Annotated in this window: 50 protein-coding genes and 1 pseudogene; 27 read left to right on the forward strand and 24 right to left on the reverse strand. The window is 71.4% G+C overall.

The window, feature by feature from the left end:
* Positions 1-149, reverse strand: a 149-nt coding sequence (locus ACWFR3_RS17850; RefSeq protein WP_453735618.1) for a helix-turn-helix domain-containing protein, incomplete at its 3' end; no start/stop codon positions are given.
* A gap of 183 nt (positions 150-332) precedes the next feature.
* The gene (locus ACWFR3_RS17855) at positions 333-713 is read right to left on the reverse strand and encodes an STAS domain-containing protein (RefSeq protein WP_453735520.1); all 381 of its coding nucleotides are present in this window, start codon (positions 711-713) and stop codon (positions 333-335) included.
* Positions 714-1,138: 425 nt separating this feature from the next.
* Between ACWFR3_RS17855 and ACWFR3_RS17860 the strand changes: the two genes are divergently transcribed.
* Both ACWFR3_RS17860 and ACWFR3_RS17865 read left to right on the forward strand, forming a co-directional pair.
* A complete protein-coding gene (locus ACWFR3_RS17860; protein WP_453735521.1) occupies positions 1,139-1,657 on the forward strand; it encodes a hypothetical protein in 519 nt (172 codons plus the stop codon).
* Positions 1,658-1,898: 241 nt separating this feature from the next.
* A pseudogene (locus ACWFR3_RS17865) lies at positions 1,899-2,567 on the forward strand (YhjD/YihY/BrkB family envelope integrity protein); the annotation flags it as partial.
* A gap of 77 nt (positions 2,568-2,644) precedes the next feature.
* Here ACWFR3_RS17865 and ACWFR3_RS17870 read toward each other — a convergent pair.
* Complete coding sequence (locus ACWFR3_RS17870; protein WP_453735522.1) at positions 2,645-4,078, reverse strand: DUF2252 domain-containing protein; 1,434 nt, start codon at positions 4,076-4,078, stop codon at positions 2,645-2,647.
* 123 nt (positions 4,079-4,201) lie between these two features.
* Here ACWFR3_RS17870 and ACWFR3_RS17875 point away from each other — a divergent pair, with 123 nt between their 5' ends.
* Positions 4,202-5,527: a diacylglycerol/lipid kinase family protein gene (locus tag ACWFR3_RS17875; protein ID WP_453735523.1), complete on the forward strand. Its 1,326-nt coding sequence runs from the start codon at positions 4,202-4,204 to the stop codon at positions 5,525-5,527.
* A gap of 18 nt (positions 5,528-5,545) precedes the next feature.
* Here ACWFR3_RS17875 and ACWFR3_RS17880 read toward each other — a convergent pair whose 3' ends face one another.
* Complete coding sequence (locus ACWFR3_RS17880) at positions 5,546-6,007, reverse strand: DUF7144 family membrane protein (RefSeq protein ID WP_453735524.1); 462 nt, start codon at positions 6,005-6,007, stop codon at positions 5,546-5,548.
* 180 nt (positions 6,008-6,187) lie between these two features.
* Between ACWFR3_RS17880 and ACWFR3_RS17885 the strand changes: the two genes are divergently transcribed.
* Both ACWFR3_RS17885 and ACWFR3_RS17890 read left to right on the forward strand, forming a co-directional pair.
* The gene (locus ACWFR3_RS17885; protein WP_453735525.1) at positions 6,188-6,463 is read left to right on the forward strand and encodes a hypothetical protein; all 276 of its coding nucleotides are present in this window, start codon (positions 6,188-6,190) and stop codon (positions 6,461-6,463) included.
* A 98-nt stretch (positions 6,464-6,561) separates the two neighbouring features.
* Positions 6,562-7,029 carry a LuxR C-terminal-related transcriptional regulator gene (locus ACWFR3_RS17890; protein WP_453735526.1) on the forward strand — a complete coding sequence of 156 codons (468 nt, stop codon included), beginning with the start codon at positions 6,562-6,564 and terminating at the stop codon, positions 7,027-7,029.
* A 40-nt stretch (positions 7,030-7,069) separates the two neighbouring features.
* Here ACWFR3_RS17890 and ACWFR3_RS17895 read toward each other — a convergent pair whose 3' ends face one another.
* The 3 genes from ACWFR3_RS17895 to ACWFR3_RS17905 form a co-directional block, all read right to left on the reverse strand.
* Positions 7,070-9,370, reverse strand: coding sequence for a LuxR C-terminal-related transcriptional regulator (locus ACWFR3_RS17895; RefSeq protein ID WP_453735527.1), 2,301 nt, complete (start codon positions 9,368-9,370; stop codon positions 7,070-7,072).
* Positions 9,371-9,548: 178 nt separating this feature from the next.
* Positions 9,549-10,034, reverse strand: coding sequence for a DUF1269 domain-containing protein (locus ACWFR3_RS17900; RefSeq protein ID WP_453735528.1), 486 nt, complete (start codon positions 10,032-10,034; stop codon positions 9,549-9,551).
* Positions 10,034-10,588, reverse strand: a complete 555-nt coding sequence (locus tag ACWFR3_RS17905) for a DUF1269 domain-containing protein (protein ID WP_453735529.1) — start codon at positions 10,586-10,588, stop codon at positions 10,034-10,036. The genes ACWFR3_RS17900 and ACWFR3_RS17905 overlap by 1 nt, the downstream gene beginning before the upstream one ends.
* A gap of 135 nt (positions 10,589-10,723) precedes the next feature.
* Between ACWFR3_RS17905 and ACWFR3_RS17910 the strand changes: the two genes are divergently transcribed.
* Genes ACWFR3_RS17910 through ACWFR3_RS17920 form a run of 3 tightly spaced genes read left to right on the forward strand, consistent with a single transcriptional unit; the run spans position 10,724 to position 16,381 of the window.
* A complete protein-coding gene (locus ACWFR3_RS17910) occupies positions 10,724-12,166 on the forward strand; it encodes a hypothetical protein (protein ID WP_453735530.1) in 1,443 nt (480 codons plus the stop codon).
* Positions 12,167-12,185: 19 nt separating this feature from the next.
* Positions 12,186-14,885, forward strand: a complete 2,700-nt coding sequence (locus ACWFR3_RS17915) for an MGH1-like glycoside hydrolase domain-containing protein (protein WP_453735531.1) — start codon at positions 12,186-12,188, stop codon at positions 14,883-14,885.
* A complete protein-coding gene (locus ACWFR3_RS17920) occupies positions 14,882-16,381 on the forward strand; it encodes an alpha-amylase (protein WP_453735532.1) in 1,500 nt (499 codons plus the stop codon). The genes ACWFR3_RS17915 and ACWFR3_RS17920 overlap by 4 nt, the downstream gene beginning before the upstream one ends.
* Positions 16,382-16,402: 21 nt before the next feature.
* Here the strand turns inward: ACWFR3_RS17920 and ACWFR3_RS17925 are convergent, their stop codons facing one another.
* From ACWFR3_RS17925 to ACWFR3_RS17940, 4 genes are read right to left on the reverse strand one after another with little or no spacing between them, the layout of a single operon-like run.
* A complete protein-coding gene (locus tag ACWFR3_RS17925; RefSeq protein WP_453735533.1) occupies positions 16,403-18,127 on the reverse strand; it encodes a SulP family inorganic anion transporter in 1,725 nt (574 codons plus the stop codon).
* Between the two features lie 7 nt (positions 18,128-18,134).
* Entirely contained in the window at positions 18,135-20,870 is a 2,736-nt protein-coding gene (locus ACWFR3_RS17930) for a cation-translocating P-type ATPase (protein WP_453735534.1), read from the reverse strand.
* Positions 20,867-21,871: a polyphosphate kinase 2 family protein gene (locus tag ACWFR3_RS17935; protein ID WP_453735535.1), complete on the reverse strand. Its 1,005-nt coding sequence runs from the start codon at positions 21,869-21,871 to the stop codon at positions 20,867-20,869. Before ACWFR3_RS17935 ends, ACWFR3_RS17930 begins: the two co-directional genes overlap by 4 nt.
* A gap of 12 nt (positions 21,872-21,883) precedes the next feature.
* On the reverse strand, positions 21,884-22,303 hold the full coding sequence (locus tag ACWFR3_RS17940) for a DUF7144 family membrane protein (RefSeq protein ID WP_453735536.1): 420 nt from the start codon (positions 22,301-22,303) through the stop codon (positions 21,884-21,886).
* A 179-nt stretch (positions 22,304-22,482) separates the two neighbouring features.
* Here ACWFR3_RS17940 and ACWFR3_RS17945 point away from each other — a divergent pair, with 179 nt between their 5' ends.
* On the forward strand, positions 22,483-23,895 hold the full coding sequence (locus ACWFR3_RS17945; protein WP_453735537.1) for an MFS transporter: 1,413 nt from the start codon (positions 22,483-22,485) through the stop codon (positions 23,893-23,895).
* Positions 23,896-23,924: 29 nt separating this feature from the next.
* On the opposite strand, the gene ACWFR3_RS17950 is transcribed toward ACWFR3_RS17945, so the two are convergent.
* The 3 genes from ACWFR3_RS17950 to ACWFR3_RS17960 form a co-directional block, all read right to left on the reverse strand.
* Positions 23,925-24,368: an RDD family protein gene (locus ACWFR3_RS17950; protein WP_453735538.1), complete on the reverse strand. Its 444-nt coding sequence runs from the start codon at positions 24,366-24,368 to the stop codon at positions 23,925-23,927.
* Positions 24,365-25,090 (reverse strand): hypothetical protein, encoded by a 726-nt coding sequence (locus tag ACWFR3_RS17955; protein WP_453735539.1) that lies wholly within the window; start codon positions 25,088-25,090, stop codon positions 24,365-24,367. Before ACWFR3_RS17955 ends, ACWFR3_RS17950 begins: the two co-directional genes overlap by 4 nt.
* 74 nt (positions 25,091-25,164) lie before the next feature.
* Positions 25,165-26,013 (reverse strand): universal stress protein, encoded by an 849-nt coding sequence (locus ACWFR3_RS17960; RefSeq protein WP_453735540.1) that lies wholly within the window; start codon positions 26,011-26,013, stop codon positions 25,165-25,167.
* Between the two features lie 851 nt (positions 26,014-26,864).
* On the opposite strand from ACWFR3_RS17960, the gene ACWFR3_RS17965 reads away from it, so the two are divergent.
* From ACWFR3_RS17965 to ACWFR3_RS18005, 9 genes are all read left to right on the forward strand, one after another.
* Entirely contained in the window at positions 26,865-27,389 is a 525-nt protein-coding gene (locus ACWFR3_RS17965; protein WP_453735541.1) for a flavodoxin domain-containing protein, read from the forward strand.
* Positions 27,390-27,852: 463 nt separating this feature from the next.
* The gene (locus ACWFR3_RS17970; protein ID WP_453735542.1) at positions 27,853-29,274 is read left to right on the forward strand and encodes an extracellular catalytic domain type 1 short-chain-length polyhydroxyalkanoate depolymerase; all 1,422 of its coding nucleotides are present in this window, start codon (positions 27,853-27,855) and stop codon (positions 29,272-29,274) included.
* A gap of 105 nt (positions 29,275-29,379) precedes the next feature.
* Positions 29,380-30,831 (forward strand): tannase/feruloyl esterase family alpha/beta hydrolase, encoded by a 1,452-nt coding sequence (locus tag ACWFR3_RS17975; RefSeq protein WP_453735543.1) that lies wholly within the window; start codon positions 29,380-29,382, stop codon positions 30,829-30,831.
* Positions 30,832-31,066: 235 nt separating this feature from the next.
* Positions 31,067-32,638 carry an ATP-binding protein gene (locus tag ACWFR3_RS17980; protein WP_453735619.1) on the forward strand — a complete coding sequence of 524 codons (1,572 nt, stop codon included), beginning with the start codon at positions 31,067-31,069 and terminating at the stop codon, positions 32,636-32,638.
* Complete coding sequence (locus ACWFR3_RS17985; protein WP_453735544.1) at positions 32,635-33,081, forward strand: roadblock/LC7 domain-containing protein; 447 nt, start codon at positions 32,635-32,637, stop codon at positions 33,079-33,081. Before ACWFR3_RS17980 ends, ACWFR3_RS17985 begins: the two co-directional genes overlap by 4 nt.
* Positions 33,078-33,440 (forward strand): DUF742 domain-containing protein, encoded by a 363-nt coding sequence (locus tag ACWFR3_RS17990; RefSeq protein ID WP_453735545.1) that lies wholly within the window; start codon positions 33,078-33,080, stop codon positions 33,438-33,440. The genes ACWFR3_RS17985 and ACWFR3_RS17990 overlap by 4 nt, the downstream gene beginning before the upstream one ends.
* Positions 33,418-34,080: a GTP-binding protein gene (locus ACWFR3_RS17995; protein ID WP_453735546.1), complete on the forward strand. Its 663-nt coding sequence runs from the start codon at positions 33,418-33,420 to the stop codon at positions 34,078-34,080. The genes ACWFR3_RS17990 and ACWFR3_RS17995 overlap by 23 nt, the downstream gene beginning before the upstream one ends.
* Entirely contained in the window at positions 34,077-35,378 is a 1,302-nt protein-coding gene (locus ACWFR3_RS18000) for a cytochrome P450 (RefSeq protein ID WP_453735547.1), read from the forward strand. Before ACWFR3_RS17995 ends, ACWFR3_RS18000 begins: the two co-directional genes overlap by 4 nt.
* Positions 35,379-35,453: 75 nt before the next feature.
* On the forward strand, positions 35,454-36,716 hold the full coding sequence (locus ACWFR3_RS18005; protein ID WP_453735548.1) for a cytochrome P450 family protein: 1,263 nt from the start codon (positions 35,454-35,456) through the stop codon (positions 36,714-36,716).
* Between the two features lie 4 nt (positions 36,717-36,720).
* On the opposite strand, the gene ACWFR3_RS18010 is transcribed toward ACWFR3_RS18005, so the two are convergent.
* Complete coding sequence (locus tag ACWFR3_RS18010; protein WP_453735549.1) at positions 36,721-37,584, reverse strand: LysR family transcriptional regulator; 864 nt, start codon at positions 37,582-37,584, stop codon at positions 36,721-36,723.
* Between the two features lie 69 nt (positions 37,585-37,653).
* Here ACWFR3_RS18010 and ACWFR3_RS18015 point away from each other — a divergent pair, with 69 nt between their 5' ends.
* On the forward strand, positions 37,654-38,652 hold the full coding sequence (locus ACWFR3_RS18015; protein ID WP_453735550.1) for an EamA family transporter: 999 nt from the start codon (positions 37,654-37,656) through the stop codon (positions 38,650-38,652).
* A 10-nt stretch (positions 38,653-38,662) separates the two neighbouring features.
* Here the strand turns inward: ACWFR3_RS18015 and ACWFR3_RS18020 are convergent, their stop codons facing one another.
* Positions 38,663-39,220, reverse strand: a complete 558-nt coding sequence (locus ACWFR3_RS18020) for a 2'-5' RNA ligase family protein (protein ID WP_453735551.1) — start codon at positions 39,218-39,220, stop codon at positions 38,663-38,665.
* 81 nt (positions 39,221-39,301) lie between these two features.
* A complete protein-coding gene (locus ACWFR3_RS18025) occupies positions 39,302-39,583 on the reverse strand; it encodes a cupin (protein ID WP_453735620.1) in 282 nt (93 codons plus the stop codon).
* A 222-nt stretch (positions 39,584-39,805) separates the two neighbouring features.
* Here ACWFR3_RS18025 and ACWFR3_RS18030 point away from each other — a divergent pair, with 222 nt between their 5' ends.
* A complete protein-coding gene (locus ACWFR3_RS18030; protein WP_453735552.1) occupies positions 39,806-40,822 on the forward strand; it encodes an endonuclease/exonuclease/phosphatase family protein in 1,017 nt (338 codons plus the stop codon).
* On the opposite strand, the gene ACWFR3_RS18035 is transcribed toward ACWFR3_RS18030, so the two are convergent.
* Positions 40,823-42,178, reverse strand: a complete 1,356-nt coding sequence (locus ACWFR3_RS18035) for an ABC transporter substrate-binding protein (RefSeq protein ID WP_453735553.1) — start codon at positions 42,176-42,178, stop codon at positions 40,823-40,825. It abuts the gene before it with no gap.
* A gap of 256 nt (positions 42,179-42,434) precedes the next feature.
* Here ACWFR3_RS18035 and ACWFR3_RS18040 point away from each other — a divergent pair, with 256 nt between their 5' ends.
* Both ACWFR3_RS18040 and ACWFR3_RS18045 read left to right on the forward strand, forming a co-directional pair.
* The gene (locus ACWFR3_RS18040; RefSeq protein WP_453735554.1) at positions 42,435-42,902 is read left to right on the forward strand and encodes a hypothetical protein; all 468 of its coding nucleotides are present in this window, start codon (positions 42,435-42,437) and stop codon (positions 42,900-42,902) included.
* Positions 42,903-42,954: 52 nt separating this feature from the next.
* The gene (locus ACWFR3_RS18045; protein ID WP_453735555.1) at positions 42,955-43,314 is read left to right on the forward strand and encodes a hypothetical protein; all 360 of its coding nucleotides are present in this window, start codon (positions 42,955-42,957) and stop codon (positions 43,312-43,314) included.
* 20 nt (positions 43,315-43,334) lie between these two features.
* Here ACWFR3_RS18045 and amaB read toward each other — a convergent pair whose 3' ends face one another.
* The 4 genes from amaB to ACWFR3_RS18065 all read right to left on the reverse strand — a co-directional run bounded on the left by amaB (position 43,335) and on the right by ACWFR3_RS18065 (position 48,923).
* Complete coding sequence (amaB, locus tag ACWFR3_RS18050) at positions 43,335-44,867, reverse strand: L-piperidine-6-carboxylate dehydrogenase (RefSeq protein WP_453735556.1); 1,533 nt, start codon at positions 44,865-44,867, stop codon at positions 43,335-43,337.
* Positions 44,868-44,907: 40 nt separating this feature from the next.
* Positions 44,908-46,305 (reverse strand): 2-oxoadipate dioxygenase/decarboxylase, encoded by a 1,398-nt coding sequence (hglS, locus tag ACWFR3_RS18055; RefSeq protein ID WP_453735557.1) that lies wholly within the window; start codon positions 46,303-46,305, stop codon positions 44,908-44,910.
* Positions 46,306-46,342: 37 nt separating this feature from the next.
* Positions 46,343-47,536 carry an NAD(P)/FAD-dependent oxidoreductase gene (locus ACWFR3_RS18060; protein ID WP_453735558.1) on the reverse strand — a complete coding sequence of 398 codons (1,194 nt, stop codon included), beginning with the start codon at positions 47,534-47,536 and terminating at the stop codon, positions 46,343-46,345.
* A gap of 220 nt (positions 47,537-47,756) precedes the next feature.
* Complete coding sequence (locus tag ACWFR3_RS18065; RefSeq protein WP_453735621.1) at positions 47,757-48,923, reverse strand: alanine--tRNA ligase-related protein; 1,167 nt, start codon at positions 48,921-48,923, stop codon at positions 47,757-47,759.
* A 441-nt stretch (positions 48,924-49,364) separates the two neighbouring features.
* Here ACWFR3_RS18065 and ACWFR3_RS18070 point away from each other — a divergent pair, with 441 nt between their 5' ends.
* Positions 49,365-50,171 carry a methyltransferase domain-containing protein gene (locus ACWFR3_RS18070; protein ID WP_453735559.1) on the forward strand — a complete coding sequence of 269 codons (807 nt, stop codon included), beginning with the start codon at positions 49,365-49,367 and terminating at the stop codon, positions 50,169-50,171.
* Between the two features lie 25 nt (positions 50,172-50,196).
* Here the strand turns inward: ACWFR3_RS18070 and ACWFR3_RS18075 are convergent, their stop codons facing one another.
* On the reverse strand, positions 50,197-51,012 hold the full coding sequence (locus tag ACWFR3_RS18075; protein ID WP_453735560.1) for a methyltransferase domain-containing protein: 816 nt from the start codon (positions 51,010-51,012) through the stop codon (positions 50,197-50,199).
* Between the two features lie 162 nt (positions 51,013-51,174).
* On the opposite strand from ACWFR3_RS18075, the gene ACWFR3_RS18080 reads away from it, so the two are divergent.
* From ACWFR3_RS18080 to ACWFR3_RS18095, 4 genes are all read left to right on the forward strand, one after another.
* On the forward strand, positions 51,175-51,837 hold the full coding sequence (locus tag ACWFR3_RS18080; protein WP_453735561.1) for a TetR/AcrR family transcriptional regulator: 663 nt from the start codon (positions 51,175-51,177) through the stop codon (positions 51,835-51,837).
* A 127-nt stretch (positions 51,838-51,964) separates the two neighbouring features.
* Positions 51,965-53,890: a S9 family peptidase gene (locus tag ACWFR3_RS18085; RefSeq protein ID WP_453735562.1), complete on the forward strand. Its 1,926-nt coding sequence runs from the start codon at positions 51,965-51,967 to the stop codon at positions 53,888-53,890.
* 97 nt (positions 53,891-53,987) lie between these two features.
* Positions 53,988-54,641, forward strand: coding sequence for a GOLPH3/VPS74 family protein (locus ACWFR3_RS18090; RefSeq protein WP_453735563.1), 654 nt, complete (start codon positions 53,988-53,990; stop codon positions 54,639-54,641).
* Positions 54,638-55,930, forward strand: a complete 1,293-nt coding sequence (locus ACWFR3_RS18095; protein ID WP_453735564.1) for a phthiocerol/phthiodiolone dimycocerosyl transferase family protein — start codon at positions 54,638-54,640, stop codon at positions 55,928-55,930. Before ACWFR3_RS18090 ends, ACWFR3_RS18095 begins: the two co-directional genes overlap by 4 nt.
* Before the next feature lie 22 nt (positions 55,931-55,952).
* Here the strand turns inward: ACWFR3_RS18095 and ACWFR3_RS18100 are convergent, their stop codons facing one another.
* Entirely contained in the window at positions 55,953-56,474 is a 522-nt protein-coding gene (locus tag ACWFR3_RS18100; protein WP_453735565.1) for a hypothetical protein, read from the reverse strand.
* Positions 56,475-56,560: the final 86 nt, after the last annotated feature.

Genomic DNA, 56,560 nt, shown 5'->3' on the forward strand with positions numbered 1-56,560 from the left:
GTGGGGATGCGCGCGCGCTCGCTCTCCCATGCCGTCCTGCGCAGTGCCAGCGCGTCGTTGAACACGACACGCGCACAGCCCAGCGTCCGGGCGAGCGCGATGCGCTGTCCCGGCGTGGGGTCGAGGCGGAAGTTGTAGCGAAGCTGCACGCCAACAATCTACCGACCGTCACTGACAACGCCGGATTCACCCAGAGGGCAAACCGGCCTCACCCTGCCCCGCTTACGCGGGAGCTTCGATTCCTCCCCCGCCTGAAGGCGGGGGTATCCACGAAGGACCCCCGATGAAGAGGTGACGCACTGAAGAGGCGAGGCAGTGAGGCAGTGAAGTGGTCAGCCTGCTTGTTCGATGCCGCCGGACCGGTCAAGGGCCTCCTTGAGGCTCGCCACGGGGGCGAAGCCGGGGAAGAGGCCGGTCACGCGCAGGATGTGCAGGGTCAGCGGGTCGTCGCAGACCAGCTGCAACTCCCCGCTGTGATCGAGGATGCGTCGCCGGGCCCGGCACAGCAGGCGTAGCCCCGAGCAGTCGAAGAACTCGACATGGCTGAGATCGATGATCACTGCGAGGACGGGATGCGCCGTGTGGGCGTCCAGGGCCGGAGCCATGTCGAGGGCGGCGTTGACGTCGATCTCGCCGTGGAACTCCAGGACCAGGTGACCCTGAGTGCGGTATGTGTGCAGATGCCCGGTGGTGGGCGGGGTGCCGTCGATCATGGTGGCATCCTCGGTGTGGACGAGGCCTGACTGTGCCGAGAGGGAGTGGTCGGGCTCACCGGGGTCTTGGGTGATCGTGCGCGGCGGACCGGAGGACCGCGGCACGGTTGAGTGCCCGGCCGCGGCGGCGGTCCGTACAGCCCTCATCCGCCCTGGTGGGGGCAGGCAAGCGAGGGGGTTCAATAATGGACCCATCGGGCCCTGTTGCACACTCTTCTGATGAACTCGGTTTTATTTCGGTGGAATTGGCGACACGTAAGGATTGGCGCCAAGCGGACTGGACCGTGCGGATGGGGCGCCGTAGCGTCGGTGCCACGCCCTGGACCTCGGCGCCTTTGGTGTACGCGCACCTGCCCCGTGTGAACGACCTGCCCCCGGCGGTGTGCATGGTGTTTCCTCTGTTTCCACGGCGTGGGGAGGCGTCGATGGGACGGACCGTGCGTATGACGAGGCTGCCCCGTATCGCCGCACAGGACCCGGAACCCGACGGGAGTGCCGGGCGTGACGGGCACATGACGGCCCTGGCCCTCGAAGCCGGGCGCGTAGGGGACTCCGTGGAGGTCCTGGCCGAAGTGGCCTTGGCGGTGCTCACGGCATCAGGGGCATCGAGACCCCTGGCTCACCGGATGAGCGATGCGGCCAGCGTCGCGGCCCACTACGTGATCGGGCACAGCAGCGCGGCGCGCATCCGGCTGCTGATCAGCGTGCACGAGGCGCGGATCACGCTGGCGGTGACCGACTACGACGGCAAGAGTCCCGGGCCGCCGGCCTGGCTGCCGGTGTCACGCCACGACACCCTCGAACTGGCGGGACTGTGCCCCGGCGTCGACCCCCTGCAGACCTCCCCGGACGCGGCGGACGGCCTGCAACTGCACCGCACCCCGGACGGTCACATGCGCCTGGCCCTCTGTGCCCTCTGGCAGTCGGCCCCCGCACCCCCGTGATCCCGGGCCTGCCGCAGCGTTCACGGCGCACCTCACCCGGCGAGGTCACCGGCGTACGTAACGGGCGTACGCAAGGGGCGTACGTCACCCGGAGCGGGCGACGTGCCGCGAGGCGGCGGACCTGAGGGTGTCCGGCAGGGGCGAGCTCCCGCTACGAGAGGACACCGTCATGCCGATCCTCGCGGCCCTGCCGCTGGCGGGGCGCGTCGTCCAGCAGCTCGTGCGCGTCACCATCCTCGACATGTCGACGCGTCTTGCGGCGCAGGCGTTCCTGGCGGCGCTGCCGATGCTCATCGCGGTGGCCTCGTTCAGCCCGCTGGCCGTCCGGCAGGAGCTGATGCGCTCGCTGCGCACCATGCTCGGATCGGGCGGGCCCGTGGTGGCGCGGGCCGAGGTGGTCTCCGCTGCCGGGGACACCGCGTTGCACAACTGGGGCGCGGCGAGCGTGCTGGTGGCGCTGGTGTCCGCCACCGCCTTCACCCGCGCCTTGCAGCGCATGTGCGAACGCTCCTGGGACCTGCCCCGCTCCGCCGTGCGGCTCGTGGCCTGGCGCTGGGCGGTGTGGCTTCTCGTATGGATCGCGATGCTGATCGTGCAGGGCACGCTGCACCGGGCGTTCGGCGCGGGCCCCGTTCTGGGGGTTCTCCTGCAGTCCCTTGCCGCCGTCCTGATGTGGTGGTGGACACAGCACCTGCTGCTCGCGGGCCGGGTGCCCTGGCCGCCCCTGCTGCCGGGCGCGATCCTCGCGGGCGTGGGAGGAGCCGCGTTCAGTGCTGCCTCGGGGCTGTGGCTGCCGCGTGCGCTGCGGATGAGCGAGCAGCGCTACGCGGCCCTGGGCTCGGTGTTCACCGTGCTGTCCTGGCTGATCCTGTACTTCACCACCATCGTGTTCGGTATCGCCGTCGGCCGGGTGCTCGCCCGGGAGGAGTTCCTGCGCCACTGGCTCGGCGGGCCGCCGGAGCCTCACTCGGCCGGGGTGCCGGCGCCTCAGTCCGCCGGCGCGCCGGCGGCGCCCGACTCCGTTGCCGCCGCGGTCACCCGGCCCTCCCGCACGGCGGCGGCCAGCGCCCGGTGGTCGCGTTCGTTCTGGTCGGCGTACGACTCCGCGAACCGGGCCAGGGCCCGGTCGAAGGAGTCCGAGCCGCCCAGATAGGCGGCGATGGCGATCCGGTCGCCGGAGCGCGCGTGCGCGCGGGCCAGGGCCGACCCGCACATCCGGCCGAACAGCCGCATCTCGTCGGGGGTCATCAGCTCGACCTGGGGAATGGCCTTCCAGTCCCGCAACTGCCTGACGTAGAAGTCGCGTTCGCTGCCGTCGAGCCCCACCACCCGCTCCCAGCCCAGGAACATGTCGCTGGTCGCCTGCATCAGACGCTGTCCCGCGACGACCCGTTCCCCCTGGTTGAGCAGGCTGCTCGCGCCCGCGAACTCCGCCAGGACCGACGCCGACGCCTCCTTGGCCTGCAACAGGAGCGGGTCGCCGTCGTCACGGCCGAGCAGCAGGACGATCCAGCAGCGGGTGCCCACGCTGCCCACTCCGACGACCTTGCGGGCCATGTCGACGACCCGGTACTGGGCGAGCAGGGCCCGGCGGTCGGCGGGGAGCGTCAGCGCGTACCGGTCGATCAGTTCGCGCAGTTCGTTTTCGAGGAGCTTGCGCTCGACTCCCGGCATGAGATCGTCGAGGGGAGTGATCAGGGGCGGGTCGGGCGTGATGCGCAGCTGGCCGTCGACCGGCCGGGCCAGCTTCTCCGTCGCCTGGAGGTGGTCGCGGGTGCGGGCCTTGCTGAGCGTGCGGGAGACCCTGCGCCGCGCTCGCGTGTTGAGCTTGGTGGACATCCTGGCGTACAGATCCTCCGCGTCGATCCGCGAGTACCACACGTCGAGCGTTCGCATCCCGGCGAACGCGGCCATCGACTCCCGGTAGGCGCGCACCGTCGCGCGCACCACGCGGGCCCGCTCCGGCTTCTTGAAGCCGTTGTCGCGGCCCGCGATGACGAGGCTGACCACGAGACGTTTGACGTCCCACTCCCAGGGCCCGGGGAGCGTCTCGTCGAAGTCGTTGATGTCGAACATCAGGTGCCGCTCCGGCGAGGCGAGCAGCCGGAAGTTCAACATGTGGGCGTCCCCGCACAGTTGGGCCCGCAGACCGCTGGTCGCAGTGGCGGCCAGGTCGGTGGCCATGATGGCGGCCGCGCCCCGGTAGAAGCGGAACGGTGACTCCAGCATGCGGCCGTAGCGGATCGGCACGAGTTCCGGGAGCCTGCTCGCCGACTGCCGCTCGATCACGTCGACCGGGTCGGGACGGTCCGGCGCGGGCGCGAACTCGGCGTGGTCGGATCGCCGGGCACGGGACCGGCCGGCCTTTCCCAGGGCCGCCCGCTCCTGCGGGGTGAGGTGGTGGTGGGTGATCTCGGTCATGGCGCGCTCCCTCCAGGAGCTGAGGACTCTGGGTGCGGAGGGAGCGCTTGGCGTCACCCCGGCGGTGTGAGGTCGCCTCCCAGGGGTGAGGCCGGGCGCGCACCGGGGCCGCACACTGTCGGCATGGAACCGTCGATGCACGGCATGGATCCGTCGATGCGAGGACAGCGATGGCTGGCCCGTGCGTCCCTGGCGTCCGCCGCTGCCGCGGTCCTGGTGCTCGCGGTGTTCGCGGGGTTCAAGACCTTCGCGCTGCTCGGCGTGGGGCTCGCGGGCCTGGCGATCACGGCCGCCGCGGTCTGGTGGATCCTCAGCAGGCGCGGTCTGCCGCGGATCCTGGCGGTGGCGCTCGCGCTCACCGCGCCGATCTGGGTGGTCATGGAGTACACCCGGGCCCGGCTCACCTGGGTGGTACTGGTCTCCGGCGCGCTGTGGATCCTGGCGGCGGGCGCGGGCCGCGCGGCTCTGGCCCGGCACAAGGCCCCGCAGCTGATGCCCGAGCGGCCGGCCGGGAAGTTTCACCGCCCGGTCCTGATCATGAATCCGCGCTCCGGTGGCGGCAAGGTGCACCGCTTCCAGTTGCGCGAGATGGCAACCGCGCTGGGAGCCGAAGTGGTGCTGTTGGAAGGCCCCGGCGAGACCGACGTGTCGGCCCTGGCCCACAAGTGCGCGGCCGGGGGCGCCGATCTGCTGGGCGTCGCGGGCGGCGACGGCACCCAGGCCCTGGTCGCCGAGGTGGCCTCCGCCCTTGACCTGCCCTTCCTGGTCATCCCGGCCGGCACCCGCAACCACTTTGCCCTGGATCTGGGCCTGGACCGCGACGACCCCTCGACGGCCCTGGACGCGTTGCACGACGGGGTGGAGCTGCGGGTGGATCTGGGCCGGGCCGGCGGGCGGCCCTTCGTCAACAACGTGTCGTTCGGGGCGTATGCCGAGGTGGTGCAGAGCCCGGCCTACCGGAACGACAAGACGCGCACCACCCTCAAGCTGCTGCCGGACCTTCTCCTGGGGGAGCACGGGGCCCGTCTGACGGCGCGTGCCGGGGAGCACGAATTCTCCGAACCGCAGGCCCTGCTGGTGAGCAACAACCCCTACGGCACCAACGACATCGCAGGACTTGGCCGCCGGACGCGCCTTGACGGCGGGGTCCTGGGCTGCGTCGGCGTGCGCGTCACGAGTGCCGCACAGGCCGCGGGGCTGCTGCGCGCAGGGCAGTCCGCCGGGCTGAACTGGGCCACGGCCGCCTCCGTGGTAGTCGACGCCGATCAGGCGGAGATCCCGGCCGGCATCGACGGCGAGGCGGTGCACCTGAGCGTGCCCGTGCACTGCGAGGTGCGGCCGAGGGCCCTGCGGGTGATCGTGCCCCGGAAGCGGCCGGGGGCCTACCGGGAGCGGCCGCGCCTGGACTGGCGGCTGATCGGCAGGCTCGGTCTCACCTCCGGGCGCTGAAGGGGCCGGCGGGGCCGGCTAGAGAGGTGCCCCGTAGACCTTGTGGGCCTGCGGGTGGCCGTACATGGTCAGTGACCAGATCACCAGGATGTCGAGTGCGATGAGGATGGCCGACCACACCGGGTGGTACGGGGTGAAGAAGAAGTTCTCGAACGCGCTGAGCGCCGCCACGATGATGCCTACGACACGGGCCCAGGTACGGCCGCTGAAGATGTTGAACGCCGCCGCGGCGATGACGACGCCGGAGAGCATCTGGATCCAGCCGCGGACGTTGGGGTCGAAGTCGAAGGGGTAGTCGTTCTGCGATTGGTAGTAGTTGTCGCCGAGGATCGTGGAGAGTCCCGCGATCGCGTGGAACACGCCGATGATGCCAAGGACGCACACGGCGAAGACGACTCCGCCCAGGGCGACCGGGCTGATGCGCGGTGGTGGTTCGGGTGCACCGGAGCCTGCCTGGCCCCGGGAGATCTGCTCTGCCATGTCGGCCTCCTCATCGGTGGATCCGGAGCATTCCCCCGGCGCGGTCCCGTCGGTTCACCCGCAACGGATGAGCCCGCGAGCCCGGGTGGGAGCACCGTCACCCGCGCAAGGTGATGCCGTCGTCCACGCCGCCGCGAGAATGACGGCCGATGGCCAGGCCGTCGTACAGGAGGTGTCGCCATGGGCGGGGCACAGGACGACCCGGGGCCCGGACCGGCCGGCACGCCATCCGGCGGCGCCGACTTCGAGATCCGCGTCCGGGGCCGGATCGGCGAGGCCTTCCGGTCGGCGTTCGGAGAGATGACGGTCGTGCTGCGCCCCGCCGAGACGGTCCTCGTGGGCGCCGGTCTCGACCAGGCCGCGCTGTACGGGATCCTCGACCGCATCCAGGCGCTGGGCCTTGAACTCCTCGAGGTGCGCAGGCTGCCCGGCGCCGGGGCCGGCGCGGGCTCCTAGACCGGCCCGGCGGAAAAGGGCCGACCGCCCTCTTCCGCAGCGGTGCCCGCCGCCTCACGGTGTAGGGGTAATGCCCTGCACAAGGGGAGGTGAGGGGCATGTCCGTGGCGCTGTGCGCGGAGCCGCGAAGCGGCTCGAGGGGAGTGGCGGGCGAAGTCTCCGTCCTGCACGGGCGGTTGCATCTGCTCAGCCAGGAGGCGCAGGCGGCCGACAGGACGGTGACGACCTGTCTGGTGTGGGTCGCAGGCACCCTGGTGCGGATCGCGGGGGGTGTGGCCGATGTACGCAGTGCGGGCGCGCTGGTGGGGGAGGCCGCCGCGGTGCTGGCCTTCGTACCGGAGCGGCCGGAGCGGCCCGTACCGCCGCCGCTCGTCGAGCCGTTGACACAGTGTCAGCTCGCGGTGCTGTGCCGGCTGCAGCAGGAGGTGCCGCTGCGGCAGATCGCCGACGGCTTGTACGTGTCGGTGAACACGGTCAAGAGTCACGTCCGCGAGGTGTACCGGAAGCTGGGCGTGTCCTCGCGGGCGGAGGCGGTACAGCGCGGCCGTGCGCTGGGACTCTGCTAGAGCGGCGCCGGGAGCGCACCGTCACCCATCCGGTTTTCCGCTAGAAGATCTGCAGTTCGCGGGCTCGCCGGACCGCGGCCGAGCGCCGGGTCACGGCGAGCTTGCGGTAGACGCTCTTGAGATGTGTCTTCACGGTGTTCACCGAGAGGTACAGCTCCTCGGCGATCTCCTCGGTGGTCATCATCTGCGCCAGGCGGTCCAGGACGTCGCGCTCCCGCGCGCTGAGCCGCTCGGTGGGGGCCGGCTGCGCGGGGACGAGGGTGAGTGCGGGCCCGGCCGCGTGCTGCGGCAGCGCGGTGACGGCGATCCGGTGACGGGCGGAGTCGAGCAGGGAGACGCACCCCGGGGTCAGTGCCCGCAGCACGGTACGGGGCAGCCGTGACGTGGCCACCACGTCACCGATCGGTACGGGCGCCGAACCGCCCCGCTCCACCGCCGTGGTCAGCCACGCCACCAGGGTGTCGACCTCGGAGAGGAACGCGTCGGGCAGGACGCCAAGGACGACGCCGGCCCTGGTGAGTTCGTGCCGCGCCCGGCCGGGTTCGCCGCGCGCCAGTTCGACCCAGGCGCGCACGAGGTGCAGCGACGCCTGCGAGCGCTCCGCCACGGTCCAGGCGGGCAGGGGCGGCTGGGTGGCCTGGGCGGAGAGTTCGTCGGCGCCCCGGAAGCGTCCGCGCAGCGCCTCCAGGAGCGCCAGTTCGGCCAGGCAGTCCCGGCGCAGCGCGCCGTTCCCTGCGGCGCCCGCGGCCTTGAGCCCACCGGTGAGCGAGGCCTCCGCGGCCTTGAGATGGCCGGCCCGCAGCTCGCCGCTGCCGCGGATCGCCAGGGTGATCGCAAGGATCTCGGGGTGCTGCGACAGGCCGACCTGCGGCAGCCGTGCGAGGGCCGACTCGGCGTCGGCCGCGGCGGCGCGGGCCTCCTCGGGGGCCCGGGAGCGCAACTGGTCCATGCGGATCACGGCATGGGCCAGGCGGCACCGGACGGCGCGGTCCTCCTGCGCGGTCAGGTCGGCCAGCAACCGCTCGGCCAGGTCGAGATGGCGGCGGCACAGCTGCTCGTCATCGCCCGCCCGGGCGACCGCCGCGGCGAGCAGGGCGGGTTCGGGGTCCTGCCCCGTGAGCTGGTCGGGCAGCTGCCGGGTCAACTCGCCGGGCAGGCGCAGCCTGGTGAGGCCGAGCACCTGGCCGATCGCCAGACGGTCCACGATGAGGCGGCCCGCCTGGTCCCAGTCGCCCGCGGCCAGCAGGTGCCGTACGGCGTCGGCCAGGAGACCGTGGTCGCCGAGCCAGGCCGCCGCGCGGCGGTGCAACGGCGCGACCAGGCCGGGCGTCTCGTGGCGCAGGCACATCCGCAGCACGTCGGCGAACATCTGATGGCAGCGGTACCAGCCCTGACCGATGGGCTGCAGGAAGGAGTTCTCCCGTACGAGAGAGGCGAAGTGGCGTCCCGCGTCCTCGCCGGAGAGCTCCACGGCCAGTTCGGCGTTCATGTGGTCCAGGACGCTCGTGCTGAGGAGCAGGCGGCGCATGCCGTCGGGCTGCAGGTCGAGCACCTCCTCGACGAGGTAGCTGGCGATGGCCTCGTCGTCGCCGGCGAACTGCGCCACGAACCGCTCGGGATCGCTCTGCTTTTCCATGGACATCGCCGCGAGGCGCAGCCCGGCCGCCCAGCCGTCGGTGCGCCGCCGCAGAGCGCTCACCGTCTGCTTGGGCACGTCGATGCCGTGCTGGGCCAGGAGCGCGGTCGTCTCCCGGTCGTCGAAGGCGAGGTCCCCGGTGCGCAGCTCGGTGACCTCACTGGTGAGCCGGCCGCGGTGCAGATGCAGGGGCGGGTCGCGGCGGGCGAGCACCACCAGGCGCAACACGCCCGGCAGATGACGCAGGAGGCTGCTGACGCCTTCCGCGATCGGAGAGCCGGGAGCGGGCTGGAAGTCGTCCAGGACGAGGACCACCGGATCGCCGCGCCGGTGCAGATCGGCGGCGAGCGCCGCCACGAGCAGCGGTTCGGTCTCCTCCGTGAGAGGTTCGGGCAGGTCCACGCCGGCCTCGCGCAGCGTGCCGATCACCCGCGGCCAGAAGACGCCGGACTGCTCGGCGCGGCCGTCGCAGGTGACCCAGGCGAGCGGCCCCGGCAGGCGCCGGGTGTGCGCCCACTCCAGGGCCAGCGCCGTCTTGCCCGCGCCCACCGGGCCCACGATCACGGTCAGGGGCCCGAGGACGCCTCTGGCGAGACGGTCGGTCAGGCGGGGGCGGGGGACGAGCCAGGCGGGCACCGCGGGCGCCGTCGCGGCGGGCGCCCGGTTCTGGCCGGTGTCCCGTACAGGGCCTGAGGGCTCGGCCATGAGCGGCACCTCGCTCTCGGAGCAAAGTGTGGCGGTGGCGGCAAGTATGGGCTCGCCGGGACAGCGGGAGCGCACAGCAAGCGCCATCTCACCCGGGTGAAATTCCGGTGCGAGACGGCGCCTGCGCGACGGCCCGGCCCGGAGCGCCGGACCGCCCTCGCTCACTTCTCCTGAGGGGTCACTTCTCCTGCAGGGCCTTGATCAGCTCCTCCTCCCGGTCCTTGGTGAGCGACGTGCGGATCACGGTGGGGTTGAAGGGACGTACCGCGTCACGTACGCGGTCGGGCGTCGAGCGCCGGACCAGAGCGAAGAGAGCCGCGCGCCCCGGCTCCAGGGTGCTCGCGGTCTCCTTGACGAAGGCGTCGTTGATGCCGATGTCGGAGAGCTTGCCAGCGATGGCACCGGTGGCGGCGCCCACCGCGGCACCGAACACCGGCATCAGGAAGAGCAGTCCGAACAGCGAGCCCCACAGGGCGCCGCCGGCCGCGCCGGTGGCCGTGGTGTTGAACGTCTGGTGCACATGGAGCTTGCCGTCCATGGTCCGCCAGGCGATCGCCGCGTCCTCCAGGTCGAGCAGTTCCTGGCGGGAGAGTTCCTTGGCGAGCCGCAGCACTCCCTCCGCCTTCTCCTTGTCCGAAAATCCGAGTACGACCAGATCGGCCATCAGGCCCTCCTCCGTGGGTTGCGGGTGGTCGGGTCCGGCCGGACTTCCGGCGTGACCGGATCGCCCAGCTTCTGTGCCATCGCCGTCAGTTCGGCGATGACGGGGGCTATTGCCTCTTCGGTGAGGAAGCCCTCGGCGACAGGGACGGCACCGGCGTCGCGAAGAGCCTTGCGCAGATACTTGGCCCAGACGTGTTCCAGCAGGATGAAGGCCGCCGCGGACCCCGGGTCCAGGGAGTCGGCCATCTCCCTGATCTCGTCCAGGGTCAGGCCGAAGGCGTTGCCCTCGGCCAGGCTCGGGTCCGCCGTCTCGGCCGCCCGCAGCTGCTCGCCCGAGATGCCGAGCAGCGCGGCGACCGTCTCGCCCATGCCCTCCGCCTGGAAGTCGAGGGCGAACAGATTCCCGCCGGGCTCCTTGCGCACGAAGAGCATGTCCAGGACGCGGATCTGTCCGTTGGCCTCAAGGATCGACAGTTCCTCGATGATCCGTCCCTCGAATTTGGCGTCGGGTCCGAACTCGACCGTCAGGAGTTGTACCGGTCCGATCCCAGCCATCGTGTCTCCTCTCGGGAAAATGCCGCCGTCACGGCCGTCATCACAGCGTCGGCGGCCGGTGCGGCGCGTCACCCGCCGAAGGTGAGGGAACCGGGCGCGGGCGCGGTGACGGTGGGAGGCGGAGGTGCGACGCCCATGACCCATCAAGAGACACCGGACGGGGACGCCGCCGGGCCCGGTCGTGACAACGCCACCGAGAGCGAACTCGAGCGCCTGCGGGCGGAGGTCGACCAGCTGCGCGACCGCGCGGGGGCCGAGCGGCGACGCCGGGTCCGTCTGCTGTCCGCGCGACGTGTCGTGGCGGCCGTCCTGATCGCTCTGGTCGCCGTCCTGGCGACCACGTCGATCGTGGGGGTGTGGGGAGCGCGGACCACGCTCAACACGGACCGCTGGATCGCCACGGTGGGGCCGCTGCCCGAGGACCCGGACGTGAACGCCGCCGTCTCCACGTATCTGGCACGCGAGATCTTCGACCAGCTGGACGTCGAGCAGCGGCTGTCCGATGCGCTGCCGCCGCGCGCGTCCTTCCTCGCGGCGCCGGTCACCGGGGCCGTCCACGACTATCTGCGGGACTCGATCTCCAAGCTCATCGACAACGAACGGTTCCAGGAGCTGTGGCGCGCGACGAATCGCCGCGCCCACGCACGGATCATCGAAGTGCTCGAGAAACGCAACGAGAACGTGAAGGTGAGCGGCGACACGGTCACCCTGAACCTGCTGCCGATGGTCAACAACGTGCTGCGGAACCTGGAGCAGGAGCTTCCCACCCTCTTCGGCAAGAAGCTCGATCTGCCGGCCCTCTCCTCCGGCGAGCTCCCGCCGGGCCTGCACCAGCGCATCGAGAAGGCGCTCGGGGTGTCACTGCCCGAGAACTTCGCGCAGATCCGGCTCTACAACCGGCACGAACTCGGTCAGCTGCAGGACACCGTGCTGATGGCCAAACGCGCCGTGGTGGGCCTGGTGATCGCCGTACCGGTGCTGCTCGGGCTCGCCCTGTGGATCTCGCCCCACCGGCGGCGCACCCTCCTGCAGCTGGGTCTGTGGCTGGTGGTGACCGTCACGGTCCTCTCCACCGTGCTGCGGGCGGTGCGGGACCAACTGCTCGACCAGGTGCCCTCGGGCGTCTACCGCGAGGGCGCGCGCTCCGCGATGTGGACCGTGTTCGAGACCCTGCGCGAGCGGGGCGACCAGCTCTTGTGGCTGGGCGTGGGCATCGCCGTGCTTGCCTACCTGGTGGGACCGGGACGCCTGCCGAGGGCGCTGCGCGGGTACGCGGCGCAGGGCGCGCGGGCCACCGGCCATCTGCTTGCCAAGGCCGGGGACCGGGTGGAAGGCGCACGGGTGCGGCCGTGGCTGGCGCAGCACGCCGACGTGCTGCGGGTGTCCGGCGTGATCGTGGCGGCCCTGGTCGCCCTGCTGCTCTCGTCGTGGACCGGCCTCTTCGTGGTCGGCGGGCTGCTGGCCGCGTACGAGATCGCGCTCACTCTCGTCATCCGCGCGGAAGGCTCCCCGGAGGGCTCACCCCCGAAAGGTGAGGCGGGTCGGGGGACCCCCGCGAAGACTGGCGCATCCGGTTGACCGAGGCAGGGAGACGCGCATGAAGACGCGGACGCACGCCGGGCGGATCGGACCGAAGGGGGACGGGAGCGCACGCTCGCGCCTGTGGGGCCCCTACCTGAGCGAACGGCAGTGGGGCACGGTCCGCGAGGACTACAGCCCCGGCGGCGACGCCTGGTCCTACTTCCCGCACGATCACGCGCGGTCACGGGCCTACCGGTGGGGCGAGGACGGCCTGGGAGGCATCTGCGACGACAAGCAGCGCCTGTGTCTGGCCCTGGCCCTGTGGAACGGCCGGGACGCGATCCTCAAGGAGCGCGCCTTCGGCCTGACCAACGGTGAGGGCAACCACGGCGAGGACGTCAAGGAGTACTACTTCTACCTCGACAGCACCCCCAGCCACTCGTACCTGAAGTACCTGTACAAGTACCCGCAGGCCGCGTTCCCGTACAACGACCTCGTGTCCGTCAACCGGGAGCGCACCCGCCAGGAGTTCGAGTACGAGCTCATGGACACCGGCGTCTTCGACGACGACCGCTACTTCGACGTCACCGTGGAATACGCCAAGGCCGACCACGACGACATCCTGATGCGCATCACCGTCGACAACCGCGGCCCCGACGAGGCGACCCTGCACGTGCTGCCCACCCTGTGGTTCCGCAACACCTGGTCCTGGGGCGATCACCCCGACCAGGAGCACCGGCCGCGGCTGCGGGCGGCGGACGCGTCCGGCTCGACCGCCACGATCCGCGCCGACCACCCCGAGCTCGGCAGCTACGAACTGCGGTGCGCGGACGGCCCCACGCTGCTGTTCACCGAGAACGAGACCGACCACCAGCGCCTGTTCGGCTCGCCCAACGCGAGCCCCTACGTCAAGAACGCCATCGACCGCTACGTCGTCCAGGGAGAAGACGACGCCGTCAACCCGGCCCGGGAGGGCACCAAGGCGGCCGCCCATCACACGCTCACCGTTCCCGCGGGCGGCTCCCTGACCCTGCGGCTGCGGCTCGGCCCCGCCGACGCGAAGCTCTCCCTGACCAAGGGATTCGACACGGTCTTCAGCGACCGGATCGCCGAAGCGGACGACTTCTACCGCGAACTGACTCCCGAGCGGGCGGGCGAGGACGAGGCCCGCGTCCTGCGCCAGGCCCTGGCCGGCATGCTCTGGTCCAAGCAGTACTACGCCTTCGACCTGGAGAAATGGCTGGGCGAGCACGACCTGACCCCGTGGAGCCCGCCACGGCCGGGACAGCGCAACCACGAGTGGTTCCACATGCTCAGCGACGACATCGTCTCCATGCCGGACAAGTGGGAGTACCCCTGGTTCGCCGCCTGGGACCTGGCCTTCCACGCCGTGGGCCTGGCCGTCGTCGACATCGGCTTCGCGAAGGAGCAGCTCGAACTGCTGCTGCGCGACGTCTACTTGCACCCCAACGGCCAGATCCCGGCCTACGAGTGGAACTTCGGCGACGTCAATCCGCCCGTGCACGCCTGGGCCGCGTATTTCGTCTACACGATGGAGAAGGGGACGACCGGGCAGGGCGACCACGCCTTCCTCGAACGCACCTTCCAGAAGCTGCTCACCAACTTCACCTGGTGGGTCAACCGCAAGGACCCCGGCGGCCGCAACGTCTTCCAGGGCGGCTTCCTGGGCCTGGACAACATCGGCGTCTTCGACCGCAGCGCCCCCCTGCCCACCGGCGGCACCCTGGAACAGGCCGACGGCACCGCCTGGATGGCGCTGTACTGCCAGTCGATGCTGCAGATCGCGATGGAGCTCGCCGAACACAACGAGGCCTACGAGGAACTGGTCCTGAAGTTCGTCGAGCACTATCTGTGGATCGCCGCGTCGATGGACCGGGTCGGGGATCTGCACGACGAGCTGTGGGACGAGGAGGACGGCTTCTTCTACGACGTGCTGCGGATGCCCGACGGGCACGCGGTGCGCCTGAAAGTCCGTTCCATGGTGGGGCTTCTCCCGCTGTGCGCCTCGACCGTCTTCCAGCCCGACGAGCTCAACCGTTTCTCGGGTCTGGCCGACCGGCTGCGGCGGTTCGCCGAGCGCCACCCCTCCCTGTCCGTGACGCTCAGCGCGGCACAGGCCGGTACGGCGGGCGGCCCCCGGCTGCTGTCCGTCCTGGACGAGAAGAAACTGGTGCGCGTGCTGGCCCGCCTCCTGTCGGAGGACGAATTCCTGAGCCCGTACGGGGTCAGGGCGCTGTCGCGGTTCCACGCCGAGCACCCCTACACGTTCTGGGTGCACGGCGAGGAGTACAAGGTCTCCTATCTGCCCGCGGAGTCGGACACCGGCATGTTCGGCGGCAACTCCAACTGGCGCGGCCCGGTCTGGATGCCGATGAACGCCCTGGTCATCCGCGGCCTGCTCAACCTCTACGGCTTCTACGGCGATGACTTCACCGTCGAGTGCCCGACAGGATCGGGCATCCAGAAGAACCTCTACGAGGTCGCCGAGGACATCGCATCGCGCCTCACCCGCATCTTCCTGCAGGGCGAGAACGGACGGCGGCCCGTCTACGGCGGCCAGGCGAAGTTCAAGGACGACCCGCACTGGCGCGATCTGATCAGCTTCTACGAGTACTTCCACGGCGACAACGGCGCCGGCCTCGGGGCTTCGCACCAGACCGGCTGGACCGGCCTGGTCGCCGCCCTGATGCAGATCTTCGGCACGCTGGAACCGGAAGATCTGCGCGCCGGTTCGGCGAGGAGGCAGAAACGATGACCGAGTTGCCCGCGCAGCCCGTCGTGCACGAGGTCAACACCCGCGTCTGGCTGCGGGAGACGGCGCTGCGCACCGGAGGTCCGGCCGGTCTGGCGGACGTGCCCAAGGACGTGTGGGACGAGATCACACCCTCCGGGGTCGACGCCGTGTGGCTGATGGGCGTCTGGGAGCGCAGCCCGCAGGGACGCGCCATCGCCCTGGAGAACCCGGCCCTGCGCGGCGCCTTCGCCCGAGCCGTCCCCGACATCGGCGAGGAGGACATCGCCGGATCGCCGTACTGCATCCGCCGCTACGAGGTCGACGAGGCGCTCGGCGGGGCGGCGGGCCTGGCGGTCGCGCGGGCCGAACTCGACCGCAGGGGCGTGGGGCTGCTGCTCGACTACGTGCCCAACCACGTGGCCCCGGACAGTCCCTGGGTGAGCGAGCACCCCGAGTACTTCGTGCAGGGCGACGAAGAGGACGTCCGGCGTGATCCGGCCGGGTTCCTCGACACCGGGCAGGCCGTGCTCGCGCGGGGCCGCGACCCGTTCTTCCCGCCCTGGCCCGACGTGGTCCAGCTCAACGCCTTCGCCCCGGCCCTGCGGCGGGCGACCGAAGAGGTGCTCGAGGGCATCGGCGGGGTCTGCGACGGGGTGCGCTGCGACATGGCGATGCTGATGATGAACGACGTCTTCGCCCGGACGTGGGGCGAGCGGGCGGGCGAGCGGCCGCAGGAGGACTTCTGGCCCGAGGTGGTGACCGCCGTGCGCCGTCACCACCCGCACATGGTCTTCGCCGCGGAGGCGTACTGGGACCTCGAATGGGCGCTGCAGCAGCAGGGGTTCGACTTCTGCTACGACAAGCGGCTCTACGACCGGGTGCTCAACGAGAGCGCCGAGTCGGTCAGGGGGCACCTGCGGGCCGACGAGCAGTACCAGCGCGGCCTTGTGCGGTTCCTGGAGAACCATGACGAGCCGCGGGCCGCACGGACGCTGCCGGCGGCCAAGGAGCGGGCGGCGGCCACGCTGATCGCCACACTGCCCGGCGCGACCCTGTGGCACGAGGGCCAGTTCACCGGGCGCCGCGTCCACCTGCCGGTCTTCCTGGACCGGCGCCCGGACGAGGTGCCGGATCCCTCCCTGCGCGAGTTTCACGAGCGGCTGCTGTCGGCCGTGCGCCGCAGCGGCATGCGCACGGGGCGGTGGCAGCTCCTGGAGTGCCAGGGCTGGCCCGACAACGACTCCGGCCGTGACCTGATCGTCTCGTGCTGGTCCGGCGAGTCGGGGCGGTTCCTGACCGTGGTGAACCTTTCCGACCATCAGGCGCAGGCACTCATCCGGCTGCCCTGGAGCGAACTGGGCCAGGGGCACGTGGAGTTGGCCAGTCTGCTCGACGTCGAGCGGTACGAGCGTGCGGGCGCGGAGCTGACGGGCAGCGGACTCTATGTCGATCTGCCGCCCTGGGGCACGCATCTGCTGTCGGTCGCCGCGGCCGGCGTACCCCTGCCCGCGCGCTAGCCGCCCGCGCGGGGACGTGGATCAGCCCGGGCCGCCGGTCTCCCGGTGGGCCGGGCCCCAGTCGGCGCCGCTGTCCGACCGGTACGCCTCCACGGCGCCTTCCACGGTGGGGTGGAAGCGGCTCGCGTCGAAGGTGTGGGCCAGGCCGTAGCGTTTGACCTTGCCCCGTACCGGGTCCTTGAGCTCGGCGAAGACCAGGCTCACGCCCAGCTCCTTGAGCGTGGCGTCCAGTTCCTCCAGGATGTCCGCCGCGGTCGTGTCGACGTCGGTCACCGGTTCCGCGGCGATCAGCACGCGCCGCGGTGCCGGTTCGGCGCGGACGTAGCGCAGGACTTCGTCGCGGAACGATTTGGCGTTGGCGAAGAACAGCGGCCCGTCGAAGCGGAAGATCACAAGTCCCGGCAGGAGCTGGGCGCCCGGGTGCGAGCGCACGTCGTGGTAGCCCTCCAGGCCGGGCACCTGCCCCAGGACGGTGCTGTAGGGCCACCACGCGCGCCGGAAGACGTTGAGGATCGACAGGCCCACCGCGACCGCGATGCCCTGGAGCACTCCGAGCAGGGCCACGCCGAGGAAGGCCGCGATGCACAGCCAGAACTCCGCCTTGCGCTGGCGCCACAGGCGCATCGTGCCCGCCGGGTCGGCAAGGGACAGCGAGGCGGTGATGACGACCGCGGCGAGCGCGGGCTGGGGCAGATCGCGGAAGAGGCCCGGCAGCAGGACCAGCATGAAGACGATCAGGGCCGCGCCGACGAGGCCGGTGAGCTGGGTTTTCGCCCCGGCCCGCTCCGCCACGGCCGTGCGTGAGCCGCTGGTGCTCACGGGGAAGCCCTGGAAGAGGCCGGCGGCCATGTTCGCGGAGCCGATCGCGATCATCTCGTCGTTGCCGCGGACCTCCTGTCCGCTGCGGGCCGCGAAGGCCGAGGCGTTGGAGATGGTGTCGGCCAGGGACACCAGGGCGATGCCGAGGGCGCCGACGAACAGCGGACCCAGATCGTCCCAGCCGATGTGCGGGATCGTGAACGGCGGCAGCCCTTCGGGGAGCCGTCCGACGGTCTTGACCCCGTGCTCGTCCAGGTCGAAGGCGACGGACGCGGTGATGGCGAGGACCACCATGACGAGGACGGCCGGGATCTTGGGCATCAGGCGCTGGAGCAGCAGGATCAGGAGGATGCAGCCGCCGCCGACCGCGACGGCCGCGGCCACCGTCTTCCCGTCCGCGACCGCCCGGACGAAGGCGTCCACCTCGTCAATCAGCCCGTCGGCGTCGGTCGAGAAGCCGAACAGTTTGGGCAACTGCCCGATGAGGATGGTCAGGGCAAGGCCGTTCATGTAGCCGATCATGGTGGGTTTGGAGATGAGGTCGGCGACGAACCCCAGCCGCGCCACCCCGGCAAGCAGCGTGATCGCGCCGACCATCAGGGCGAGCATCGAGGCGAGCGCAATCGCCCGGCCGCTGTCCCCGTCCGCGGCGAGCAGCGGCAGGACCGTCGCGGCGATCATCGGGCCGAGCGAGGAGTCGGGGCCGAGCACCAGGACGCGCGAGGGCCCGGCCACGGCGTAGGCGAGCAGGCACAGCACGGAGGTGTACAGGCCGGTGATCGGCGGTAGTCCGGCCAGTTCGGCGTACGCCATGCCCTGCGGCACCAGGAGCGTGCTCAGGACGATGCCCGCGACCAGGTCCTTGAGCAGCCACTCCCGGCGGTAGGTGCGCAGCGTCCTGAGGCCGGGCGGTGTCCCCACGCGCACCGGCCTTTCACCTCTGTCCGGCGGCGGCGGGCTGGTGACGGCGGCGGGCGGCGAACTTGCCCGCTTCCCACAGGGCAAGGAGCGCGAGGGCGGGCAGCAGGGCCCAGCCGAACTGGCCGATGCCCAGCGGTGTGGTGTCTAGCAGCCGGTTGAAGGCGTCGGTCTGGGTGACCAGGACGGCCAGCACGAACTCTCCGAGCACCGTCCAGTTCAGCTGCTTGCTGTCGAAGGTGTCGGCGGTGAGCACCGAAGCGGTCTGGTTGCGGCATTCGAGGGCGGCCACGATCAGGCACAGGGCGAACGAGGTGAGGGCGATGGAGTTGCCGACGCGGACGCTGTCGTAGCGCGCCTCACCGAGCTGGATCATGGTCAGCAGTCCGATCGCCACGGCCGTACCGGCGAGCCCGACCGTCAGCATCAGACCGCCCGTCATCACGGGCTGCCCGCGCGGGCGCGGGCGGCGGGACATGAGGCCGGCGCTGACCCGGTCGAAGCCGAGCGAGAAGCCGAAGGCGGCGTTGACGACGAAGTGGATCCACAGCACCTGGGCGGGGGTGAACGGCTCGCCCTCGGCGATGTCGAACAGGGCCGCGCCCAGGAACGTCAGGACGAACACGACGAGCAGCACCAGGACGAAGCGGATGTACTTGGTGAGGTTGTCGTAGATCTTGCGGCCCTGTTCCACCGCGTGGACGATCGTGGCGAAGTTGTCGTCGGACAGGATCATCCGTCCGGCGTTCTTGGCGACCTCCGTGCCGGAGCCCATGGCGATGCCGATGTCGGCGGCCTTGATGGCCGGGGCGTCGTTGACGCCGTCGCCCGTCATGGCGACCACGTCGCCTTTCTTCTTCAGGGTCTCGGCCAGGAGCACCTTGTGCTCGGGGGCCACCCGGCCGACGACGCCGATGTCGTCGATGCGGGCCAGCCGTTCGTCCTCCGAGAGGGCCGCGAAGTCGGCGCCCAGGATGGCGCTGCCCGTGATGCCGACCTGTCCGGCGATGGCGGCGCCGGTGATGACGTCGTCGCCGGTCACCATCCGCACGCGGATGTGGGCGGCCTGAGCGGCGGCCACGGCGTCGCGTGACTCGGTGCGCGGCGGATCGGCCATGCCGACCAGACTCGTCACGCACAACACCCCGACGTGGGCCAGCAGATCTCCCTCGGGCGTGAACTCGGCGGGGTCGAGGTCGCGGACGGCGGAGGCCATCACGCGGCGGCCCGCCCGTTCCATGCGTTCGAGTTCCCTCTCGGCCCGGGTCCGCAGTGCGGTGTCGAAGGGGATGGGCGCACCGTGCGACAGGGCGGTGGTGGTGCGCGCGAGGACGGCCGGCGCCGCTCCCTTGACGAAGCAGCGCACGACCGGACGGCCGTGGTCGTCGAGGGCGGTGTGGAAGGTGGCCATGAGTTTGTACGCCGGGTCGAACGGCAGGGTGGCGAGCCGGGGGAGCCGCTCGCGCGTGGCGTCGACGTCGAGGCCCGCCTTGTGGCCCAGTACGAGCAGGGCGCCCTCGGTGGGATCGCCCACCACGTGTCCGTCCACGAGCGTGGCGTCGTTGGCGACGAGATAGGGCAGGATCGCGTCCTCGATGCCGGGGGAGGTGCCCGCGGCGTGGTGGATGCGGCCCTCCAGGGCGTAGCCGGTGCCCGAGACCGTGTAGCGGTCGTAGGGGTCCACCACTTCGACCACCGTCATCTGATTCATGGTCAGAGTGCCGGTCTTGTCGGAGTTGACGGCCGAGGTGAAGCCCAGGGTTTCCACCGAGGGCAGGTCCTTGACGATGGCGTGCCGTCGGGCCAGGTCGAGACCGCCGCGCGAGAGGATCGTCTGCGTCACCGTGGGCAGCGCCTCGGGCACGGCGGCGATCGCCAGCGACACGGCGCTGACGAAGAGCGCGTCCCAGGGCACGTCCCGCCCGCGCCCCAGGGCGAACATCAGGGCCATGGTGATGCCGGCCGCCCCCACGATCCACAGCGTCAGGCGGTTCAGCTCCCGGGTGAGCGGCGATTCCTCGCGCCGCGTGCTCGACAGCATCCCCGAGATCTTGCCCAGTTCGGTGGCGGCACCGGTGGCCGTGACCACGAGAACGCCGCTGCCGTGGGTGACCGGGGTGTTCATGAACGCCATGTCCGTCTGGTCGGCCGGGCCCAGGCCACTGCCCCGTACCGGCGCGGCGTCCTTCGCGGCGGGCACGCTCTCCCCGGTGAGCGCGGACTCGTCGATCTGCAGGGCGCTGGTGGCGACGAGCCGCCCGTCCGCGGGCACTTCGTCCCCCGCCGCCAGCAGGACGACATCGCCGACGACCACGTCCGCGGCAGGAATTTCCGCCTCCGTCTTGTCGCGCCGCACCCGCGCGGTGGCCTTGGTCATCTCCTTGAGGGCGTTCATGGCGCTCTCGGCCTTGCCCTCCTGGCGTATCCCGATGACCGCGTTCAGGACGGTCAGGGCGAGCAGCACCACCGCGGTGCCCCACTCCTGGATGGCGAGCGACACCGCGGCGGAGGCGACGAGGATGATCTGCATGTACGAGGTGTACTGACGGAGGAAGCGCAGCAGGCCGCTGGGCGTGCGCTCCTCGGGCAGGGTGTTGGGCCCGTCCTCGGCGAGCCGCGTGGCCGCCCGCGCCGCGTCCAGGCCCACGGCCGGGTCGACGTCGAGTTCGCCGGCCACCGCGTCGGCCGGGAGGGTGTACCAGGCGTCCGCCGGTGCGAGGCGGCCGCCGTGGCCCGGTGCCTGTGCGGTCATCGCTTGCGCCTCCGCTCGCCCCGGCGGCGCAGGCCGCCCGCGGCGGACCGCGTGGCATAGGGGTCCGCCGCCGCACCGTCGGGCGCCTCGTCCTCCAACTGCCCCTTCGCCAGCTGGAGCGCGTCCCGGCTCTTGTCGTCGATGACCGGATACTGCGGGTCGATGTCCATCAGCGTGTGGGCGAGCACGGCCGCCGCGCAGGTGCGCGCGAACCACTTGCGGTCCGCGGGCACGACGTACCAGGGCGCCCAGGGAGTGCTCGTGGCGGACAGCATCTCGGAGAACGCCTTCTGGTAGTCGCCCCAGAAGGTGCGTTCACGGATGTCGGCCGCCGAGAACTTCCAGTTGCGTTCGGGGACATCGATCCGTTTGAGGAAGCGGATGCGCTGCTCCTCCTTGGACAGGTACAGGAACAGCTTGACGATCCTGAATCCGTTGTCCGTCAGATACCGCTCCCAGTCGTTGATCTCCCGGTAGCGGCGGCGCCAGATCTTCTTGCCCGAGGTTTCCCCCGGCAGCCGCTGGCGCGTGAGGTGCTCGGGGTGCACCCGTACGACCAGGACCTCCTCGTAGTGGGACCGGTTGAAGATGCCGATCTCGCCGCGGCGCGGCAGGTTGCAGGCATAGCGCCACAGGTAGTCGTGGCTGAGTTCGGCGGCGGAGGGCACCTTGAAGCCGGCCACGCGCACGCCCTGGGGATTGACCCCGCTCATCACGTGCCGGATCGTGCCGTCCTTGCCGCCGGCATCCAGCGCCTGCAGGCACATCAGGACGCCGTGCGTGCCCTCGGCGGCCAGCCGGCGCTGGTAGTCGGCGAGCAGGAGGACGCCGCTGCGCAGCAGTTCCTGCCCGTCCTTCTTGTTCTTGATGCCCTTCTTGTGCGTGGGGTCGAAGTCCTTGGACAGGTCCACCTTCGAGCCGGGTTCGACCCGCAGCGGAGCGATGAACTCAGCGATCCGCTCCGCCCGGTCGTCCGCTTCGTGCGCCCGTGCGTCCCTCATGGGCCACCTCGTCTAGTAGACGGAGTCCTTGTCCACCACGCACAGGGCCCAGATGACGAACCCGCTCATCGCGATCAGGGTGATGGACCAGACCGGGGAGTACGGGAGGGACAGGAAGTTGGCGATGATCACCAGTGAGGCGATGATGATGCCCGAGATCCTGGCCCACTTGGCCGCGACGAACAGCCCGAAACTGACGATCACCGCGGCGGTGCCGAAGGCCATGTGGATCCAACCCCAGGCCGTCAGGTCGAACTCGAAGGCGTAGTTGGGGGTGTTGACGAAGATGGTGTCCTCGAGGACAGCCATCAGACCCCGGCAGAAATCCAGTGATCCGGAGAGGAACAACAACACCCCGGCGAAGATGGTCAGCCCGGCGGCCGCCGTCTGCTTGGCGCCGGAGCGGTGGTGCTGAGCTGTCGAGGTGGCCATGACAGGGCCTCCGTACTCGAGGAGGGTGCCGATTGCACCGCTGTGCCCCGAGTGTTGCCCCCGACCGCTACCCCCGGTCGTCACCCTCCGGGGGTGACGCCGCAGGGGCGGCCGCCCAGCAGGCTGGCCGTCGTCCGGCCCACGGACGGGACGTGCGGGACGCGAACGGAGGCGAGACGATGACCGATCCGTCCACCCCGGATGGAGCAGACGCCCGGCAGGTGAAGCGCCCCTGGCCGCGTCAGGTGCTCGCGCCGCTCGCCCTCGCCCAGTTCGTCTGCAGCTTCGCGGGCTCGAACATGAACGTGATGATCAAGGACATCAGCGAGGACCTGGACACCACGGTGCAGGGCGTGCAGACCGCCATCACGATCTTCCTCCTTGTCATGGCGGCGCTGATGATTCCGGGCGGCATCCTGACCGACCGCTACGGCCGCAAGCGCTGCCTGGTCGTCGGCCTGGCCGTGTACGGGATCGGCACCGTGCTCAGCGCGGTGGCGCCCGGCCTCGGCATCCTCATCCTGGGCAACTCCATCTTCCAGGGCGTCGGTACGGCCCTGCTCATCCCGCCCGTCTACATCCTCACCACTCTCGTGTTCACGAACGTCGCCGACCGGGCCCGCGCCTTCGGGGCGATCATGGGGATGGGCGGCATCGGCGCCGCCGCGGGACCGCTGATCGGCGGGCTCATCACCTCGGCGATCAGCTGGCGGGCGGCCTTCGTCTTCCAGGCACTGGTGGTCGCGGTGATCATTTTCCTCGTCCGGCGCATCGACGACCCGCTGCCGCCGGACCCCGACCGTGTCTTCGACACCGGGGGCGCGGTCCTGTCCGCGACCGGTCTGGTCCTGGTCGTCATGGGCATCCTCGCCGCCGACGACAACGGCTGGCTGGCGGGCGCGCTGCTGCTGGTCGGCGTGCTGGTCCTGGTTGCCTTCTTCCGGTGGGTGCGGGCCAAGGAACGTTCCGGGGTCCAACCACTCCTGCGCACGGAGCTGTTCCGCAACCGCACGTCCAACCTCGGTCTGATCACCCAGCACACCCAGTGGCTGATGCTCATGGGCGTGTCGTTCGTGGTGGCCGCATACCTCCAGGTCGTCCGCGGATACGACGCGATCAGCACCGGAGTGATCTTCAGTGCGTCCACGCTGGGACTGCTCGCGTCCTCGCTGGGCGCCGAGCGCTTCGCGAAGAGGCGTGAGCAACGCACGCTCGTGATGGCCGGGTTCGCCGTGACGGTCTGCGGCATCGGACTGCTGCTTGCCCTGTCCCGGTCGGAACCCAGCGCCTGGCTCTTCGTCCCCGGGCTGCTGTTCATCGGCCTGGGCATGGGAGTGATGCTGACACCCTCGGTCAACGTGGTGCAGTCCAGCTTCCCCGAGAGCCAGCAGGGCGAGATTTCCGGACTCTCGCGCAGTGTGTCGAACCTGGGTTCCTCGGTGGGCACCGCGATCGCCGGCACCATCCTCGTGGCGGACCCGGCCGCGGGACCCTACCGCGTGGCGCTCCTGGTGCTCGCCGTCATCGGGCTCGGCGGGTTCGGTGCCGCGGCGAAGTTGCCCCGGACCCCGGCCCCCACCCGGAGCGGGTGAGCCCGCGCGGTACCCACCGCCGGGCGGGGTCAACGCCAGTCGTAGCGGACGACACTGGCGACCAGCAGATCCTGCACCGACGCACGGCGCCTGCTGAACGGGACCCAGTACAGCCCCACCGGGAACGTCACCGACAGAGCCGCACGCACCAACGAGCGCAGCAGCCCGAGGCGTTCCCCGGCGCGGCCGGTGACGCGCAGGCCCATCAGCCGGTCTCCGACCGTGCGCCCGATCGTCGCCCACGAGCAGCCGAAGTACAGCACGGCGAGGGTCCAGCCCGCGGCTCCGGCCAGCCAGCCGGGGAGTTCGGGGAACCGGAAGGGCGGCCCGAAGAGCAGCAGGCGCACGCAGCCGGCGCCCGCTTGCAGCGTGAAGCCGATGGCAGCCACGGCCAGCACGTCGAGTATCGCCGCGACGCCGCGCGAGACGAGTCCGGCCGGTTCGAGGCCGGCCGCGTCCTTCGGTACGGTCACCGCGCACGCCCGCCGGACGGACCGGACCCGTTGCCCTGAGCCGGTCCCGCCCGCCTGAGGAGCCGGTCGCCGAGCCGGTTGACGCCGCGATCCCCGCGCCTGCCCAGCAGGCGGACCGCGTCGGCGGTCTCCGCGGCCATCCCGCCCCCGGTGTCGCGGACGATCCGCCCGAGATCGATCTCGGACAGCACGTCACGCGTGAGTCCCGCCAGATCGATCCGGACGATCACCGCGTCGACGTCGACCCGCGCCGCGACCGCGTTGACGTCGACCTGCCCGGCGATCCGGTCGACGTCGACCCGTTCCGCGACGCGGTTCACGTCGACGCGGTCGGCCACCCGGTTCACGTCGATCCGGTCGGCGACGGCCTCCACGTCCACCCGTTCGGCGATCGCGTCCACGTCCACGCGATCGGCGACCCGCCGTACGTCGACCCGGTCCGCGACGCGGTTGACGTCGACCCGGTCGGCGACCCTCTCCACGTCCACGAGATCGGCGATGGCGTCCACGTCCAACTGCTCGACGATCCGCTGGACGTCCACCCGCTCCACGATCCGGTTCACGTCGACACGGGACACGAGGTCGTCCAGATCGATGCGGTCCAGAACCACGCCGGCCACCGCACGGATCACCGTGCCCGCCGCCTCGTCCACGATGCCAAGGACACTCCGCGCCCGGCGGGCGACGAAGGCCACCGGGCTCCACGCGCTCTCTTCAGCCATCCGGTGATCGCAGCGGCAACCGGCGGTCCTGGCATCCTCCGCCGCGGGTGAGTCGCCCGCGGCGGGGCCGCCCGTCAGTAGTGCGGGACGACGACGACCGGGCACCTGGCGTGGTGGATCGCCGCGTGGGAGGTCCGCCCGAGGTGCGGACCGACCGGGACCCGGCGGCCGATGACCAGCAGGCCCGCGCCCGCGGCCGCCCTGACCAAGTGGTGGCCGGCCAGACCGTGCACGAGCCGGTCGGTGACCTGCGTGCCGGGGAACTTGTGCCGCCAGGGGGCGAGTTCGCCCGCCAGGCGGCGCTCCTTTTCCGGTACGGGGTCGATGGCGTCGGCGGAGGGGATCAGCGGGGCCGTCCAGACATGCACGACATGCAGCGGTGCCTCGCGGGACGCCGCCGCGTCGAAGGCGTACTCCAGGAGTTCGTCACCGGCACGGGCGAGGTCGAGGCCGAGCACCACCGGGTGGTCGGGCCCGACCGCCGAGCCCAGGTCCTCGGGGCGCGCGCTCGCCCGCACCAGGGCGACGGGGCAGGACGCACGCGCGGCGACGGCCAGGGCGACCGAGCCGACCAGGGCTCTGGCGAGCGCACCGGAGCCGCGCGAGCCGACGACGAGCAGAGCCGAAGATCTGGCCGCCGCAAGCAGGGCCCCCACCGGCGGTCCGGTGACCTCCTCGTCGAGGATGGCCAGGGTGGGGTGGGTGTGCGAGAGGTGCACGACCGCGCGGTCGAGGGCACCGGACTCGCGCCGGGACAGGACGTCGTCGTCCGGCGGCCGACCGCGGTCCGCCGGCGGGTCGCAGGCGTGGACGAGGTGGAGGGGCAGACGGCGCCGCAGGGCTTCGTGGGCTGCCCAGCGGGCGGCGTCCAGGCTCTCGGGCGAGCCGTCGATGCCGGCGGTGATGGTCTGCTGCGTGGGCATGGTGCGCACCTCCGCGGTGCGATGAGGAGTCAGCCGGTCCGGGGGACCGGGGTGCGGTGGCGGGAGCAGATGCCGCGGTGGCCGGGGAGAGGTGGCCTGAATTGGTCTGGCCGCGGCGGTCCGGTCGGCGGAGGAGTGCCCGTCGGGCAAGAGGGCCCGGCGGCCGGGCAGTTCGCCGTGCTCCGAGGGGCGTCCAGGGCCGGTGCGCGTGCGAGGGTCACGGTGCCTCCTGGATACGGGTGTCCAGGGGCGTTACTTGAGTGAGCGGATCCCCGGTCACCGGCGCCGGGCCGGGGGCTGCCGCGAGCGGGACCTGGTCCAATGCCGCCACCGCCTTCCGGCATCCCCGGCAGGGTTCGTGCTGGGGACGTTTCCACCGAAGAGGCCGGCCGGGGAGGGGGCGAACCGGCCTCGGTGGGACCGCCCGGGTCGTGTCGGCTTTTGGTCGAGGGTGTTGATTACTGTGGCCGACGCGCGCCTGTCCGGCATTGCCAAACGCCTCTATGGTGGCGAATGCCCCAGACCTCGGCGTTCTACCTTTCTGTGTAGTTTTCAACTGACAGCGGGAGAGCCGGGATGTCGCGCCTTGGGGAGCAGCCGCGGACCGCCGCGGGCGGCAGCAGACCGCCTGGCCCGGCGCCCTCTCCCCGCGTCGCCACCTCAACGCCTCGCCCGGCAGCCGCCCATGGCGCCTGCCCGCCGGTGCGAGGGCGGCGGCCTTTCCCGGTCCGGGGAGCATCTTCGATGTTCCGCAATCCCCGTGCGGCTCCCGGGAAAGGCCGTAACTCGAATCCGTCTCCACGTCCTGCAACCGGCCCGTGCCCACGTCACGGAAGAGGAGCTGCGGCATCATGAACATCCTGGTCGGCTACACCGGGGTGCACGGCTCCACCCACGGCATCGCGGAGCGCCTCGCGACCCGGCTCGCGGAGTGCGGCCACGTCACGGTCGTCGTGCCGCTGGCCGCCGAGCAGAAGACGGGAGGCTACGACGCGTTCGTGCTGGGCAGCGCGGTGCATCACGGGGCCTGGCTCGGGCAGGCCACCGACTTCATCCGCAGCCACCCCAGCACCCTGGCCACGCACCCCACCTGGCTGTACAGCGTCGGCGTGCCGCCCCACGCGGGCCACTGGCCCGTCCGCGGCGGCGCCGAGCCCCGGCAGCTGGCCGGCATCCGCTCCCTGATCCGCCCCCGTGAGCACCAGATGCTGGCCGGGGCCGTCTACCGGGATCACGTGCCGGGCCTGCGTCATCTGGCCTTCCGGGCGCGCGGCGGACGGTACGGCGACCACCGGGACTGGAAGGCCGTCGACAACTGGGCGGAGCGCATCCACCACCGGCTCGCCGGCGCCAACGCCGCTGACGCGGGCCTGTGACCCCGCGGAAATCGACCGGCCGACGCCGCGCGGGCCCGGCACCGGGTCCTGAGGGGCGCGGCGCGGGCGCGGACGTCTCCGTGGGCGGCACGCGCAGCCTGTTGGAGGCGGTACTGCGCGAGCTCAATCAGGGCCTGCACGGTCGCGGAACAGGGGCGGCGCTGATAGCACGGGCCGATCCGGGCGGCAACAGGTCGGACACCAGCGCCAGTTGACGGCGTTGTGGCGGACGCCGCCATTCTGCCCGGCTTCCGGTGACTTCTACGGTTGCCGGCACCCCGGCGCCTCGGCCCGCAGCAGGAGGGGACGGTCTCCGGGGTCGCGTGATCCGCCCCGGAGACCGCGCCGCCCTCCGTCGGGAGCCGCCATGCCGCCGTACCAGAGACGTTCGAACCCGCAACTGCCCGGAGGGCCGCCTCGCCGGGCGAGGCAGCGGGGGCGGTGGCGGCGCGCCCTGGGGCGGGTGAGCGCCGTGGTGGGCCTGGTCGTGGCCGCGGCGGTGTTCGCGCCGTCGCCCGCCGCACAGGCGGCCGTCGCCCTGGAGAAGGTCGGCAGCTTCGGCGCCAATCCGGGCGGCCTGAACATGTACGTGTACAAGCCGTCGACCCTGGCGGCCCAGCCCGCCGTGGTGGTGGCCATGCACGGCTGCAGCCAGAGCGCGCAGTTGTACGCGGACAACGCCGGCCTGGAGAAGTTCGCCGACCAGCACGGCTTCCTGCTCGTCTTTCCCGAGCAGACGTCGGCCAACAACAGCAGCAAGTGCTTCAACTGGTTCCAGCCGGGCGATACCCGGCGCGGGCAGGGCGAGGCCGCTTCGATCCGCCAGATGGTGGCGCACGCCGCTTCCGCCTACGGCGCCGATCCGCAACGCGTGTACGTCACGGGCCTGTCGGCCGGCGGCGCCATGACGTCGGTGATGCTGGCCGCCTACCCGGACGTGTTCAAGGCGGGCGCCGTGGTCGCGGGCCTCCCGTACGACTGCGCCGATGACGTGGTGTCGGCGTACAGCTGCATGAACCCCGGAGTCGACCGCACCCCGGCGGCCTGGGCGCAGGGCGTGCGTGACGCCTACCCCGGCTACGGCGGCCCCTGGCCGCGGGTGGCCGTCTGGCAGGGCGACAGCGACCCCACGGTCGCCAAGAAGAACGCCGACGAACTGCGTGACCAGTGGACCGCCGTCCACGGCATCGACCAGAGCCCGGACCGCACCTCCGCCATCGGCCCCAACTCCACGCGCAGGGAGCAGTACCTCGGAGCGGACGGCAATGTAGCCGTGGAGGTCGACCGGGTGCCCTCCATCGCCCACGGCACCCCGGTCGACCCCGGAACAGGCGCACAGCAGTGCGGGGCGACCGGCACGGCGAACTTCATCGACTCCATCTGCTCCAGCTACTGGATCACCGGATTCTTCGGCCTGGACGGCAACGACCCGGACCCCGGCGGCCTGCCGGCCCCTGGCGGTCTGGCCGCGACCGGTGCGACCGATACGTCCGTCACCCTGACGTGGAACGGCGTCACCGACGCCGCGTCGTACGCCGTGTACCGCGACGGCACCCGGATCGCGACACCGGGCGCCCCGCCGTTCACGGACACCGGCCTCAGCCCCGGCGCCGGCCACACCTACACCGTGGCCGCCCGCGACACGGCCGGCAAGGAAGGCGCACGCTCGGCCGCGCTCACCGCCTCCACCACGGGCTCCGGCGCCAAGTGCTGGACCGCGAACAACTACCAGCAGGTCCAGGCGGGACGGGCCACCACCAGCGGCGGCTACACCTACGCCAAGGGCTCCAACCAGAACATGGGCCTCTACAACGTCGCCGTCACGCACACGCTCAAGGAATCGCCGGCCGGCCACTACGTCATCGCCGACGGCACCTGCCCCTGACGGGCCCTCGTACAGCAACCGGGGGCGGTGGCACCGGGCTTCGGCCCGGCCACCGCTCCTGCTCCACGCATCCCCGTACACCTGCACGCCCGACCGGAGGACCCCGTGCCACCCACCGCTGTGCCCAGACCCCTGCCCCGCCGGGTATGCCCTGCCCGCTCGCTCCGCGGCGCCCTCGCCCTGACCGGGCTGCTCGTCACGCTCGCCGCGGTCCCGGCCGCCGCCGAACCCTCCGGCGCGGGCCCCGGCGGCAGCGCGGGGCACTGCGCGTCATCGGCGAGGCTCAAGGTGCCCGGCGCCGAACGCCAGGAGAGGTCCTGCCTGGCCGAGCTGACCACCGCGGGCACCGTCTCCTCCGGGCACACCGACCCGGCCGACTGGGCGGGTCTGACCCCCGCCGGACTCACAACGCCCGCGGGCGTACCGGGCATCCAGATCGACGGCTACTTCCCCGACACCTCGGCGACCAATACCAACCACGGCTGGAAGCACGACGCGCAGTTCGTCATCCGGCTGCCCGACCGATGGAACGGCGGGCTGGTGGTCGCGGGCTCGCCGGGGGTGCGGGAGCAGTACGCCAACGACCGGGCGATCGGCGACTGGGTGCTCTCCAAGGGCTATGCGTTCGCCTCGACCGACAAGGGCAACACCGGAGCGGCCTTCTACCGCGACGGGGAGGAGCCCGGCGACGCGATCGCCGAATGGAACGACCGCGTCACCCAACTCACGCGCGCCGCCAAGACGGTGGTCGCGCAGCGATACCACCGGCCCCCGGCGCGCACGCTGGCCACCGGCATGTCCAACGGCGGCTATCTGGTGCGCTGGCAGCTGGAGAACCACCCCGGGCTCTACGACGGGGGAGTGGACTGGGAAGGCACCCTGTGGCGGACCAAGGGCCCCAACCTGCTGGACTTCCTGCCGCCCGCGCTGCGCGCCTACCCCGTCTACGCGGCGGGCGGTGAGGGAGCCGACCGGGCGCACCGGGAGATGGTCGCCGCCGGGTTCCCGGCCGGCTCCGAATTCCTGTGGCCCTACCACCACCAGGTCTACTGGGACCTGACCCAGCGGATCTACCGCGAGGAGCTGGATCCGGGCTACGACGGTGCGACGGAGGCCGGAACCCCCTTCTGCGCACCGGGCACACCGGCCTGCGACGCCGACTACGCCTACGCGACGCGACCGCGCGAAGTCCGCTCGGCCGTAGGGAAGATCGCCCTGACCGGACGCATCGGCAAACCCCTGATCACCGTGCACGGCACCCTCGACGTCCAGCTGCCCATCAGCAAGGACTCGGATGTCTACGCCAAGATGGTGCGGGACGCGGGCCGCGGCGACCTGTTCCGCTACTACCGCGTCGAAGGCGGCACCCACGTCGATTCGCTCTTCGACACCTTCCCCGACAAGCTGCGCCCCCTGGTGCCCTGCCACCGCTCCGCCTTCACCGCGATGGAGACCTGGACCGACCGGGGCAAGCAGCCGCCGCCCAGCCGGACCCTGCCGCGTCCGGGCGCCGCCGACCCCGCCGAACTGATCGCCCGGTGCCCCCTGGAGAGGTAGAAAATCCGGCAAACCCCGGCAGGACCAGGCACACCGGAAGGCCGGCTTCCTCAACGACAAGCGGAAAATGCGGAGTTGCCCTAAGATCGCCACGCTCCCCATTCGTAAGGGAGTTCGGTGCGTTCGGGGAGGGTTCGTTCGTTGTGGTGAAGGTGTACGGGATCACCTGGTCAGGTACGCCGTGGTGAGCCGTCTCAAGCGCGGGTCCGTGGGCCGCGAGGCAGTGGTCTGGCTGATGGCGGTCATCCTCGCGGCCGCGGGTGCGGTGCTCGCCGCACTGGACGCGGCCGCCGAGTGGCGCCAGGTTCTGGCGGGCGGCTGCGCCGCGGTCGCGGTGCTGCTGCTTGCCTGGGTGCTCGTACTGGTGCGGCAGTTGTCCGCCGAACGGGCCGACCGGGCCCGCCAGGAGCGGCTCGCCGCGGCCCGCGAGGCCGAGGTGGCACACCTGGCCGGCGTGCGGCTCCCGGCGATCGCGGAGCGCGTGCGCGCCGGGCAGCGCCTGGAGGGCGTGCCGGGGCCGCTGGCCGCGCCGGGCGAGACCGGTGAGGAGTTCGCGCGGGCGCTTGCCGCCGTGTCCGCCGCCCTGGGATCGGACGAGGCGGTACGCCGCGAGCGCGGACTGCGCGACTCGGTGCAGGCCGCCTTCGAGTCCGTCGCCCGCACCATGCACGCCATGGCCACCGTGCAGCAGCAGGTCCTGGACCGGGTCGAGCGCTCCATCGACGACCAGCACCTGATGGCCGAGGTGATGAAGGCCGACCACGCGGCCGCGCAGATGACCCGCAAGGCCCAGACGCTCCTGGTGATGTGCGGGATCTGGCCCGCCCGCCGGGAGACCAGGCCGGTCTCGCTGTACGACTGCGTACGCGGCGCACAGTCGCGCATCGTGGAGTACAGCCGCATCGAGGTGCACGGCGGGCAGACGCTCTACGCGGTGCCGCCCGCGGTGGAGGGCCTGATGCACGCCATCGCCGAACTCCTGGAGAACGCCACGGTGTTCTCGCCCTCGCGCTCGCAAGTCGTGGTCACCATCCGCGAGGTGGGCGCCGGAGCGGTCCTGGAGATCGACGACGCCGGACTCGGGATGCCGCCGGACGTGCTGCACCGGGCGATGGGCCAGCTCCGTGACGACCAGGACCTCGCCCGCCTGGGCGCGGTGCCCCGCCTCGGCCTGGCCTGCGTGGGCCGCTGGAGCCGGGAGCTCGGCTTCAACGTGGAGCTGAGCGGGGCCTCGGCCTACGGCGGCACGCGTGCGGTGACGTTCGTGCCGTTCCGGCTGCTGACCGAACCCCCTTCACGCCTCACCGGATCCCACCGGGTGAGCGCTCCGACAACGGTGTCATCGCCGTCCGCGGAGCCGCAGCCCGTGGCCGCACCTCCCGTGCGGCAGCCGGAGACCCGGGCGGGCGGTGCGCCGCAGCACGCCGCCGCGCAGGTGCAGGAACAGCACGACCCCGCCGAGCAGGAGGAGCTGTCCGTACGGGCCGCACCGAGCGCACCCCCGGCGAACGAGACGACGGCCGGCCTGCCCCGGCGGCGCAACCGTCGCCAGAGCGCGCCCGGCACGCCCCGCCGGCCCGTACCGGAACAGCGGCAGGCGCCCCCGGCCACGCCCGCGGCCCCCTGGACGCCCGAGGCGGCGCGTGCGTCGATCGCCAGCGTCGTGTCCGGCTCGCTGCGCGGCCGTGCGGCCCTGGACGCGGACCACTTCGCGGCGCAAGAAGCGAACCCGTCGGCCGATCAGGGGCCGACCGCGACACCGACCCAACCCCTCACCCCCGACGAGCATGACGGAGGCCGGCAGTGACCGGAATCATCACCCCCCTTCCCGACCTGGGCTGGATGCTCCGCCCGCTGATCGAGATCCCCGGTGTCCGGCACAGCGTGGTGGTCTCCGAGGACGGTCTGCGGCTCGGACACGCGTCCGCAGAGAACCTCACCGGCGCCGTGTCCGACCTGAGCGTCGCCGAAGCCGAATCCCTCTCGGCGGCCTGTGCGGCGATGACCATGACCGGACGGTCCACGACCGCGCTGCTCTTCGGCTCCGGCGCCGACGTACGGCAGTTGATGGTGGAGTCCGACCAAGGGTTCGTGCTGTTCACCCACGCCGGTGTGGGCGCGCACCTGGGCGTCGCCACCGACCTGGACGCCGATGTCGGCCTGGTGGCCCAGCAGATGCAGCTGCTCGTGGTGAAGATCGGCTCGCACCTGAGCAGCCTGCCGCGGGATCCGGCCGCCGCGGCGTCATGACGGAGCCGCGGCCGGAGGAGCCGACGGCCTCGGCGGTCCGCCCGTACGTGATCACTCGCGGCCGTGCGGCATCAGACATCGAGTCCCTGGCCTGGGAATCCCTGGTGATGGCGACGGACGCGGCGTTCCCCGCCTCGCTGCAGCCCGAGCACCAGACGATCCTCGCGCAGTGTCAGGGGCTCCTCTCGGTGGCCGAGGTGGCCGCCCACATCGGCCAGCCTCCGTCGGTCGTGCAGGTGCTGCTCTGCGATCTCCTCGAATGGGGACTCATCGTGACCCGCCCGCCCGTGCCGCCGGCCGAACACACCGATGTGACCATGCTCAGAAAGGTCCTCCATGGTCTCGAAAGCCGCCTCTGACGCGCCGTCGCAGGCGCCGCAACCACCCGGCTCCGGAGCCGCGGCCGAATCAGCGCCCGGTACCGGATCGGGGAAGTACCTCACCTCCAGCGTCGCGGGCGCCGCCAAGATCCTGGTCGTCGGGCCGCTCGGGGTCGGCAAGACCACCCTGATCGGCACCGTCTCGGAGATCAAACCCCTGTCCACCGAAGCCGTCATGACCCAGGCGGGCGCCCGGGTCGACACGGTGGTGACCGGCGGCAAGACGACCACGACCGTGGCCCTCGACTTCGGCCGGATGACCATCGACGGCGACCTGGTGCTCTACCTGTTCGGCACCCCCGGCCAGCAGCGGTTCCTGCCCGCCTGGAGGGACCTGGCCAAGGGAGCGCTCGGTGCGCTGGCGCTGGTTGACACGCGTGACCTGGAGGCGTCCTTCGACGCCCTGGGCAACCTGGAGGACCTCGGACTGCCCTTCGCGGTGGCCGTCAACGTCTTCCCCGGCAGTCCCGAGCACGGCCCGGAAGACCTGCGCGCGGCCCTCGACCTGCTGCCCGACACCCCCGTGGTGAACTGCGACGCACGCGACCCCGCGTCCTCGGTCCGGGCCCTGATCGCCCTCGTCAGCCACCTCATCCACGTCGCCACGGAGACTTCATGACCTCGCCCCACGCCGCGGCCGGACCGCCATCGCGCTGCCCGGTCACCGGAGCCCTCGCGCCCGCGACGGCGCTGTACGGATCCGACCTCGACGGCGACGCGATGCCCGCCGTCTACGAGCAACTGCGCGGCGCCCACGGCCCGGTGGCGCCCGTCTCCATCGCACCGGGCGTCGACGCCTGGCTGGTCATCGGCCACCGTGAGATGCTTCAACTGACCCGCGACGAGCAGGACTTCTCGCACGATCCGCGCCGCTGGAGCCTGCTGCGGGAGGGCCGGGTGCCCGCCGACTCGCCGATCCTGCCCATGGTCGGCTGGCGGCCCGCCCTGCTGTTCGCCGACGGACAGCAGCACCGCCGGATGCGCGCCGCCGTCTCCGCCGCCCTCGCCGGGATCAACGGCCACGAACTGCGGCGCTCGGTGCGGGCCACGGCCGAGGAGGTGATCGTGTCGTTCGCGGAGCACAGCGAGGCCGACCTGGTGGCCGACTACGCGCGCAAGCTGCCGCTGCGCGTCATCACCGAGCTGCTCGGCCTGGACGACGAGACCGGCCGCCACCTGGTGGAAGCCCTCGCCGGTACGGCCTCGGCCACCAGCGGCTCCGCGGACGCCAGCAAGCGGATGGGCGCGATCCTCCTCCAGCTGATCGAGGAGAAGCGCCGCCACCGCGGCAACGACATCACCTCGGCGCTGCTGCACCACCCGGCCCAGCTGACCGACGAGGAGGTCGTGCACAACCTCGTGGTCATGTTCGTCGCGGGCAACCAGACCACCGTCAACTGGATCGCCACCACCCTGCGCATCCTGCTGTGCGACCCGCAGTTCCGCTCCTCGCTCACCGGCGGCCACCTCAGCGTGGACGACGCACTCGACCTGGTCCTGTGGCGCTTCCCGCCCACCCAGAACTTCCCCGCCCGCTACGCCACCCGCGACATGGCCTTCGGCGGGCAGGACGTCCGCACCGGCGACATGCTCATCCTCGGCCTGGCCGGCGCCAACGCGGACCCCGAGATCCTCCCCGACGACGGCACACCGGTCGTGGGCAACCGCTCGCACCTGGCCTTCGGCGCGGGCCCGCACATCTGCCCCGCCCAGGACCCGGCCCGCCTCATCACCCGCACCGCCGTGGACACGATCCGTCACCGGCTGCCCGACCTCGAACTGGCCATCCCGCAGAGCGAACTGCAGTGGATCAAATCGCCCTGGAGCAAGGGACTCGCCTCGCTCCCGGTCCGCTTCACCGCCCCCGTTCTGTCCCAGCACCCCGCTCCCTCGCCGGAGCCCCAGCCCGTGCTGTGACGCCGTGACCGGACACCCCGTCAGCCCTGCGGCGCCCGGGCCGCAACCGACCCGCCCCTCGACCAGGAGAGCCCGTTGAACACGTCACAGGTGAACACCGCATCCGGCCAGCCGCACCGCTTCGACCCGGCAGGCGGTTGTCCGCATGCGGACAATGCCCGGCTGCTCGCGGGCGGCGCCGTCACGTCGGTGGTCCTGCCCGGTGACGTGGAGGGCATGGCGGTACTGGGCCACGACGCGCTCAAGGAGTTCCTGGCCCACCCCGATGTCGCCAAGAACGCCCAGCACTTCGCCGCGCTGCAGGCCGGCGAGATACCCGACGGCTGGCCGCTGAAGACGTTCGCGACGGTGCAGGGCATGACCACCGCCGACGGCACCGACCACCGCAGGCTGCGCTCCCTGATGGGCAAGGCGTTCACCCCGCGCCGGGTGGCGGAACTGCAGCCGCGGATCACGGCCCTGACCACCGAGCTGCTCGACAACCTGGACCGGGCGGCCGCCGAGGGCGACGGCGTCGCGGACCTGCGCAAGCACTTCGCGATGCCGCTGCCGATGGGCGTCATCTGCGAACTCCTGGGCGTGGACGCCGAGTACCAGGACCGCCTGCACCACCTGTCGAACCAGATCGTCGCCACCGACATCGGCCCCGCAGAGGCCATGGCGGCCAACCGGGAGATGATCGAGGTCTTGGGTGCGGTCGCCGCAGGCCGTACCGCGAACCCGGGGGACGACCTCACCTCCGCCCTGATCGCGGCCAGGGAGGAGAACGGCGACCGGCTCAGCCCGCAGGAGCTGATCGGCACCCTGATGCTCACGATCATCGCCGGGCACGAGACCACCCTGAACCTGATCACCAACGCCGTGCGCGCCCTGTGCACTCACCCCGAGCAGCTCGCCCTGGCCAAGGCCGGCAAGGTGGCGTGGGCCGACGTGGTGGAGGAGACCCTGCGCTGGGACAGCCCCGTCAGCTACTTCCCCTTCCGCTACCCCACCCGCGACCTCACGCTCGACGGCACCGTCATCCCGCAGGGCACCCCCGTACTGGCCGGCTACTCCGCTGCGGGCCGCGACAAGCAGGCCCACGGCCCCGACGCCGACCGCTTCGACATCACCCGCGACCACACCGCGAACCGGCACCTGTCCCTGGGCCACGGCGCGCACTTCTGCATGGGCGCCCCGCTGGCCCGCATGGAGGCCACCATCGCCCTGGAGCAGCTGTTCACGCGCTTCCCGGACCTCGACCTCGCCATCCCGGAGCCCGAACTGCCGCGCCACGCCTCCTTCGTGGGCAACAGCGTCCACAAGCTTCCCGTGCGCCCGGGCGACCGGAGGCCGTAACCGGTCAGCGCGCGGTGTCGGCAAGGACCTGGTGGGCCAGTGCCACCAGGTCCGCAATGGCCGGGTGGCCGGGCCCCGCGCGCCACACCAGGGTCACGGGAACGCGCGGCGCGTCCGGCAGCGGACGGAACACCAGCGACGGATGCGTGTGCTGGCTCGGCGTCGCCGTCGTGGAGACCCCGACGGCGCGGCCCGCGGCGATGGCGACGAGCCACTCGTCGGTGTTGGTCACCTCGATCGACGCGACCGGACGGGCCGATGCCGGCCACAGGTCCATCGTCGTGGTGCCGGAGACGCTGTTCAGGGCGATCGGATAGGCGGCGAGATCCGCCAGGGTGACCCGGGGCAGCGAGGCCAGCGGGCTGTCCGCAGGCATCACCACCACCCGCTCCTCCGAAAGCAGCAGCTCCGTACGGAGCCCGGCCGCGGGGACCGGGCCGCGCAGCAGCGCCACGTCGACCTTGCCCCGGGTGAGCCCCGCGGTGCGGTCGTCGACGCGCAGCAGCTCCAGGGGCGTGCCGGGATGCGTCTCGTCCCAGCGGCGCAGCAGCGGGACGGTGTGGTCGCCGAGCGCCGCCCAGGTATGGCCCAGACGCAGCGGCCACTTGCGCAGCCCCCGCGGATCGAGAGCGTTCTCGACGGCGGCGAGCGCGGCGGCGGCCTTGTCGCGGAACGTACGCCCCTGGTCCGTCAGCTCCAGGTGATGGGTGGAGCGGTCCACCAGACGCGCGCCCAGATGGTCCTCCAGCTGGCGCAGGGTGCGGGAGAGCGCGGGCTGACTCAGGTGGAGGCGGGCGGCGGCGCGGGTGACGTTGCCCTCCTCGGCGATGGCGAGGAAGGCGCGCAGATGCCGCAGCTCGATGGTCATGCTTGTGGAGCATAACCGCAGCGGACTCGGCATTTCACGCGGCGCGGCGTACTTCCTAGCGTGGTGCGCATGACACCTCCGGCGCACACGCCCGCAGCGCATACCGCACCCGATGCGGCCCGTACGTCACCTGCCTCCACCTCCGACCCCGCACACGATTCGTCCGCCTCCGCCGCCGCGCCCGTGGTCCTGCGCCACAGCGCGGGCCGCTCCACGCTCACCGGCGTCGGCCTGGTCCTCGCCGGGACGCTGTCCGTCCAGTTCGGGTCCGCCTTCGCCGCGCTGCTCTTCCCCCGCGCCGGAGCGCTCGGCACGGTCGCGCTGCGGGTGACCTGGGCCGCGGTGCTGCTCCTGATCATCACCAGGCCCCGGCTGCGCGGGTACTCGCGCACCGACTGGGCCGTGGCCGGCGGGTTCGGCCTGGCGCTCGGCGGCATGAACATCCTCTTCTACCAGGCGATCGACCGTATCCCGCTGGGGGCGGCGGTCACCCTGGAGGTACTCGGCCCGCTGCTCCTGTCGGTCGTCACCTCGCGCCGCGCCGCCAGCCTCCTGTGGGCCTGCCTCGCCCTGGCCGGCGTCTGCCTGCTCGGGCGCGGCGGCTTCGACCAGGTCAACGCCGCCGGCGTGGCCTTCGCCCTGGCCGCCGGCGCCATGTGGGCGGCGTACATCGTGTTCAACGCCCGTGCGGGAGCCCGCTTCCCGCGTCTGGACGGCTTGGCGATCGCGATGGCCGTCGCCGCACTGGTCAGTCTTCCGCTGGGCATCGGGGCCTCGGGCGGAGCGCTCGTGGAACCGGGGGTACTCGCATTGGGCCTGGCCATCGCGGTGCTCAGCTCGGGCCTGCCCTACACCCTCGAACTGCTCGCGCTGCGCCGACTGCCCGCGGCCACCTTCGCGGTACTGACGAGCCTGGCGCCGGCCGTGGCCGCGCTGGCGGGCTATCTGATCCTCGACCAGGGTCTTTCACCGGTGCAGTGCGCCGCGATCGCGCTGGTGGTCGCGGCGAGCGTGGGCGCGCTGCGCACGGGCAGGCGCCGCGCCGCGGAGGTTGCCGACAAGGGCTGAGCGGCGGCGGTCACGGTCGGTGTCCGAGACGGTAGGCGGCGCGGTCCTGCCAGCGGGTGCCGTCCCAGACGATGAGGTGCACCGCGCAGACGTGGCTGCTCAGCGGCAGCAGTGGCTCAAGCTCGGCCTGCAACGCGTCGTACGCGGCGTCCTGGGTGGCGGGGCCCTCACTGTTGGCGACCGTCAGATGCGGGGCGAGCGGCGGCTCGAAGATCCCCCGGTAGGGCACGGCGTCGGGCCAGCGCCGGGTGAGGTCCTTGGCCAGGGCCGTGACCGGGGCGTGCGGCCACGGGTCGAGGTAGAGGACGCCGGGATATCGGGCGAACTCGGCGAAGGTCAGGGTGAAGGCGTCGTGCCCGGCGAAGAGCGCGGTCAGTTCGCGCTGGGCCGCGCCATCGAGCCGGCTCTCGTGGACGAACGGGTAGAGCACCGTCACGTGGGCCGGGAACCCCGCCCGCACCAGCGGGTCGGCTTCGGGAATCTTGATGGTGAGCGCGGTGTCACCCGGTACGTCCGGCCACCCGTTCTCCGCGGTCTCGCGCCCGGCGCAGTGTTCATCGGCGTTCATCACGAGCCATGATCGCACCGGAGAGCGCGGGCGCCCGCGGCGCCCGGCACGGCCGTCGCGGTGCGGTGTGGTGCCGTCGGCTCAGATGCCGGTGACCGCGGTCAGGATGACGGCCGAGTCGTCCAGGGCGGTCAGGCCGTGGCGCTCGTGCGGGATGGGTGCGAACTCGCCCTCGCCCAGTTCGAGCTCACCGCTCGCGGAGGTGAGTTCGACCCGGCCGCGCAGGACGAACAGGGTCGCGGCGGCGGGCGTCTCGTGTGCACCGAGCTCGTGTCCGGTGGTGAGCACGATGAGGCTCTGCCGCAGCGGACCGTCGTGCAGGAGCAGCTCGGCGCTGCGCCCGTGCGTGGCGGTGCGGGCCATTTCGAGGTGCTCTCCGACAAGGGCGTAGAGGTCGGCCACGGGTATGTCCCTTCGACGAAGAGCAGGCGAGTTCGCGCAGGCACGCGTCCCCAGTGTTCCCGCTGCCCGCGCGGACCGCATCCGGCGACTGTCCGGCCGCCGGAACCTGATCACCCGATGGTGGCGTCCTACCAGGCACATTGCGCTCCCGGCCAGGGGTGGCGGAGAAGACGGGGGCTCGGGGTGGAGCGAGTGGACAGCGGCGCGGCATCGGGGGCGCCGGGGACGCGGCTGCGAGGGTGGCTGCGCTGGGGCGCGGACGCGACGGGCCGGTCGCCCTGGGCGCGTGGCCGCGTTCTCGCCTCGCTCGCCGTTCTGACCGCCGCCCTGCTGGCGTTCCACTCCGTGGTGCCCAACACCGCGGTCCGCATCGGCAGCCTCCTCGAAACGTTCCTGCCCTGGCTCGGCCTCGCCGTTCCCCTGCTGCTCGCCCTGGCCCTGCTGCGCCGCTCGGCCCTCGCGCTGGTGGCGTTGCTGCTGCCCGCCGCCGTCTGGGGCGGGCTCTTCGGCGGCCGGGTGGCGGCGGAAGAGGGCGGCGCCCCCGACCTGACGGCGGTCCAGCACAACGTCAGCGACGTGAACGCCGACCCGGCGGGCACCGCACGCGCCCTGCTCGCCGCCGGACCGGACCTCATCGCCCTGGAGGAGCTGACGGCCTCCGCGCTGCCGGTGTACGAGAAGAACCTGGCGCCGGAGTACCCCCACCGGGCGGTGCGGGGCACGGTCGGGCTCTGGTCGAAGTATCCGCTGACGGACGTGCGGGCCGTGGACATCCGGCCGCGGGGGGTGGGGGAGGACTGGAACCGCGGGGTGCGGGCGAAGGCCCGTACGCCATGGGGCGACATGGCGGTGTACGTCGTCCATTTGCCCTCGGTGCGCGTCCAGTGGCACGGCTTCAGTGCCGGACGGCGGGACGAGAGCGCCGGACTGCTGGGTGCGGCGCTGGCCGCCGAGAAGCTGGACCGGGTGATCCTCCTCGGCGACCTGAACAGCACCGTCGACGACCGCGGCCTCGACCCGGTCACCGCACGGCTGGACACGGCGGCGGGAGACTTCGCCTTCAGCTGGCCCGCCTCCTTCCCCGTGTCCCGCATCGACCACGTCATGACCCGCGCGGCGACCGTCACCCACGTGCGGACCCTGCCCGCCACCGGCAGCGACCACCTGCCCGTCGCCGCCGGTATCGACCTGCGCTCCTGATCAGGAGGCGTTCTGCCGCTTCCAGTCCGATTGCGCGGTGTTGAGCTGGTCGGCGAGGTCGTCAAGGAAGTCCTTGGCGCTCGTCTTGCCGAGCATGACCTTCTGGAAGCCGGCTTCGTTGTCGGCCTTGGAGATCGTGTTCCAGTCCGGCAGGTAGTACGGCAGCTGGACGATCGTGGTGTCGGGGGAGTTGAGCGCGTCGGCGGCCAGACGCGTCGGCTCCGACTTCTCGACCCAGGGGTCCTTGACCGCCTTGTTGTTGGCCGGGATCAGCCCGGCGGACTTGTTGAACTTGGAGCTCGCCGCGTGGGAGGAGGCGAACTCGATGAACTTCCAGGCGGCCTTCTTCTTGGTGCTGGTCTTGAAGATGGAGAGCCCGTCGATCGGATTGGACACCTGGACGCGCTTGCCGCCCGCCGTCTTCGGATTGGGCACGCCGCGGAACTTTCCGGGGCCCAGCGCCTTCACGTGGTCCTGGTAGGAGCCCAGGTTGTGGCTCAGCATGCCGATCTGTCCGCCGTCCCACTGGGCGACCATCTGCGTGAAGTTGTTGTTGAGGTCGGCGGCCGGGGTCGTCTTCTTGTAGAGGGCCGTGTACTTCTCCAGGGCCGCGACGTTCTTGGGGTCGTTGACGGTGGTCTTCGTCTCGTCGGCGTTCCAGAAGGACGTGATGCCGCTCTGCCCGTACACCGCGTCCAGGGCCTGGGCGATGGACCCCACACCGCCGCGGATGGTGTAGCCGAACTGGTTCTTGTCCTTGGCGGTGAGGTGGTCCGCGGCCTCGTAGAACTTGCGCCAGGTGGTCGGGGTGTCCACACCGGCGGACTTGAAGAGGTCGGTGCGGTAGTACAGGACGCCGTTGTTGGCGGAGGTCGGGACCATGAGCAGCTGTGATGTGCCGCCCGCCGAAGTCGTCGACTCGAGCATGCTCTTGCTGAGTTCGCCGTCCAGCGGGCTCTCGGCCAACCGGTCCTGCAGCGGCTCGAGCGCGCCCTGGGCGGCGATCGCGGCGAGCATGGCGGCTCCGACGCCGCCGACGTCCGGAAGGCCGCCGCCCTGGATGGAGTTGTCGTACTTCGACTGGGCGTTCTCGGCGGGGATGCCGACGTAATCGACCTTGATGTCGGGGTACTTCTTCTCGAAGTCCTTGATGATCTCCATCCAGATGTCGCGCCGGACGGCCGTGTTGTTGTCCCAGAAGGTGATCGTCCCCTTGCCGGACCCCTCGCTGCCCGCGTCCCCCGCGATACCGGAGCCGTCGTCCCCGCAGGCCGTGGCGGTGACGCCGAGGAGGAGAGACAGGGCTATGGCTGCGGGGGCCGACCGGCGGGGACTCCTGCGGATGCGGGAACTCATGATGGGTTCGCTCTCCTCTGAACTGAACTGTGGCTCGGTACGCCGGCACGGGGCACGTGTACACCGCGTATGGCATACCGCGTCTCGTATATGACATACGAACCGCGGCGACTCGAAGCTAGGAGCCGGTAGTTGGTTCGTCAACGCATCTGACAAAAGTCGCTCCGTGCGTCCGGGTTCGGCGCCGGTCGTACGCCAGGATGTGCTGCGATACGGCAGGATGTGGCCATAAACAGCTGGTGGAGGGGGCGTTGGGGTGGCATACGGCCTACAAGCGGTGATCGCGGGCGACTTGCTGCGCGCAGCGGCGAGGGATCTGCCGGAGGCTCGGCTGGTGCCGATCGGGCAGGGGCTGTCGCTGATGCCGATGACGGACGCGCTCTTCGATTCCGTCGCGGACGGCCGCGCATCGGATGCTCTGGGGTTCTGGCGGCTGCCGGAAGGCTTCGCGCGGACACTCGCCTCCTGGTCGACTGCCGGGCCGGTGGCCTACGTGGAAGCCGAGTACTTCGGCGGCATGGGCGAGCAGCAGGCCGTCGTCTGGGACAAGGGCGCCGTCGTCCTGGGGCCTCTCCAGGTACCGGAGGACCAGCACTTCCCGCCCGAAGGCAGTGCGATCAGTCAGGCGCTGCGGCGGCTCGGTGCCGTGGCGGGCAGCGGGCAGGACGAGTTCGCGGCCGTGGGGCTCGGGCGGCATAGAAGCGTCGACCGCTGGATCGCCTGAGGAGGCCCGGGCCGCCGGCTGTAAGATCCCCGCACATCACAGTGGGGGGATCATGGAAAACAGCACGGCGCAGACACCTGACTCGACCGCGAGACGAGGCCCCAATATCTGGATGGTCCTCTGTCTTGTGCTGGCCTCGGTGGTGCTCGGCCTCGGAGGGTTCCTGACCGGGCGGACCGCCGCGACGGGCGGCGACGAGACGGTCGGAGAGGACTGCACCAAGCTGGAGAAACTCGCCGAGAAGATGCGGGGGGACATCCTGCGTATCCAGACCGAAGAGTACTCGGACCAGGACGACTGGCTCCTCACCGTGCGCACACGCGCCTACCTCATCAAGCAGAACCCCGACTGCTTCACCGCCCAGTCCCGCGCGAAGGCGCAGGCCACCCTGGACGAGTACAAGGCCAGCTGAAACGCCGCCCGTTGGCGGCCCTAGAGGAAGCTGACGTTCTGGGCCAGGGCCAGGCGGCCCGAGTAGTTGATGGTGTTGGTGGCGGCTCGCATGTACGCGCGCCACGCATCCGAGCCGGACTCGCGCCCGCCGCCGGTCTCCTTCTCGCCGCCGAACGCGCCTCCTATCTCGGCGCCGGACGTGCCGATGTTGACGTTGGCGATGCCGCAGTCGGAGCCCTCGGAGGACAGGAAGAGCTCGGCCTCCTGCTGGTCGCGGGTGAAGATGCTGGAGGAGAGCCCCTGCGGGACGTCGTTGTGCAGCGCGATGGCCTCCTCCAGGGTCTCGTAGGCGAGGACGTACAGGATGGGGGCGAAGGTCTCCTGGCGTACGACGTCGGTCTGTTCGCCGACGCGGACGAGGACCGGCTCGGCGTACGCGGCCTGCGGCGCCCTGTCCGCCAGGCGCCGGTTGCCCCCGGCGAGGATCTTGCCCCCCTGCGCCTGCACGCGCGCCAGCGCGTCCTGCATGCCGTCCAGAGCCGCGGGGGAGATGAGCGGGCCGACCAGGGTGTTCTCGTCGAACGGGTCGCCGATGGGGAGCTTGGTGTAGGCGGCGGTCAGGCGCGCGACGAGAGTGTCGACGATGTCCCGGTGGACGATCAGACGGCGCAGCGTGGTGCAGCGCTGTCCCGCCGTGCCCGCGGCGGCGAAGACGATGCCCTGTACCGCGAGGTCGAGATCGGCCGACGGCGCGACGACCGCGGCGTTGTTGCCGCCGAGTTCGAGCAGACTGCGCCCGAAGCGGGCCGCCACCCGCGGGCCCACCTCGCGGCCCATACGGGTGGAGCCGGTCGCGCTGACGAGAGCCACCCGCGGGTCGTCGACGAGGCGTTCGCCCACCGTGCGGTCGCCGAGCAGGAGCCGGTGCAGGTCGCGCGGGGCGCCGACCTCCTCCGCGGCCCGGGCGAGGAGCCGGTCGCAGGCCAGCGAGATCAGCGGGGTCAGCTCGGACGGCTTCCAGACCACGGAGTCGCCGCAGGCCAGCGCCACTGCGGTGTTCCATGACCACACCGCGGCAGGGAAGTTGAACGCGGAGATCACCCCGACCACGCCCAGCGGGTGCCAGGTCTCGGCGAGGCGGTGGCCGGGCCGTTCGGAGGCGATGGCGCGGCCGTAGAGCTGGCGCGAGAGACCCACCGCGAAGTCACAGATGTCGATCATCTCCTGGACCTCGCCCAGCGCCTCCGAGCGGATCTTGCCCGCCTCGATGGTGATCAGGTCGGCCAGGTCGCTCTGGTGCTCGCGCAGCAACTCGCCCAGGCGGCGCACGAGTTCACCACGGCGCGGGGCCGGGGTGGTGCGCCAGCCGAGGAACGCCTCGCGGGCGGCGGCGACGGCGTCCTCGGTATCGGCGGCGGTCGCCGCGCTCAGGCCGAACAGGTCCTCGCCGGTGATGGGCGTGCGCGCCCGCAGGCCGCTGCCCTCCGGGACGCTCACACCTACGCGCCGCAGGCTCGCGCGGGCACGGGTGCGCAGGTCGTCGGTGGTGGGCAGGGTGGTGGTGCCGGTCATGGTGCTCCCTGGGTGAGGTGTGCGTGCGGGGGTGGAAGCGTCAGCGGCGCGCGCCGTCGAGGTCCAGGCCCAGTTCGCGGCCTGCCTGCACGATCGAGAGGCTCTGCTGGTGCTCGTACAGGGCGTACGGGTCCAGGACCTCACGGTCGATGGCGCCGGAGAGCCATTCGCTGTCGTACGCGGCGCCTTCCTGCCCGGCGTTCCGGGAGCCCTCGCCGCTGAGGTTGGACTGGAAGATGCCGGCGGCGGAGCGGGGCAGGAAGTCCTCGTAGACGACGGGTTCGGCCTGGACCCAGCCGCCGCTCTCCAACTCGCCGATGGTGGACGGCGGGCGGGTCCCGTCGCGGGGGCGCTCGGGTGCGGCGCGGTAGGTGAAGTAGGCCAGGTCCTGCGCGGCGAGTTCGCGCTCGGTGGCGGGTACGTGCGCGGTCCACAGCGTGCGGGCCAGTTCGGTGCGGTCGGCCGCGGGGTGCCGGGCGGCTTCGTCGTCGACGAGGGTGAGCAGGCGGTCGTAGAGGGCGCGGCCCGCGGGGGTGAGGGCGATGCCGCGGGCTTCGACCTCGCCGAAGCGCACCCGCAGGGCGCCGCGGGTGATGCTGCCGTCCGGGCGGCGCTGGGCGCGCGGTTCGGCCAGGGCGCGGAAGGACGTCTGGCGCAGCAGCAGGTCGGGGCCCTTCCAGCCGGGCGGGCCCTGGATGGTGTCGATCATCTCGATGCCGCGGTCGGTCATCCGCCGGTACAGCTCGTCGATGTCCAGGACGCGCGGGGTGAGGTGGTTGATGTGGGTGGAGCGGACACCGCCGATGTCCGCGGCGACCGCGGAGACCCTGCTCAGCTCCTCGTACCAGGCCTGGTCGATCGGCTCGGCGGACAACTCGAAGGCGTGGACGGCGAGATGGAGGAAGCGGATGGCCTGGGCCTCGGGCAGTTCGTGCTCGGCCTCGGCGCGGTCGGCCAGGTGGAGCAGCTCCGGCGGGAACAGCTCGCGCCCTGCGAGGAACGTCTCCAGGCGGGAGCGCAGACCGGCGTCGAAGAAGCGCGGGTCCGCGGGCGTGAGCAGCGAGGTGAAGACGCGGAAGGGGTTGCGCGCCAGCTCTTCGGGGGTCACCGGTCGAAAGGCCGTGGACACGACGGGGACCGCGCTCGCGGCGGCCTCACGCAGGTCGTAGAAGCCGACCGGACGCATGCCGAGCGCACCGAAGATCCGGGCGACGTCGCGCAGTTCGGCGGGGGTTCCCACGCGGATGGCGCCGTGCCGCTCCGCGGTGACGCGGCTGATGGAGCCGAGCCGTTCGGCGTCGGCGCCCCGCGCGCGCAGGGTGTCCGCGTTGACCTCGTGCGAGACGTCCACGAGCGTGGTGTAGGCGGGCACTTCACGCCCGTACATCTCCGAGAGCCGTACGGCGAAAGCGGCCCGCAGCTGCCACTGGCTGATCATGGAAGGTCTGCCTTTCGAATGCGGGAAACGGGAGCGGTCATACGACATGGGCTTCCGGGCGGGCCGCGGCCCCGGCCAGGAACCGGTCGGCGCTCATCGGCGCGATGTCGACGCATGGTTCGTGCTCCAGGTACAGGTCGCGCACGATCTCGCCGACGGCGGGGGCCTGGAGGAAACCGTGACCCGAGAACCCGGTGGCGTAAAGGAAGTTGGGCACATCGCCGGAGCGGCCGATCAGTGCGTTGTGGTCGGGGGTGACCTCGTACAGGCCCGCCCAGCCTCCGGCGGTCGGCATCCGGGCGAGGGCGGGGGCGCGGCGGCGTACGACGTCCCGGAACAGGTCGAGCCATTCCGGGGTCCATGTGGTGTCGAAGCCGTCGGGCTGGCTCGGGTCGGCGAGGCCGAAGAGCAGTCCGTCGTCGCTGTTGTGGAAGTACGCCGACGAGGTGAAGTCGATGGTGAAGGGGATCCGCGGTGCGGGCGGCGAGAGGCGTTGGGTGAAGGCCAGTTGGCGGCGCACGGGCCGTACGGGAAGACTGACGCCCACCATGGCGCCGATCTGAGCGGACCAGGCGCCCGCCGTGCAGATCACGGCGGAGCAGGCGACGGTGCCGCGGTCGGTGTGCACGGCGCTGACGCGATCGCCGGTGGTGTCCATGCCGGTGACGCGGGTGCGGGTGGCGAAGCGGGTGCCCGCGCGTTCGGCCGCGTCTGCGTACCCGTGCACGACCAGGCCGGGGCGGGCGTGCCCGTCGGCGGGGGAGTGGACGGCGGCCACCAGGCCGTCGGTGCCCAGATACGGGCAGAGGCGCCGGGCCTCGCGGGCGTCGATCATGCGGCTCGGCACGCCCAGGCTGTTCTGCAGCCGCACGCTCTCGGCGAACTCCGCTTCCCGCCGCTCTTCGGTGAGCAGGAAGAGATAGCCCACGGTGTCCAGTCGGATGTCCGCGCCGGGCCGGTGCGGGAAGTCCCGGAAGGCGCGCAGGCTGCGGTTTCCGAGCTCGATGTTGAGCGGATCGGAGAAGTGGGCGCGCACGCCGCCGATCGGTTTGCCGGAACTGCCGCAGGCGAGTTCGCCGCGCTCGACGACGACGATGTCACGCACCCCCGCCTCGGCGAGGTGGAAGGCGATGGAGGCGCCCATCACGCCCCCGCCGACGATCACGACGTCGGCGGAGGGCGGGAGAGCGCGGAAGGCGGGGGCACTGGACGGACGCGATGCGGAGGTCAAGGGGCCGCTCCCTTCCGGAGGCCGGCGCCCGTGAACCGACCCGTGAACCGACGAGCCTGTGACGCGTCGGTTCACGGCCGCGGCAAGGGCCGTCGGTAACGGGACGCTGATCAGCTAGCTGTCCGTCATCGTGACGCAACCCGACCGCGGGTTCTAGGGGGCGATCGAGCCTCCTGTCACCCCACACGCAAGCTCCCGTCACCCCTGCCGCAAGTTCCTCTCACCCCTGACGCAAGCTCAGGACCAGGTCACGCGGCAGACCGTGGGTGTCATGCAGATAGTGGAGGTCCTCCTCGCCCAGCGGACCCCGGAACCGGGGGCGGGCCAGAACCTGCCGTCCCCGCTCCAGGAGCAGCCTGAACCGCCGCTCCTCGTCGAGCAGCACCCGGCGCACGTCGTCCGGATCCACGTCCTGGCGGAAGTGGCCCAGAGTGTGCTGCACCAACTCGCCGGGCAGGTCGACCAGTTCGCGCGAAGAGTCCTCCCGCCACAGCACGGTGAGCAGGCGCCGTACGAGACGGCGCAGCACGTAGCCGCGGCCGGTGTTGGCCGGGCGTACCCCGTCACCGATCACCACCATGGCCGAGCGGAGGTGGTCGCAGACCAGCCGCAGCGACGTCTCGTCCAGCGGCCACAGGGCGGGCACGAGCCGGCGCCACGGTTCGAAGAGGTCGCAGTCGTAGACCGACCTCCCTCCTTGCAGCAGCGAGGCGAGCCGCTCCAGACCGAGTCCGGTGTCGATGTTGCGCTGGGGGAGCGGCACGAGGGAGCCGTCGTCGAGGCGGCGGTGGCGCATCATCACGTGGTTCCATACCTCCACCCAGCGGTCGTCACCGGTCGGCGTCGACTCCGGTGGGGTGTCGCCGGTCCACAGGAAGATCTCCGAGTCGGGGCCGCAGGGGCCGGTCGGCCCGTTGGACCACCAGTTGTCCTCGACGGTGAGTTCCACCGGCAGCCCGCGCTCCTGCCACAGCTCCAGGGAGGCGGTGTCGGGGCCGACCTGATCGTCGCCGCCGAAGACGGTGACGTGCAGCAGACCCGGATCGATGCCGAACCCGTCGGTGAATAGCCGGTAACCCCAGTCGAGGCTCTGCGGCCCCTCGTAGTCGCCGAGCGACCAGGTGCCGAGCATCTGGAAGACGGTCAGATGGGTGGGGTCACCGACCTCCTCCAGGTCCGTGGTGCGCAGACAGCGCTGCACATTGACCAGACGCCTGCCGAGCGGATGGGGCCGGCCCTCCAGATAGGGGGTGAGCGGGTGCATGCCCGAGGTGGTGAAGAGCACCGGGTCACCGGACGGCGGCAACAGCGTCGAGCCGGTGATCCGGCGGTGGCCCCGCTCCTCGAAGTACTCGACGAATCTGCGGACGATGTCTTCGGTGCTCATCCGGGTGCGGGGCGGGGTGCTCGGCCGGGTGTTCATCGGGGTATTCATGGGGTGGCTCCTTCGCATGTGCAGCGGGGAGGCACCGGACGACGGGTCCGCGCACCGGAACCGGGGCTGGAACACCCCGGAAAACGGAAAACCACCGGCGGACCGTGTCCGGTCGCCGGTGGAAAGGGAAGTACGTCAGGCGGCGGCAACCGGCGAGCTGGGCGCTCGCGCGGTCGCGGTGGTGATCAGGCCGGTGACGTTCATGGGGCCGACGATAGCGCGCGCGGATCTCGGGGGCACCTGGTTTTCCACCGGGGCGCGGAGGAGCCGGATGCGGAGGTGCCGGGGTGCCAGGCCGCGGAGGAGCCGGGCCGCCGCCCCATCTGCGCCGGTCGCCGTATGCGACCGGCACGAGCCTCGCCCCGAGGGTGAGCCTGCGCCTACGTTCCATCCATGAGACACCCTCACATCGCCCACGCGTTCGCGGCGGTCGACAGCCAGCCGCGACCGGGCGAACTCGTGGACACCCTGCGGCGGTTGGCCGCCGAGCCGTTCTACCGCGCGTACAAGCAGCGATTACGCGAGCTCCTGCGGGCCCGCCGAGGCGGATGTTTCCTCGACGTGGGTGCCGGAGCGGGGGACAGCGCGCTCGCGCTGACCGCCGAGTCCGGAGCCCGGGTCGTGGTGGCGGACAGCTCCCTGACCATGGCCGGCACGATGAGGACAGGCGGCCTCACGTACATCACGGTCGCGGACGGGCACCGGCTGCCTTTCCTCGACTCATGCTTCGACGGGGCGTGGGCGGACCGGGTGCTGCAGCATGTGGACGACCCGGAGCGGGTACTGGACGAAATGGTCCGCGTGGTCCGCCCCGGTGGCCGCATCGTGCTGGCCGACCCCGACTACGCGACCCAGGTCCTCGACATCGAGGACCAGGCCCTCGCCGGCCGGGTGCTGCGCTTCCGCGCCGAATCCGGCCTCCGCAACGGCACCCTGGCACACCGGCATCCCGGAATGCTGGCCGCCCGCGGGCTGCAGGACGTCACGGTGGAGGCCAGGACGCTGGTCGTCCGGGACCCCGAGTTCGTCGACAACGTGCTGGGGCTGCGGGGCTGGGCGCACACCGCTGCCACGCGCGGACACCTCGGCTCGGCCGACGCGGACAGGTTCGTGGCCCAGTTCGACCGCGCGGTCCGCACCGGACGCTTCACCTACGCCGTGACCTTCTTCCTGGCCTCGGGAGCGCTGCCGGGCGCCTGAGCCGGTGGACCGGGCCCGCCGATACTCAGGGCCTGCGGCCCCACGCGGAGATCATCGGCGAGGTGGCGAGATCGAGGCGGCCCGACGTGACGCTCGCGAGATGCCGGTCGATCTCCTCGTCGGTCGCGAGCCCCGCCTCGATCAGCCGGTCGCGCACCTGCCGGACGGTCGCCGCCTCCAGGACGTCGCACGCCGCGGACGTGATCGGGAAGTAGGCGTCCGCGGTGACATCGGCCAGGCCCGCCTCCCGCAGCAGCCGGGGCACCTTGCGCCCGTAGGCCAGGTCGGCGCCGCGAGCCGCGAGCAGCGAGCGGAATCCGGCCCGCAGCCTGTTGGCCAGGGCCTGCTCGGGCCCGTACTCGTCCAGGCAGATAAGCGGCTGCGACGCCGGATCGGCGTCTTCCACCAGGAGCCAGCCGCCCGGCCGCAACGCGCCGACCATCGCGCGCAGAGCCTTTTCCCGGTCGGCCACGTGCACGAGGACCAACCGCGCGTGTACGAAGTCGAAGCCGCTCACCGGCGGTTCGTCCCGGCCCACGTCGTGGCGCAGCACCTCGATGACCCCTCCCGCCGCCTCGGAGGCCCACGAGGTGTCGATGTCGGTCGCAAGGACCCGACCGCTCGGCCCGACCCGGTCGGCCAGCCATGTCACCACCGAGGAGCCGCCGGCCCCGACCTCCCAGCACTGCCACCCCGAGGTGATCCCGAGGGCCTCGATGTGCCGGAAGGTGGTGGGGTCGAAGAGCTCGCTCAGCGCGTCGAAGCGGGTGCCCGCCTCGGACTGCGCGTTGTCCAGGAGGTAGCTGCCGTCGCGCTGGGGGTCCGGTGCAGGGTGCGTCATGTGGGGATTGTCCCTCTCCGGCATGTCCCCGTCTCAGGGGGCCGTCCGCCGGGCGGCTGCGCCTGTCCGCTGCTGCTCTCGGCGGCCCGCCTCCCTTGCATCTCGTCACTTAGTGACATACTGTCGTTTGACGACATCGGGAAAGAAGGGTGGCAAGGCGCCATGGCGACGGAAAAGCGCAGCAGCGGCGGAGGGATGAGCGAGCAGCGGCGCACGCGGCTGCGCCTTGAGATCTCACGCGAGGCCGCGCGGCTGTTCTGGGAGCAGGGAGTGGCCGGTACGAGCGGCGACCAGATCGCGGAGGCCGTGGGCCTGTCCACCCGCACCATCTGGCGGCACTTTCGCAGCAAGGAGAGCTGCGCCGAGCCCATCGTCATGCAAGGCGTCGTCACCCTGCTGAGCGTGCTGCGCGGCTGGCCCCGGCAGAGCTCCCTGGAGGACCATCTGGTCACGGAGCTGACCAGACTCCGCCACGACAAGCCGCCCGTCGACCTCGCCGACGAGATGCTCGCGATGAAGATGATCCGGCTCGCCGACACCGAACCGGCCATCCGCACGGCGTGGCTGATGGCCTGCGACCAGACGGAACAGGAGATGTGCGTGATCATCGGCGGCCGTCTGGGGAGACCCGCCGGTGATCTGGACGTCCGGATGTACGCCGCGTCCGCCGCCGCCGTCGTACGGGTCCTCGACGAGCACATCGGCGCCGCCATCCTCACCGGCGCCGATCTTACGGAGTTCACCGACATCACGGCCGTATCCCGGAGATACGCCCACGGGATCCGCACGGCCACCGGCGGCATCGTCGGTGACCCCGTCTCCTGAGCGCATCCGAACCGAGACGAACCGCAGCGAAGAACCCCAGCACGGAAAACCGCAGTACGGAGAACCGCAGCAAGGCGAACAGCACCACGGCGAACCGCATCACGGCGAACCCGGGAGGAGATCCCCCATGTCCGCAATCTCGCGCGAGGTCCCGCACCTCGCCGTCGAGGACTTCTTCGGCGCACCGGTCCGCGCCAACGCGTCGATATCACCCGACGGCACCAGAATCGCCTACCTGGCCCCGTGGCAGGGGCGGTTGAACGTATGGGTGGAGAGCGTCGACGGGGGCGATGAGGCGCTCTGCGTCACCGCCGACGACAACCGCAGCGTGCACACCTACCACTGGACCGACGACCCGCGCTGGCTGCTGTACGAGCAGGACGGCGACGGGGACGAGAACTGGCACGTCTACCGCGTCGACCTGGAGAACGTCGACGTCGATTCGCAGGACCCGGCAGCCAGGGCGGTTGACCTCACCCCCTTCCCCGGAGCCACGGTCACCGGATTCGAGATGTCCGTCTCCCGGCCTGGCAAGGCACTCCTGCACCTGAACCGCAGGAACCCCGCCGAGTTCGACCTCTACGAAGCCGACGTCGCCACCGGGGAGTTGACGGTCCTGGCCGAGAACCCGGGCCACGTCGCCGGCTGGCTGTACACGCCCGGCGGCGATCTGTACGCCCAGACCCTGACGGCCGACGGCGACATCGAGCTGGCGCAGTGGGAGATCGGGACGGGCGCACTGCGCCTGGTCACCACCTTCGACGGCACCGATCACCCGCTGGGCGTCGCGCCGTTCCAGCTCACCCCCGACGGGTCCGGCGTGTGGATCGGCTCCCACCGCGACACCGACCGGACCCGCATCGTCCGGCTCGACCTGGTCACCGGCGAGGAGACCGAGGTCGACAGCCACCCGGAGTTCGACCTCGACACGCGCGCCGTCGTCTTTCCCACCCTGCCGTCCCCGCTCATCCGCGACCGTGCCACCGGAGAGCTGATCGGTGTGCGCTACCTCGGCGAGCGACAGGTGATCCACCCGCTGGACCCGCACTTCGCCGCGGTCCTCGAGAACCTGGAGAAGCTGTCCGACGGGGACCTCGCCGCGGTGTCGTCCGACACGAGCGGGCAGCGCTGGATCGTCAGGTTCACCCACGACCGCGACCCCGGGGCCACCTTCTTCTACGACCACACCACCGGCGAGAGCCGACTGCTGTTCCGGCCCTTCCCGCACCTGGACCCCGAGGTCCTGGCCCCGATGACACCGGTCACGATCCGTGCCCGCGACGGCCTCGACCTCCCCTCGTACCTGACCCTGCCCGTGGGAGTGGAGCCGAGCGGCCTCCCGCTGGTCCTCCTTGTCCACGGCGGTCCGTGGTCCCGCGACAGCTGGGGCTTCAACCCCGTCGCGCAACTCCTCGCCAACCGCGGCCATGCGGTGCTGCAGGTCAACTTCCGCGGATCGACCGGTTACGGCAAGGCGTTCCTCAAGGCCGGCATCGGGGAGCTGGCGGGCAAGATGCACGACGACCTCATCGACGCCGTCGACTGGGCCGTCGATCAGGGCTACGCGGACCGGGAGCGCGTCGCCATCTTCGGCGGCTCGTACGGCGGTTACGCAGCCCTGGTCGGAGTCACCTTCACCCCGGACGTCTTCGCCGCCGCCATCGACGCCTTCGGCATCTCGAACCTCGTGACCTACCTGGGCTCTCTCCCGGAGTTCGCGAAACCGCAGCTCGCCAACAACTGGTTCCTCTACGCCGGTGATCCGAGCGACCCGCAGCAGAAGGCAGACCTGCTGGCGCGCTCACCCCTGAGCCGGGTGGACCGGATCCGCACACCGCTGATGGTGGTCCAGGGCGCCAACGACGTCCGCGTCGTCAAGGCCGAGTCCGACCAGATCGTCGACGCGCTGCGAGCCCGCGGCGTCGAGGTCGAGTACATGGTCAAGGACAACGAGGGCCACGGCTTCGTGAACCCGGAGAACAACATCGACATGTACCGCGCGGCCGACCGTTTCCTCGCCCGCCACCTCGGCGCACGAGCCGACACGAACTGACGGCCCGCCCGACCGGTCTGACCCACTCGATCCGACCCGCCAGGTCCGGTCCGCTCGGTCCGGCCCGGTCGTGACACCGACATCCTGAGGAAGAGACATGGACCTGACGCTGCCCCAAAGCCTCTACCTGCTCTGCTACACCGTGGACAAAGGCAAGTTCGAGCTCACCAACCTCCAGGGACGCGGCCAGTTGCTGCGCGCCGCCGCGCTGACCCAGCTGACCCTCGACGGGCTGCTCGGCGCCGAGGGAGGCAAGGTCGTCCGGCTGCCCGCCGGGCCGCCGGGCGAGTCCTTCCTCGCGGAGGTGTGGAGTGACGTACCCGAAGAGAAGCCCAAGCGCTGGCTCCAGTTCGTGCACAACAAGGCCCACACCGCGGAGAAGCCCATCCGCAGGCAGCTCGCCGAGACGGGGGCCATCACGGTCCAGCACGAGAAGCGCCTCGGCCTGGTCGGCGTCGACCGGATCACCGTCAATGAGCCGCAGCAGGTGCTCGCCCTGCAGGAACGCGTGCGCAACGCCGTGTTCAGCGGGTTCGACCCGTCGACGATCCCGACGGACGAACTGACCATGGCCGTTTTCGCGGTCGAAGTCGAGGTCACCACCGTGTTCAGCGGGAAGGAGCGCCGCGAGCACAAGCAGGCGCTCAAGGCGCTCGCGGCGCAGTACGACAAGGCCGTTCCCGGCCTGCGCAAGGCGCTGCGCGACTCGTACCTGGCGAGCAGGGCAGTGGGCGGAGGCTGGGGCGCTTGAGCACCGACGAGACGTCATCGAGGACCGACGCCATGACATGGAGCACCGACGACATGACGACAAGTCAGGGCCGCATCGTGCGGCCGCTGGGCGCATTCGAGCGGACCATCGACTTCTACATGCATCGCAACCCGGTCCAGTTCTCCCTGGTCGCCGAAGTGGACCGCCCCGCGCCGGAGAGGGCGCTGGCCACGGCCCTGGCCACGCTGCAGAAGCGCCATCCGCTGCTCGGCGTCGAGGTCGATCGCACTGCACCCGAGGCCGTCTTCCGTGCATCGGAAGCACCCATACCCCTGGAGACAGTTGCCGACGGAACGCCGTGGCAATCCGTCGTAGCCGTCGAGCAGACGCGGCAGATCCCCGCGTCACCAGGGCCCTTGGCACGTGCCGTGCTCGTCCCGCGGGAGTCGGGGTGCGCCGTGGTGCTCACCTTCGCCCACCAGGTAGCCGACGGAATCGGCGGCCTGCGGGCTTTGCTGGACCTGGTGGAGGCCCTGGGCGGTGCGGAGTTGGCGCCGGGCGGCGTTCCCGGGGCGCTGGAGGACCTTCTCGCCCGAACCGACGGAGCGGCGGACGAGGGCGACGCGGCGGCCGGCACACCCTCACAGGACGACGAGCGCATGAGCGCCGTCGGCGAGCTCCGGCCCTTCGCCGGGCGCAGGCCGTACGTCGACGCCCTCGCCCTGGATCAGGGATTGACCGCGCGGCTCGTCCGCCGCTGCCGCCAGGAACGCGCTTCCGTCCACGCGGCGCTCTGCGCGGCGGCCGCGACGGTGCTGCACCGGCGCGGGCGCGAGTTCGTGCGGGTTTTGAGCCCGGTCGACCTGCGCCGCGCGGCCGACCTGCCCGACGAAGTGGTGGTCCGGTTCGCGGGCGCCCGGACGGGGAGTGCCGCGGACGCCAAGAACGACTTCTGGACGCTCGCTCGCGATACCGGCGCATCGCTCTCCGCCCAGCGCACACCGCACGCGCTCAAGGCCGGTGCTGCGGCCCTGGCGGAGCACGCTCCGTCGAACTCCGCCGAAGCCGAGGCGATGATGGCCGCAGCCACGGCGGCCGACATCCAGATCACCAACCTCGGAGTGGTCCACCCCGGCGACCGGAGCGCGAGCATGCTCTCCGCTCTGTGGGGGCCCGCCCAGATCACTCAGATGCGGGGCGAGCACGTCCTCGGCGTCGTCACGGCCGGCGGTCGGCTGCGGATGACGGAACTGACCCACGATCCCGTCGCCGGGCTCGTCCCGGAGACGGGCGCGGTACTGGCCGAGGCGTGCGCCGAGCGTTCATGACACCGCATGGCAGGCCCGGCCTTCAGCTTTGCAGGGAAGCGCGCATGTAGCGGCAGCGGTCGAGGGTGCGGCGACGCATCCACAGGACCCAGCAGCAGAACGCGAGCAGAGCGACCCCGAAGACCAGCGGAAAGATCAGTGAGCCGGTGGCCGCCCCCAGGACGAACATGCCGACGGCGACCAGGCCCATGGCGCCCAGCCAGTAGGGAAGCCACCGGCGGGCCCGCTCCATCTGTCCCAGGTGTGCGGCGACGAGCCGTCGCATGCTCGCCCGCTCGTCGGGGTCCTTCGGCACCTCGCGGTGCCGGATCTTGCGGTTGAGGTCGGCGGCCCCGCGCGCGTCGGTGCCGGCGGCGCGGCCGGCCTTGCGACGCTGCACGGCCACGATGGTGACGGCGATGGCGGTGTAGAGCATGCCCTGGATCACCCACACGACCGGATGCTCGTTCCGGCGGAACAGCGCGGTGATTCCCACGCCCAGCACGAAGATGACGACCGCCTGCGCGGCCAGACTGCGGTCGAGCCAGCGCTTGAAGGCGCGCATGGCACGTACCTCCTCGGATTCGACGAATACGGATACCGGATACCGCTGTCGCTACCTGGTACCCCGCCGATACGGGCCTATGAGCG

It is taken from the genome of Streptomyces sp. NPDC055189, assembly GCF_053606765.1.

Coding starts and splice junctions, on each gene's coding strand:
- ACWFR3_RS17855 (WP_453735520.1), bottom strand. CDS start 713: ATGATCGACGGCACCCCGCCCACCACCGGGCATCTGCACACATACCGC.
- ACWFR3_RS17860 (WP_453735521.1), top strand. CDS start 1,139: ATGGGACGGACCGTGCGTATGACGAGGCTGCCCCGTATCGCCGCACAG.
- ACWFR3_RS17870 (WP_453735522.1), bottom strand. CDS start 4,078: ATGACCGAGATCACCCACCACCACCTCACCCCGCAGGAGCGGGCGGCC.
- ACWFR3_RS17875 (WP_453735523.1), top strand. CDS start 4,202: ATGGAACCGTCGATGCACGGCATGGATCCGTCGATGCGAGGACAGCGA.
- ACWFR3_RS17880 (WP_453735524.1), bottom strand. CDS start 6,007: ATGGCAGAGCAGATCTCCCGGGGCCAGGCAGGCTCCGGTGCACCCGAA.
- ACWFR3_RS17885 (WP_453735525.1), top strand. CDS start 6,188: ATGGGCGGGGCACAGGACGACCCGGGGCCCGGACCGGCCGGCACGCCA.
- ACWFR3_RS17890 (WP_453735526.1), top strand. CDS start 6,562: ATGTCCGTGGCGCTGTGCGCGGAGCCGCGAAGCGGCTCGAGGGGAGTG.
- ACWFR3_RS17895 (WP_453735527.1), bottom strand. CDS start 9,370: ATGGCCGAGCCCTCAGGCCCTGTACGGGACACCGGCCAGAACCGGGCG.
- ACWFR3_RS17900 (WP_453735528.1), bottom strand. CDS start 10,034: ATGGCCGATCTGGTCGTACTCGGATTTTCGGACAAGGAGAAGGCGGAG.
- ACWFR3_RS17905 (WP_453735529.1), bottom strand. CDS start 10,588: ATGGCTGGGATCGGACCGGTACAACTCCTGACGGTCGAGTTCGGACCC.
- ACWFR3_RS17910 (WP_453735530.1), top strand. CDS start 10,724: ATGACCCATCAAGAGACACCGGACGGGGACGCCGCCGGGCCCGGTCGT.
- ACWFR3_RS17915 (WP_453735531.1), top strand. CDS start 12,186: ATGAAGACGCGGACGCACGCCGGGCGGATCGGACCGAAGGGGGACGGG.
- ACWFR3_RS17920 (WP_453735532.1), top strand. CDS start 14,882: ATGACCGAGTTGCCCGCGCAGCCCGTCGTGCACGAGGTCAACACCCGC.
- ACWFR3_RS17930 (WP_453735534.1), bottom strand. CDS start 20,870: ATGACCGCACAGGCACCGGGCCACGGCGGCCGCCTCGCACCGGCGGAC.
- ACWFR3_RS17935 (WP_453735535.1), bottom strand. CDS start 21,871: ATGAGGGACGCACGGGCGCACGAAGCGGACGACCGGGCGGAGCGGATC.
- ACWFR3_RS17940 (WP_453735536.1), bottom strand. CDS start 22,303: ATGGCCACCTCGACAGCTCAGCACCACCGCTCCGGCGCCAAGCAGACG.
- ACWFR3_RS17945 (WP_453735537.1), top strand. CDS start 22,483: ATGACCGATCCGTCCACCCCGGATGGAGCAGACGCCCGGCAGGTGAAG.
- ACWFR3_RS17955 (WP_453735539.1), bottom strand. CDS start 25,090: ATGGCTGAAGAGAGCGCGTGGAGCCCGGTGGCCTTCGTCGCCCGCCGG.
- ACWFR3_RS17960 (WP_453735540.1), bottom strand. CDS start 26,013: ATGCCCACGCAGCAGACCATCACCGCCGGCATCGACGGCTCGCCCGAG.
- ACWFR3_RS17965 (WP_453735541.1), top strand. CDS start 26,865: ATGAACATCCTGGTCGGCTACACCGGGGTGCACGGCTCCACCCACGGC.
- ACWFR3_RS17980 (WP_453735619.1), top strand. CDS start 31,067: ATGGCGGTCATCCTCGCGGCCGCGGGTGCGGTGCTCGCCGCACTGGAC.
- ACWFR3_RS17990 (WP_453735545.1), top strand. CDS start 33,078: ATGACGGAGCCGCGGCCGGAGGAGCCGACGGCCTCGGCGGTCCGCCCG.
- ACWFR3_RS17995 (WP_453735546.1), top strand. CDS start 33,418: ATGGTCTCGAAAGCCGCCTCTGACGCGCCGTCGCAGGCGCCGCAACCA.
- ACWFR3_RS18000 (WP_453735547.1), top strand. CDS start 34,077: ATGACCTCGCCCCACGCCGCGGCCGGACCGCCATCGCGCTGCCCGGTC.
- ACWFR3_RS18010 (WP_453735549.1), bottom strand. CDS start 37,584: ATGACCATCGAGCTGCGGCATCTGCGCGCCTTCCTCGCCATCGCCGAG.
- ACWFR3_RS18015 (WP_453735550.1), top strand. CDS start 37,654: ATGACACCTCCGGCGCACACGCCCGCAGCGCATACCGCACCCGATGCG.
- ACWFR3_RS18020 (WP_453735551.1), bottom strand. CDS start 39,220: ATGAACGCCGATGAACACTGCGCCGGGCGCGAGACCGCGGAGAACGGG.
- ACWFR3_RS18025 (WP_453735620.1), bottom strand. CDS start 39,583: ATGGCCCGCACCGCCACGCACGGGCGCAGCGCCGAGCTGCTCCTGCAC.
- ACWFR3_RS18035 (WP_453735553.1), bottom strand. CDS start 42,178: ATGAGTTCCCGCATCCGCAGGAGTCCCCGCCGGTCGGCCCCCGCAGCC.
- ACWFR3_RS18045 (WP_453735555.1), top strand. CDS start 42,955: ATGGAAAACAGCACGGCGCAGACACCTGACTCGACCGCGAGACGAGGC.
- amaB (WP_453735556.1), bottom strand. CDS start 44,867: ATGACCGGCACCACCACCCTGCCCACCACCGACGACCTGCGCACCCGT.
- hglS (WP_453735557.1), bottom strand. CDS start 46,305: ATGATCAGCCAGTGGCAGCTGCGGGCCGCTTTCGCCGTACGGCTCTCG.
- ACWFR3_RS18065 (WP_453735621.1), bottom strand. CDS start 48,923: ATGAGCACCGAAGACATCGTCCGCAGATTCGTCGAGTACTTCGAGGAG.
- ACWFR3_RS18070 (WP_453735559.1), top strand. CDS start 49,365: ATGAGACACCCTCACATCGCCCACGCGTTCGCGGCGGTCGACAGCCAG.
- ACWFR3_RS18075 (WP_453735560.1), bottom strand. CDS start 51,012: ATGACGCACCCTGCACCGGACCCCCAGCGCGACGGCAGCTACCTCCTG.
- ACWFR3_RS18080 (WP_453735561.1), top strand. CDS start 51,175: ATGGCGACGGAAAAGCGCAGCAGCGGCGGAGGGATGAGCGAGCAGCGG.
- ACWFR3_RS18085 (WP_453735562.1), top strand. CDS start 51,965: ATGTCCGCAATCTCGCGCGAGGTCCCGCACCTCGCCGTCGAGGACTTC.
- ACWFR3_RS18090 (WP_453735563.1), top strand. CDS start 53,988: ATGGACCTGACGCTGCCCCAAAGCCTCTACCTGCTCTGCTACACCGTG.
- ACWFR3_RS18100 (WP_453735565.1), bottom strand. CDS start 56,474: ATGCGCGCCTTCAAGCGCTGGCTCGACCGCAGTCTGGCCGCGCAGGCG.